This window comes from Arcobacter siniprincipis (SeqCode) (genome assembly GCF_048571125.1).
Classification (GTDB): Bacteria; Campylobacterota; Campylobacteria; order Campylobacterales; family Arcobacteraceae; genus Arcobacter; species Arcobacter siniprincipis.
In genome coordinates, this window is sequence record NZ_CP182343.1 from 3,282,420 (window position 1) to 3,340,090 (window position 57,671).

48 protein-coding genes (2 of these 48 cut by a window edge) are annotated in these 57,671 nt (G+C 28.6%); 39 read left to right on the forward strand and 9 right to left on the reverse strand.

The window, feature by feature from the left end; translation table 11 throughout:
• The 3 genes in view from ACNI3D_RS16670 to ACNI3D_RS16680 are tightly spaced (each overlapping or abutting the next) and all read left to right on the forward strand, a layout consistent with a single transcriptional unit that may run on beyond the window.
• Positions 1 to 804: the 3' portion of an efflux RND transporter periplasmic adaptor subunit gene (locus ACNI3D_RS16670; protein ID WP_419767778.1), read on the forward strand. 363 nt of this gene lie to the left of the window's left edge; only the last 804 of its 1,167 coding nucleotides appear in the window; the start codon falls outside the window, past its left edge; its stop codon occupies positions 802 to 804.
• Entirely contained in the window at positions 804 to 3,932 is a 3,129-nt protein-coding gene (locus tag ACNI3D_RS16675) for an efflux RND transporter permease subunit (protein WP_419767779.1), read from the forward strand. The genes ACNI3D_RS16670 and ACNI3D_RS16675 overlap by 1 nt, the downstream gene beginning before the upstream one ends.
• Positions 3,929 to 5,353 carry an efflux transporter outer membrane subunit gene (locus ACNI3D_RS16680; RefSeq protein ID WP_419767780.1) on the forward strand — a complete coding sequence of 475 codons (1,425 nt, stop codon included), beginning with the start codon at positions 3,929 to 3,931 and terminating at the stop codon, positions 5,351 to 5,353. The genes ACNI3D_RS16675 and ACNI3D_RS16680 overlap by 4 nt, the downstream gene beginning before the upstream one ends.
• Here ACNI3D_RS16680 and ACNI3D_RS16685 read toward each other — a convergent pair whose 3' ends face one another.
• Positions 5,354 to 5,677: a cupin domain-containing protein gene (locus ACNI3D_RS16685; RefSeq protein ID WP_419767781.1), complete on the reverse strand. Its 324-nt coding sequence runs from the start codon at positions 5,675 to 5,677 to the stop codon at positions 5,354 to 5,356.
• A gap of 210 nt (positions 5,678 to 5,887) precedes the next feature.
• On the opposite strand from ACNI3D_RS16685, the gene ACNI3D_RS16690 reads away from it, so the two are divergent.
• The 17 genes from ACNI3D_RS16690 to ACNI3D_RS16770 all read left to right on the forward strand — a co-directional run bounded on the left by ACNI3D_RS16690 (position 5,888) and on the right by ACNI3D_RS16770 (position 23,870).
• Positions 5,888 to 7,156, forward strand: a complete 1,269-nt coding sequence (locus ACNI3D_RS16690) for an O-acetylhomoserine aminocarboxypropyltransferase/cysteine synthase family protein (protein ID WP_419767782.1) — start codon at positions 5,888 to 5,890, stop codon at positions 7,154 to 7,156.
• A gap of 10 nt (positions 7,157 to 7,166) precedes the next feature.
• Positions 7,167 to 7,580 (forward strand): RrF2 family transcriptional regulator, encoded by a 414-nt coding sequence (locus tag ACNI3D_RS16695; RefSeq protein WP_129101509.1) that lies wholly within the window; start codon positions 7,167 to 7,169, stop codon positions 7,578 to 7,580.
• Between the two features lie 9 nt (positions 7,581 to 7,589).
• A complete protein-coding gene (gene cysK, locus ACNI3D_RS16700) occupies positions 7,590 to 8,519 on the forward strand; it encodes a cysteine synthase A (protein ID WP_129101508.1) in 930 nt (309 codons plus the stop codon).
• 14 nt (positions 8,520 to 8,533) lie between these two features.
• Complete coding sequence (locus ACNI3D_RS16705) at positions 8,534 to 8,758, forward strand: DUF2061 domain-containing protein (protein WP_129101507.1); 225 nt, start codon at positions 8,534 to 8,536, stop codon at positions 8,756 to 8,758.
• An 8-nt stretch (positions 8,759 to 8,766) separates the two neighbouring features.
• Positions 8,767 to 9,468, forward strand: coding sequence for a phosphoadenylyl-sulfate reductase (locus tag ACNI3D_RS16710; protein WP_419767783.1), 702 nt, complete (start codon positions 8,767 to 8,769; stop codon positions 9,466 to 9,468).
• 21 nt (positions 9,469 to 9,489) lie between these two features.
• A complete protein-coding gene (gene cysD, locus ACNI3D_RS16715) occupies positions 9,490 to 10,401 on the forward strand; it encodes a sulfate adenylyltransferase subunit CysD (RefSeq protein ID WP_419767784.1) in 912 nt (303 codons plus the stop codon).
• Position 10,402: 1 nt separating this feature from the next.
• Positions 10,403 to 11,863 (forward strand): sulfate adenylyltransferase subunit CysN, encoded by a 1,461-nt coding sequence (cysN, locus tag ACNI3D_RS16720; RefSeq protein ID WP_375725048.1) that lies wholly within the window; start codon positions 10,403 to 10,405, stop codon positions 11,861 to 11,863.
• A gap of 25 nt (positions 11,864 to 11,888) precedes the next feature.
• Positions 11,889 to 13,478 carry a nitrite/sulfite reductase gene (locus ACNI3D_RS16725; protein ID WP_419767785.1) on the forward strand — a complete coding sequence of 530 codons (1,590 nt, stop codon included), beginning with the start codon at positions 11,889 to 11,891 and terminating at the stop codon, positions 13,476 to 13,478.
• Positions 13,447 to 14,748 carry an aminotransferase class V-fold PLP-dependent enzyme gene (locus ACNI3D_RS16730; RefSeq protein ID WP_419767786.1) on the forward strand — a complete coding sequence of 434 codons (1,302 nt, stop codon included), beginning with the start codon at positions 13,447 to 13,449 and terminating at the stop codon, positions 14,746 to 14,748. The genes ACNI3D_RS16725 and ACNI3D_RS16730 overlap by 32 nt, the downstream gene beginning before the upstream one ends.
• Before the next feature lie 93 nt (positions 14,749 to 14,841).
• Complete coding sequence (locus ACNI3D_RS16735) at positions 14,842 to 16,656, forward strand: PhoX family protein (protein ID WP_129101501.1); 1,815 nt, start codon at positions 14,842 to 14,844, stop codon at positions 16,654 to 16,656.
• Between the two features lie 8 nt (positions 16,657 to 16,664).
• Positions 16,665 to 18,419, forward strand: coding sequence for an Aq_1262 family (lipo)protein (locus ACNI3D_RS16740; RefSeq protein WP_419767787.1), 1,755 nt, complete (start codon positions 16,665 to 16,667; stop codon positions 18,417 to 18,419).
• Complete coding sequence (locus tag ACNI3D_RS16745) at positions 18,416 to 19,138, forward strand: nickel/cobalt transporter (protein ID WP_419767788.1); 723 nt, start codon at positions 18,416 to 18,418, stop codon at positions 19,136 to 19,138. Before ACNI3D_RS16740 ends, ACNI3D_RS16745 begins: the two co-directional genes overlap by 4 nt.
• Positions 19,135 to 19,617 (forward strand): DUF1007 family protein, encoded by a 483-nt coding sequence (locus ACNI3D_RS16750; protein WP_419767789.1) that lies wholly within the window; start codon positions 19,135 to 19,137, stop codon positions 19,615 to 19,617. Before ACNI3D_RS16745 ends, ACNI3D_RS16750 begins: the two co-directional genes overlap by 4 nt.
• Positions 19,617 to 19,931, forward strand: coding sequence for a hypothetical protein (locus tag ACNI3D_RS16755; protein WP_419767790.1), 315 nt, complete (start codon positions 19,617 to 19,619; stop codon positions 19,929 to 19,931). The genes ACNI3D_RS16750 and ACNI3D_RS16755 overlap by 1 nt, the downstream gene beginning before the upstream one ends.
• A 37-nt stretch (positions 19,932 to 19,968) precedes the next feature.
• Complete coding sequence (locus tag ACNI3D_RS16760) at positions 19,969 to 21,084, forward strand: metallophosphoesterase (protein ID WP_419767791.1); 1,116 nt, start codon at positions 19,969 to 19,971, stop codon at positions 21,082 to 21,084.
• Between the two features lie 167 nt (positions 21,085 to 21,251).
• Entirely contained in the window at positions 21,252 to 21,638 is a 387-nt protein-coding gene (locus ACNI3D_RS16765; protein ID WP_419767792.1) for a PAS domain-containing protein, read from the forward strand.
• A 9-nt stretch (positions 21,639 to 21,647) separates the two neighbouring features.
• Positions 21,648 to 23,870: a methyl-accepting chemotaxis protein gene (locus ACNI3D_RS16770; RefSeq protein ID WP_419767793.1), complete on the forward strand. Its 2,223-nt coding sequence runs from the start codon at positions 21,648 to 21,650 to the stop codon at positions 23,868 to 23,870.
• Between the two features lie 264 nt (positions 23,871 to 24,134).
• On the opposite strand, the gene ACNI3D_RS16775 is transcribed toward ACNI3D_RS16770, so the two are convergent.
• The 4 genes from ACNI3D_RS16775 to typA all read right to left on the reverse strand — a co-directional run bounded on the left by ACNI3D_RS16775 (position 24,135) and on the right by typA (position 29,896).
• A complete protein-coding gene (locus ACNI3D_RS16775) occupies positions 24,135 to 24,548 on the reverse strand; it encodes an Hsp20/alpha crystallin family protein (protein ID WP_375725056.1) in 414 nt (137 codons plus the stop codon).
• Between the two features lie 191 nt (positions 24,549 to 24,739).
• Positions 24,740 to 26,785, reverse strand: a complete 2,046-nt coding sequence (locus ACNI3D_RS16780) for an ATP-binding protein (protein WP_419767794.1) — start codon at positions 26,783 to 26,785, stop codon at positions 24,740 to 24,742.
• On the reverse strand, positions 26,782 to 27,750 hold the full coding sequence (locus ACNI3D_RS16785) for an ABC transporter substrate-binding protein (protein ID WP_419767795.1): 969 nt from the start codon (positions 27,748 to 27,750) through the stop codon (positions 26,782 to 26,784). Before ACNI3D_RS16785 ends, ACNI3D_RS16780 begins: the two co-directional genes overlap by 4 nt.
• A 331-nt stretch (positions 27,751 to 28,081) precedes the next feature.
• On the reverse strand, positions 28,082 to 29,896 hold the full coding sequence (gene typA, locus ACNI3D_RS16790; RefSeq protein WP_375725059.1) for a translational GTPase TypA: 1,815 nt from the start codon (positions 29,894 to 29,896) through the stop codon (positions 28,082 to 28,084).
• 283 nt (positions 29,897 to 30,179) lie between these two features.
• Here typA and yedE point away from each other — a divergent pair, with 283 nt between their 5' ends.
• The 3 genes from yedE to ACNI3D_RS16805 all read left to right on the forward strand — a co-directional run bounded on the left by yedE (position 30,180) and on the right by ACNI3D_RS16805 (position 32,668).
• Entirely contained in the window at positions 30,180 to 31,385 is a 1,206-nt protein-coding gene (gene yedE, locus ACNI3D_RS16795; protein WP_419767796.1) for a selenium metabolism membrane protein YedE/FdhT, read from the forward strand.
• Positions 31,382 to 31,621, forward strand: a complete 240-nt coding sequence (gene yedF / locus ACNI3D_RS16800; protein WP_129102062.1) for a sulfurtransferase-like selenium metabolism protein YedF — start codon at positions 31,382 to 31,384, stop codon at positions 31,619 to 31,621. Before yedE ends, yedF begins: the two co-directional genes overlap by 4 nt.
• Positions 31,622 to 31,750: 129 nt before the next feature.
• The gene (locus ACNI3D_RS16805; protein WP_129102061.1) at positions 31,751 to 32,668 is read left to right on the forward strand and encodes a glutaminase; all 918 of its coding nucleotides are present in this window, start codon (positions 31,751 to 31,753) and stop codon (positions 32,666 to 32,668) included.
• A gap of 29 nt (positions 32,669 to 32,697) precedes the next feature.
• Here the strand turns inward: ACNI3D_RS16805 and ACNI3D_RS16810 are convergent, their stop codons facing one another.
• Positions 32,698 to 34,533: a 7TM diverse intracellular signaling domain-containing protein gene (locus ACNI3D_RS16810; protein WP_419767797.1), complete on the reverse strand. Its 1,836-nt coding sequence runs from the start codon at positions 34,531 to 34,533 to the stop codon at positions 32,698 to 32,700.
• A 1-nt stretch (position 34,534) separates the two neighbouring features.
• Positions 34,535 to 35,209 (reverse strand): response regulator transcription factor, encoded by a 675-nt coding sequence (locus ACNI3D_RS16815; RefSeq protein ID WP_419767798.1) that lies wholly within the window; start codon positions 35,207 to 35,209, stop codon positions 34,535 to 34,537.
• Positions 35,210 to 35,331: 122 nt separating this feature from the next.
• Here ACNI3D_RS16815 and ACNI3D_RS16820 point away from each other — a divergent pair, with 122 nt between their 5' ends.
• Both ACNI3D_RS16820 and ACNI3D_RS16825 read left to right on the forward strand, forming a co-directional pair.
• Positions 35,332 to 38,643 (forward strand): two-partner secretion domain-containing protein, encoded by a 3,312-nt coding sequence (locus ACNI3D_RS16820; RefSeq protein ID WP_419767799.1) that lies wholly within the window; start codon positions 35,332 to 35,334, stop codon positions 38,641 to 38,643.
• Positions 38,644 to 38,652: 9 nt separating this feature from the next.
• On the forward strand, positions 38,653 to 40,338 hold the full coding sequence (locus ACNI3D_RS16825; protein WP_419767800.1) for a ShlB/FhaC/HecB family hemolysin secretion/activation protein: 1,686 nt from the start codon (positions 38,653 to 38,655) through the stop codon (positions 40,336 to 40,338).
• A 27-nt stretch (positions 40,339 to 40,365) separates the two neighbouring features.
• Here ACNI3D_RS16825 and ACNI3D_RS16830 read toward each other — a convergent pair whose 3' ends face one another.
• Both ACNI3D_RS16830 and ACNI3D_RS16835 read right to left on the reverse strand, forming a co-directional pair.
• Positions 40,366 to 42,195 (reverse strand): sensor histidine kinase, encoded by a 1,830-nt coding sequence (locus ACNI3D_RS16830; protein WP_419767801.1) that lies wholly within the window; start codon positions 42,193 to 42,195, stop codon positions 40,366 to 40,368.
• A gap of 1 nt (position 42,196) precedes the next feature.
• The gene (locus ACNI3D_RS16835; RefSeq protein WP_419767802.1) at positions 42,197 to 42,871 is read right to left on the reverse strand and encodes a response regulator transcription factor; all 675 of its coding nucleotides are present in this window, start codon (positions 42,869 to 42,871) and stop codon (positions 42,197 to 42,199) included.
• A gap of 145 nt (positions 42,872 to 43,016) precedes the next feature.
• Here ACNI3D_RS16835 and ACNI3D_RS16840 point away from each other — a divergent pair, with 145 nt between their 5' ends.
• The 14 genes from ACNI3D_RS16840 to ACNI3D_RS16905 form a co-directional block, all read left to right on the forward strand.
• Positions 43,017 to 44,333, forward strand: coding sequence for a tetratricopeptide repeat protein (locus ACNI3D_RS16840; RefSeq protein WP_419767803.1), 1,317 nt, complete (start codon positions 43,017 to 43,019; stop codon positions 44,331 to 44,333).
• Positions 44,334 to 44,342: 9 nt separating this feature from the next.
• Positions 44,343 to 45,866: a FecR family protein gene (locus ACNI3D_RS16845; RefSeq protein WP_419767804.1), complete on the forward strand. Its 1,524-nt coding sequence runs from the start codon at positions 44,343 to 44,345 to the stop codon at positions 45,864 to 45,866.
• Positions 45,867 to 46,121: 255 nt separating this feature from the next.
• Entirely contained in the window at positions 46,122 to 47,654 is a 1,533-nt protein-coding gene (locus tag ACNI3D_RS16850; RefSeq protein ID WP_419767805.1) for a FecR family protein, read from the forward strand.
• A 224-nt stretch (positions 47,655 to 47,878) separates the two neighbouring features.
• Positions 47,879 to 48,952 (forward strand): ABC transporter permease, encoded by a 1,074-nt coding sequence (locus ACNI3D_RS16855; protein ID WP_419769005.1) that lies wholly within the window; start codon positions 47,879 to 47,881, stop codon positions 48,950 to 48,952.
• Complete coding sequence (locus ACNI3D_RS16860; protein ID WP_419767806.1) at positions 48,949 to 49,575, forward strand: ABC transporter ATP-binding protein; 627 nt, start codon at positions 48,949 to 48,951, stop codon at positions 49,573 to 49,575. Before ACNI3D_RS16855 ends, ACNI3D_RS16860 begins: the two co-directional genes overlap by 4 nt.
• On the forward strand, positions 49,559 to 51,127 hold the full coding sequence (locus tag ACNI3D_RS16865) for a hypothetical protein (RefSeq protein ID WP_419767807.1): 1,569 nt from the start codon (positions 49,559 to 49,561) through the stop codon (positions 51,125 to 51,127). The genes ACNI3D_RS16860 and ACNI3D_RS16865 overlap by 17 nt, the downstream gene beginning before the upstream one ends.
• Complete coding sequence (locus ACNI3D_RS16870) at positions 51,115 to 52,092, forward strand: hypothetical protein (protein ID WP_419767808.1); 978 nt, start codon at positions 51,115 to 51,117, stop codon at positions 52,090 to 52,092. The genes ACNI3D_RS16865 and ACNI3D_RS16870 overlap by 13 nt, the downstream gene beginning before the upstream one ends.
• Positions 52,080 to 52,604 carry a YceI family protein gene (locus ACNI3D_RS16875; RefSeq protein WP_419767809.1) on the forward strand — a complete coding sequence of 175 codons (525 nt, stop codon included), beginning with the start codon at positions 52,080 to 52,082 and terminating at the stop codon, positions 52,602 to 52,604. Before ACNI3D_RS16870 ends, ACNI3D_RS16875 begins: the two co-directional genes overlap by 13 nt.
• Positions 52,605 to 53,057: a hypothetical protein gene (locus ACNI3D_RS16880; RefSeq protein WP_419767810.1), complete on the forward strand. Its 453-nt coding sequence runs from the start codon at positions 52,605 to 52,607 to the stop codon at positions 53,055 to 53,057.
• Positions 53,054 to 53,785 carry a metallophosphoesterase gene (locus ACNI3D_RS16885; RefSeq protein WP_419767811.1) on the forward strand — a complete coding sequence of 244 codons (732 nt, stop codon included), beginning with the start codon at positions 53,054 to 53,056 and terminating at the stop codon, positions 53,783 to 53,785. Before ACNI3D_RS16880 ends, ACNI3D_RS16885 begins: the two co-directional genes overlap by 4 nt.
• A gap of 4 nt (positions 53,786 to 53,789) precedes the next feature.
• Complete coding sequence (locus ACNI3D_RS16890; RefSeq protein WP_129100420.1) at positions 53,790 to 54,458, forward strand: response regulator; 669 nt, start codon at positions 53,790 to 53,792, stop codon at positions 54,456 to 54,458.
• Complete coding sequence (locus ACNI3D_RS16895; protein ID WP_129100419.1) at positions 54,448 to 55,818, forward strand: sensor histidine kinase; 1,371 nt, start codon at positions 54,448 to 54,450, stop codon at positions 55,816 to 55,818. Before ACNI3D_RS16890 ends, ACNI3D_RS16895 begins: the two co-directional genes overlap by 11 nt.
• A 135-nt stretch (positions 55,819 to 55,953) precedes the next feature.
• A complete protein-coding gene (locus ACNI3D_RS16900; protein ID WP_419767812.1) occupies positions 55,954 to 57,450 on the forward strand; it encodes a SulP family inorganic anion transporter in 1,497 nt (498 codons plus the stop codon).
• A gap of 1 nt (position 57,451) precedes the next feature.
• Positions 57,452 to 57,671, forward strand: partial view of a universal stress protein gene (locus ACNI3D_RS16905; protein ID WP_129100417.1) — the 5' end (the start) only. It continues 614 nt past the right edge of the window; 220 of the gene's 834 nt are visible here — the first part of the coding sequence; its start codon is at positions 57,452 to 57,454; its stop codon lies off the right edge, out of view.

Consider the following 57,671-nt stretch of genomic DNA (forward strand, 5'->3'; position numbering starts at 1 on the left):
GCAAAACTAAAAGATGAAAGATACGAAGACTTATTGAAAATTGATGGTGTTTCAAAACAAGATTATGAAGATGCACATGTTGCATATTTACAAGCATTAGCAAGCGTTGAAGAGAAAAAAGCTGCAATGCAAAGTGCTAAAATTGATTTAGAATATACACAAATAAAATCTCCTATTTCTGGACATATTGGTATATCAACGGTAACAGAGGGTGCTCTTGTTACAGCACAACAAACAACTGCCTTAGCTACTGTTAGATCACTTGATCCTATTTATGTTGATTTTACTCAATCAAGTGTCCAAATGCTAAATTTACGAAAACTTTTAAAACAAAAAGATATAAAAGCAGCAAGTGAAACAGTAAGTTTAAAACTTGAAGATGGCTCAATATATGAGAATCAAGGAAAATTTAAACTGCAAGAATTGACAGTAGATGAAGCAACTGGTTCTGTTACTCTAAGAGCACAATTTCCAAATCCTAAAAATATATTATTACCAGGAATGTATGTAAATATTATAGTTAACGAAGCTATTAATACAAAAGCTATTTTAGTACCGCAACAAGGTGTAACTTTTGATCCAAAAGGAAATGCTACAGCAATGGTAGTAAATAAAAATAATAAAGTTGAACAAAAGAAAATAGTAATTGATAGAGCGATTAAAGATTATTGGTTAATAAAAGATGGATTTAATGTAGGTGATCATTTGATTGTTGAAGGTTTAAATAAAATCAAAGTCGGTGATGAAGTTAAAGATATAGATTTATCATCAAAATTTATATTTAATAGTTCTAAAATAATCTAATGGGAGCTTTTTTTATAAATAGACCCATCTTTGCTTGGGTTATTTCAATCGTAATAATGTTAGGAGGATTAGGTTCTATTTTCAATTTACCTGTTGCCCAATATCCCGATATTGCTCCACCTACAATTAGAATCGCTACTACATATACAGGTGCTTCTGCCCAAACTGTTGAAAATAGTGTTACTCAATTATTAGAACAACAATTAACAGGATTAGATGGTTTATTATATTTTTCCTCTTCAAGTGATTCGTCAGGAAAAGTATCTATAAATGTATCTTTTGAACAAGGAACAGACCCAGATACTGCGCAAGTTCAAGTTCAAAATAAAATTTCTCAAGTAACAACTAGATTACCCAATGCTGTTCAAGAACAAGGGGTTAATGTTACAAAATCGCAAACAGATTACTTAATGATTGCTGCACTATATGATGAAACAGACAAAGCAACAGCTTCTGATATTTCTGATTATTTAGTAAGTAACATACAAGATACTGTTGCAAGAGTAGAAGGAGTTGGGAGTATTAGAGTTTTTGGTTCTCAATATGCTATGCGTATTTGGTTGGACCCTTCAAAACTTTTATCATACAAACTTATGCCCTCAGACATAGCAACAGCTATTAAAACTCAAAATGTTCAGGTTTCAGCAGGAGATATTGGAGCAATGCCTACCTTGCCTAACCAACAATTAAATGCAACTGTAACTGCTGAATCAAAATTACAAACTCCCAAACAATTTAAAAATATCATTATAAAGCATGATACAAATGGTGCTTTAGTTCGTCTTTCTGATGTAGCAAGGGTAGAAATAGGAAATGAAATATACAAAAACATTACAAGATTAAATGGACATCCTGCATCAGGACTTGCTGTTATGCTATCATCAGGAGCAAATGCACTTAATACTGCAAAAAGAGTTCGAGAGGTACTTACTTCATTACAACATAATATGCCAGATGGTTATAAAATTGCTTATCCAGTTGATAGCACTAAATTTATTAGTATCTCTATAAATGAAGTTGTAAAGACTTTAATAGAAGCAATAATACTTGTAGTTCTTGTAGTTTTTCTCTTTTTACAAAGTTGGAGAGCTACTATTATACCAGCAATCGCTGTTCCTGTTGTACTTTTAGGTACATTTGGGGTTCTTCAAATTTTTGGGTATTCAATAAATACTTTGACAATGTTTGGAATGGTTTTATCCATTGGGTTACTTGTTGATGATGCTATTGTTGTAATTGAAAATGTTGAGAGAATCATGAGAGAAAAAGGTGCTTCTGCCCATGATGCTACAGTTGAATCAATGAAAGAAGTAAGTACTGTATTAATAGGTATTGCTGTTGTTCTTTCTGCTGTATTCTTACCTATGGCATTTTTTAGTGGTTCAACGGGTGTTATTTATCGACAATTTTCTATTACAATAGTCTCTTCTATGATTTTATCAGTTATTGTTGCTTTAACTTTGACACCAGCTTTATGTGCTTCATTGTTAAATTCAAATCATTTAGATAAAGATACAGGTTTTTTCCATTGGTTTAATAATACTTTTGAATCCATTACTAAAAAATATGAAAAAAGAGTTTTTAATGTATTAATAAAACCAAAAAGATGGATGTTTTTATATCTAATAATTATAGTAGCAATGTCGTATTTAACATATAAACTTCCTACTAGCTTTTTACCCTTAGAGGATCAAGGTAAAGTAATGGCTCAAATTTCATTACCAGAAGGTGCTTCAATAAAAAGAACTGATGAAATAGCAAAAAAAGTAGAAGATTATTTTTTGAATAAAGAAAAAGATAATGTAGAATCTATTTTTACTATCTCAGGATTTAACTTTAGTGGAAGTGGTCAAAATGCAGGGATGGCTTTTCTTTCTTTAAAAGATTGGGATGAAAGAAAAGATAGTGCAGGTACAATAGTAAATCGTACCAATCGAGAACTATCGACAACTAGAGATGCTAGCATCTTTGCTTTAAATCCTCCTTCAATAAGAGGATTAGGGAATACCAATGGTTTTACTTTTCAACTTCAAGCAAGTGCGGGGACAAATAGAGAGACATTAAAACAAATGAGAGATACTTTATTAGATAATGCTGCAAAAGATACTCTTCTAACTAGAGTTAGATTAGGAAGTATGTCTGAAACTCCACAACTACACATTAACATCGATCATGAAAAAGCAGTTTCTTTGGGGCTTAATTTATCAGATATTAATTCCACTTTAAATGCAGCATGGGCAGGAAGTTATGTAAATGACTTTATTGATAGAGGTCGAGTGAAAAAAGTATACATCCAAGGTGATGCAGCCTTTCGTTCTGCCCCAGATGATCTTTACAAATGGTATATAAGAAGTAATGATAATGAAAGTATGACTCCTTTTTCAACTTTTGCAACAACAAAATGGACTTATGGACCTGAGAGTTTATCAAGATATAATGGTTTAGCTTCTTATGAGATACAAGGGTCAGGTTCGCAAGGAGTAAGTTCAGGAATTGCTATGGAAGAGATGTCAAAATTAGCTAAAGAACTTCCTAAAGGTTCTAGTTTTTCTTGGAGTGGGTTATCTTATCAAGAGTACCTTTCAAGTGGGCAAAGTGCACTTTTATATTCAATATCTATTTTAGTTGTTTTCTTATGCCTTGCCGCACTTTATGAGAGTTGGTCTATTCCTTTTTCTGTTTTATTAGTTATTCCATTAGGAATAATTGGGGCTGTTACAATTACCTCTATTAGAGGATTAGATAATGATGTTTATTTTCAAGTTGCCCTACTAACTGTAATTGGATTATCCTCTAAAAATGCAATTTTGATTGTAGAGTTTGTGGAAGTTGCATATAAAGAGGGGCGTTCATTAATAGATGCAGCAGTAGAAGGGGCAAGATTAAGATTTAGACCTATTTTAATGACATCATTAGCCTTTGTTGTTGGAGTTTTACCACTTGCTGTTTCAACTGGTGCTGGTGCAAATAGTAGAATAGCAATAGGAACAGGAATTGTAGGAGGAACTCTTAGCGCTACAATTCTTGGAGTATTTATGATTCCATTATTTTATGTTTTAATAAGTTCAATATTTAGAAGAAATAAAAAAGCAAATGCAAAAACAATTGAAAAAGGAGAAAATCAATGAAAATAAATAAACTAATCCATATATTTATCTCTTTTTCTTTATCATTTTTTCTTAGTGCTTGTAGTTTAATAGACTCAAATTATAAACAACCAATAGCTCCTGTACCAGTAAATTGGCCTAAAGGTGAAGCATATAAAGAGCAAATAAATCCAAATATAAATAAAGCCCTTGTATGGGAAAATATGATTTTAGATGAAAAGCTTAAAAAAGTTATTAAAATAGCACTTAGCCAAAATCGTTCAATAAAAGAATCAATAGCAAATATAGAATCTGCAAGAGCCACATATAAAGTACAACATGCAGGAGAATTTCCATCAATTGATGCAGGAGTTTCTGGTACTAAAGCTCGTTCATTAAATAGTTCAAACTCTAACAAAGATACATCAAGTATCTCTGAAAATTATAAAGCAACTGTTGGTTTAAGCTCATATGAACTAGACTTTTTTGGAAAAGCAAGAAATTTATCTAAGGCAGATTTTCAAAAGTATTTATCTGTACAAGAAGCTCAAAAAGTTACTAGAATAACTACTATTGCAGAAGTAACAAATGCTTGGTTAACCTTAGCTGCTGACAAAAGCTTACTAGATTTTGCAAAAGAGACTTTAAATAGTAGTAAAAAAAGTTTGGACATTGTACAACAAAGAGTTAAATTAGGTGTAGATTCAAAAGTTACTCTTTATAATGTTCAAACAGTTTATTACCAAGCACTAGCAGACATTGAAAAATATAAAACTCAAGTTGCACAAGACTTAAATGCACTTAATTTATTAGTAGGTGAAAATGTAAAAGAAGAGTTATTGCCCTCTTCTTTAGATGAGAAAAAAGAGTATTTAGCAACTATTCCAGTTGGTTTATCTTCTGATGTTTTATTAAATCGTCCAGATATATTACAAGCTGAACATGATTTAAAAGCTGCAAATGCAAATATTAGTGTTGCAAGAGCTGCTTACTTTCCTTCTATTTCTATTACTACAAGTGCTGGAATTGCTAGTAGTGCTTTAAATAATCTTTTCACAGGAGGAGCTGCTTCTATTTGGTCTTTTGTTCCAAGTATCTCTTTACCAATTTTTGATTGGGGTTCAAAAGGGGCTTCTTTGGATTATGCTAAGTCCCAAAGAAATATGTACATAGCCAAATATGAATTTGCTATTCAAACTGCTTTTAAAGAAGTTGCAGATGCCCTTGCTAGATTTGGAACAATAGAAAATCAATTAAATGCACAAAAAAACCTAGTAGATGCATCTAAAAATAGCTTTTTTCTTTCACAGAAACGATATAAATCAGGAATTGATACTTATTTAAATGCCTTAAGCTCACAAAGAAATTTATATAATGTAGAACAAAACTTAATATCTTTGCGTTTAACTAAAATCAATAATCGTGTAACTTTATATAGAGTTTTAGCAAATGATGATAAATAATTAATTATTATAAAAAATAGCTAGCCAAATTGTGGGCTGGCTTGTCGAAGTATATTTTATTCTATGTTTTTCCCTTGCTTTTATATCTAAGAAATTACCTTTTTTTAATTCAACTTCTCTTTTATCTTCAAACTCAAGAATAGCATCACCTTCTAAAACTAATATAAACTCATTTTCATCTTGCTCATACCAAAAGTTATCTTCACTTTTTTGTCCATTTGAAACAATTCTTTCAACTCTAACACTTTTTTCTCTTAATAAAGTGATATATTCTTCATTATTTTTATCAACAATAACTTTATCAAATATATTTTTTTTCTTCATTTTCTCTCTTTTAATAATTCTTATAAAAATAGTCAAGATTATTTTTATATAAAAATCAAATATTTTAGATTATAAAAAGCCTATATAATAGATTTTTATAAGATTTTACATACCTAAGTGTATTAATCACTATTAAATTACTTGACATTAAATGAAAAATATATTACAATTTCACTATAGATTTAATATGATATACAAAAAGGAATAAATATGCAACAAGATACTATTGCAGTCCATGCAGGTTATAATAAAAAAGAGGGATGGGGAACAATGAATGTTCCTATTGCTCAAACTACTGCTTTTGCATTTAGAGATGCAGAGCATGCAGCTAATTTATTTGCCCTTAAAGAGTTAGGGTCTATTTATACAAGACTTACAAATCCTACTACTGATGTATTAGAACAAAGATTTGCACAACTTGAAGGAGGAGCTGCTGCTTTATGTGTAGCTTCAGGGCAAAGTTCAATCTTTTATGCTATTGCAAATGTGGCAAGTGCAGGAGATAATATCATCATCTCTGACAAATTATATGGTGGGGCAGTTACTCTTTTAACTCATACTCTTAAAAGATTTGGTATAGAAGCTAGAGTATTTAGAGTAGCTGATGCTTCTAATTTAGAAGAACAAATTGATGATAAAACAAAAGCAATCTTTTTTGAATCATTATCTAATCCACAAATAGCTGTTGCAGATGTTGAAGGAATAGTTTCTATTGCTAAAAGAAAAGGTGTTTTAACTGTTTGTGATAATACAGTTGCAAGTGCTGCTTTATTTAATCCAATCAAATGGGGAGTTGATATAGTAGTTCATTCAACATCAAAATATACAAATGGACAAGGTAGTGCTATTGGTGGGATTATTGTTGAAAGAGATGGTTTATCAGAATTTTTCAAAGAAAATTCTTCAAGATATCCAGAATTTAATGAGCCAGACCCATCATACCATGGTTTAGTTTATGTGGATGTTCCTCTTCCAAACTTTTGTTTAAGAGCAAGATTATCATTACTTAGAGATTTTGGAGCAGCACAATCTCCACATAACTCTTGGATATTACTACAAACTTTAGAGACTCTAAGTTTAAGAATGGATAAACACTCAAGTAGTACTTTAGAAGTTGCAAAATTCTTAGAATCACATCCAAAAGTTAAATCAGTAAACTATCCAGGGTTAGAATCAAATGCTGATTATAAAAAAGCACAAAAATATTTCAAAGATGGAAAATCATCTGGACTATTATCTTTTGAAGCACAATCTTATGAAGATGCTAAAAAAATAATTGATAGTGCAAAACTATTTTCAGTTGTGGTAAATATTGGTGATTCTAAATCATTAATTGTACATCCAGCTTCTACAACTCATTCACAAATGAATGAAGAAGAGTTGATAAAAGCAGGTGTTAATCCTTCAACTGTTAGGCTTTCGATTGGATTAGAAGATCCAATTGATTTAATTGAAGATTTAACTCAAGCGTTAAATTAAAGATGAGATTATGGCTTTAATCTCCTCAAAAGGTGTGTATGGACTTGCTGCCATGCATGAATTGTTACAAAATGAAGAGAACAAACCAATGCAAAGTAGAGAGATATCAGCAAGAGCTGATATTCCTCAAAGTTATTTAGAACAACTTCTAGGAAAACTTAAACATGCTGGTTTGGTTTTAAGTACAAGAGGTTCAAAAGGTGGCTACATGTTAGCTAAAGATCCAAAAGATATACTTATCAAGGATATTATTATTGCTTTAGAAGATGATATAAAAATCATTGATTCAAAAAGTAATAACCCTATTTTGAATATATTTTTTGACGAAACAAAAGAAAAAACAAAAAAACTATTTAACTTGTCGCTGAAAGATTTAACACAGTATCAAGATAAATATAATCAATACTTACACTACAATATTTAGGAGAAAATTATGAAATATGCAAATGATGTAACAGAATTAATTGGAAATACGCCTTTAGTAAAATTAAAAAAAGCAAGCGTAAATGGAACAACAGTTTTAGGTAAATGTGAATTTATGAATCCAACTCACTCAGTAAAAGATAGAATTGGATTTAATATGGTTAATGAAGCGATTAAAGCTGGGAAAATAACAGAAGGAACAACTGTAATTGAACCAACAAGTGGAAATACTGGTATTGCTTTAGCATCTGTTTGTGCAGCAAAAGGTATCAAACTAATTCTTACTATGCCTTCAAGCATGAGTATTGAAAGAAGAAAACTTTTAAAAGCCCTTGGAGCTCAAATTGTATTAACTGAGCCTGAAAAAGGTATGAAAGGTGCAGTTGAGAAAGCTAATGAATTAAGTGAATCACTTGATAATTCAATTGTATTACAACAATTTGCAAATGAAGCAAATCCAGATATTCATAGAAAAACTACAGCATTAGAAATTTTAAAAGATACAGAAGATAAAGTTGATGTTTTAGTTATTGCAATTGGTACAGGAGGAAGTATTACAGGTATTTCAGAAGTTGTAAAAGCAAAAAATCCAAATGTAAAAGTAATAGCTGTTGAACCTACTGATTCTCCAGTACTTTCAGGTGGAAATCCTGGTCCTCATAAAATTCAAGGTATTGGTGCTGGATTTGTTCCTGCTGTATTAAATACAAAAATTTATGATGAAATTATCACTGTATCAAATGATGATGCGATGGAAACTGCTAGAAACTTAGCAAAAGATGAGGGATTATTAGTAGGTATTAGTGCAGGAGCTAATGTATTTGCTTCAACTGCTCTTGCTCAAAGAGAAGAGAATAAAGGTAAAACAATAGTTACTATTCTTTGTGATACAGGGGAAAGATATTTAAGTACTCCATTATATCAATTAGATGATGAATAGGATTAAATAAAAAGATGGCAGAAAAGGCTTATAGATCTATTGTTAAAACTATTTCGTGGAGAACAGTAGGAACTCTAGATACCATGATTATCTCATATTTTATTACAGGCGACCTTGTTATGGCCGCCTCTATAGGTTCTATTGAAGTTTTTACAAAAATGATTCTATATTATTTTCACGAAAGAGCTTGGAATAAAATCTCTTTTGGGAAAGTAAAAGAGCCAGATTATCAGATTTAGGAAAGAAAATGATAGATGTAGTAGAAGAATTAAACAAAAAATTAGAAGATAGTAGCGCAGAAGAGATTTTAAAATTTTTTATGAATGAATACAAAAATGAAGTAGCATTATCTTCTAGTTTTGGCGCAGAAGACCAAGTTTTAACTCATATGATGTTAGAACATGATAAAAGTGCAAATATATTTACACTGGATACAGGAAGACTTCCATATGAAACATATAATGTTATGGATAGTACAAATTTAAAATATAATATAAAAGTAAATGTTTTTTTTCCTAACAATGAAAATGTAGAAGAGCTTTATAAAAGTCATGGAATAAATGGTTTTTATGAATCTATAGATAATAGAAAATCATGCTGTAATATAAGAAAAATTGAACCACTTAAAAGAGCATTGAAGCCATTAAAAGTTTGGATTACAGGTTTAAGAGCATCACAAAGTGTTACAAGAGTTGAGATGCCATTAGTTGAATGGGATGATAATTTTCAAGTAATAAAAGTAAACCCTCTAATATCTTGGAGCGAAGAAGATGTATGGAAATTTATAAAAGAAAACAAAGTTCCATACAATAAACTTCATGACCAAGGCTATCCAAGTATTGGATGTGCACCATGTACAAGGGCTGTAAAAGAAGGTGAAGATATTAGAAGTGGAAGATGGTGGTGGGAAAACCCAGAACATAAAGAGTGTGGATTACACGCAAAATAAAAAAATAAAAAAGAGAAAAAGATGATTAGTGAAGAAAGACTTACACATTTAAAGCAACTAGAAGCTGAATCAATTCATATCATGAGAGAAGTTATAGCAGAGTTTCAAAATCCTGCAATGCTTTACTCTGTAGGAAAAGATTCTTCTGTAATGTTACACATTTTACAAAAAGCTTTTTATCCTGCACCTCCACCACTTCCCTTGGTACATGTTGATACAACATGGAAGTTTAAAGAGATGATAGAATTCAGAGATAGACGGGCAAAAGAGGTTGGAATGGAACTTATTGTTTACTCTAATCCAAAAGGTTTAGAGATGGATATTTCACCTTTTAAACACGGTTCGGCAGTGCACACTGATATTATGAAAACAGAAGGTCTAAAAAATATGCTTAATATCCAAAAATTTGATGCAGTTTTTGGAGGAGCTAGAAGAGATGAAGAAAAATCTCGGGCAAAAGAGAGAATCTACTCATTTAGAGATGAGAATCATAGATGGGATCCAAAAAATCAAAGACCAGAACTTTGGAATGTGTATAATGGAAGACATACAAAAGGTGAATCTATTAGAGTTTTTCCTATATCAAACTGGACAGAACTTGATGTTTGGCAATATATCTATTTAGAAGGAATTCCTATTCCTGATTTATACTTCTCAAAAGAAAGGGAAGTAGTAGAATATATGGGTACAAAAATCATGGTTGATGATGATAGAATGCCTGAAGAATTACGAAAAACTGCTAAAAAAGAGATGGTTAGATTTAGAACACTTGGTTGTTATCCTTTAACAGGTGCAGTTAATAGTGAAGCAACAACATTGCCTGAGATTATTCAAGAGATGTTAGTTTGTACAACAAGTGAGCGACAAGGAAGACTTATAGATAGTGATGGTGAAGCATCAATGGAGAAGAAAAAACAAGAGGGGTATTTTTAAGATGGCACACCAATCAGATTTAATAGCTGAAAATATTGAACAATATTTAAAAGAGCATGAAAACAAAGAGATACTAAGATTTATAACATGCGGTTCAGTTGATGATGGGAAGAGTACTCTAATTGGAAGATTACTTTATGATTCAAAAATGATTTTTGAAGATCAGTTAGCTGCGATTGAAAAAGATAGTAAAAAGAGCGGAACTACAGGTGATAAGATTGACTTAGCACTTTTAGTTGATGGTCTTGCAAGTGAACGAGAACAAGGTATTACTATTGATGTTGCTTATAGATTTTTCTCAACTGAAAAAAGAAAGTTTATCATAGCAGATACTCCAGGACATGAACAATACACAAGAAATATGGCAACAGGAGCTAGTACTGCAGATGTAGCTATTATCCTAATTGATGCAAGATCTGGTGTGTTAACACAAACAAAAAGACACTCTTATATAGCTTCTCTTCTTGGGATTAAAAACCTCATTGTTGCAATCAATAAAATGGACTTAGTTGATTTTAGCTCGGATAGATTTGAAGAGATTAAAAAAGATTATTCACAAATTATTCATAATCTTCCTCATTATGAAGATATTAATTTTGAATATATTCCAATCTCTGCACTTGATGGAGATAATATTCTTACAAATTCACCAAAATGTTCTTGGTATGAGGGTCTGCCTCTTATGCAATTACTAGATACTATTGATATTCATAAAACTGAGAATCATGACTTTAGATTACCTGTTCAGTATGTTTCAAGACCACATTTAAACTTTAGAGGATTTTCTGGGACTATTGCAAGTGGGAAAATTAGTGTAGGTGATGAGATTACTGTATTACCATCAAGAAAAACTTCTGTTGTAAAATCAATTGTTTCAAATGAGATTAAAGATTTAAGACCTATTGGAAAAGATGAAACAGTTGAGACTATACAAACAGCATTTGCTCCAATGGCTACAACGATTACATTAAAAGATGAAATAGATATCAGTCGTGGAGATATGATTGTAAAATCAAGCTCTATTCCTCAAGTATCAAATAAACTTGAAGTGATGGTTGTTTGGATGGATGAGAAAAAGCTTGAACTCAATAGTAATTATATTATTAAAAGAGCAACTTCTGTTATAAATGGTGCCTTTAAATCAATAGAGTATAAAAAGGATATTAATACTTTTGATGAAGTTAAAGCAAATCAATTAGAGTTAAATGATATCGCAAAATGTACACTATCAATAGACAGACAAATTGCAGTTGATCCATATAATGAAAACAGATATACAGGAAGTTTTATTATCATCGATAGATATTCAAATACAACAGTTGGAGCTGGGATGATTGTATCTTCAGTTATGAATGAAGCTACAAATAAAGAAGAGAAGATAAGAGACTATACAAAAGCAGAAGTTGAGCTTAATGCATATATTAGAAATAATTACCCAGAATGGGGATGTAAAGAAATTTAATGGGACATTTTTCAAGGATTAAATAATGGCAAAAGAGAGTGCAGCTCAAAGAGTAGAGCGAATAAAAAAAGAGAAGAATGGATTAGATGTATTAAAAGATATATATGTCTACGCTGTTTTAGGAGAAGAAGTACATCCAGAAGATATTGATAGATTTAAATGGTATGGACTTTACACTCAAAATAGAAATCTTCAAGCAGAAGATGACCCAACTTTATATTTTATGTTAAGAATAAAATTAGAGAGTGGATCTATGAATTTAGAACAACTAAGAGAAGTGTCTGCAATATCTAAAGACTATGCAAGAGGAACAGCAGATTTTACAACTAGACAAGATATTCAACTGCACTATATTCAAGTAAAAGATTTGCCTGAAATATTTAGAAGGTTAAATGAAGTTGGATTATCAACAATTTTTGCAGCTGGAGATGTTCCAAGGAATGTAACTACATGTGCAGTTTCAGGGATTGACCATGATGAACTTTATGATGTACGACCAATTGTTGAAAAAGTAAATGATTATCTAAGAGGAAATAAAAACTTATCAAATTTACCAAGAAAATATAAAATTGGTATTAGTGCTTGTCATAAACACTGTATGGGACATGAGATACAAGATTTATCTTTTACTGCTGTTCCATGTGATTGTAGTGACAAAGTGCTTTTTGATGTAAGTGTTGGAGGAGGATTAGCTTCAAATAAACAAATTGCATCTCATATAGGATTTGTAACACCTTCTCAAATCTTACCAATAGTAAAAGCTGTTAGTACAATATATAGAGACCATGGATTAAGAGAAAATAGAAGAAAAGCAAGACTTGGGCATCTAATTGATGAGTGGGGAATTGAAAAATTCAAAGAAGAAGTAATTGCTAGATCAAAAGTTGCCATAAAAGAAGAAAAAATAATGGAGTATACTCCTTATGCAAAAAGAGAACATTTTGGTATTCATGATTCTAAAGAAAAAGCAAAATCATATATAGGTTGTGCTATAAATGGTGGACATATTGGTTCGCAAGGATTAGAAGACTTAGCAAATATTTTAGAAAAGCATGGTGCAACAACTATTAAAACTACAACTACACAAAATTTTGTAGTAAAAGATGTACCTACTAAAAGTGCTGAAGAACTTGCCCAAGAGTTAAAAACAATTGGAGTTGATGCCTTTCCAAGTCCTTTTAAAGCAAGAACTCTTTCATGTACAGGATTAAACTTTTGTAAGTTTGCTATTTCAGAGACTAAAGACAAAGCAATTTCACTTGCAGAACATTTAGAGAAAAAGTTTCCTGATTTTAATGAGACAGTTTCTATATCTGTAAATGGTTGTCCAAACTCTTGTGCTCATCCACATGTGGTTGATATAGGTTTACTTGGACTAAAAGTAAAAAATAAAGAAGGAATTACAGTTCCTGGATTTGAACTTATTTTAGGTGGAAATCTAGAAGGAAGTAAATCTAACTTTGGAGAAAAAGTAAAAATCAAATTTTTACCAGAAGAAGCTGAAGGTATTTTAGAAAATATTATTCAAAAATATATAGCTAGTGGTGAAAATGATCTAAATAAATTTTTAAAAGAGAGAATAAATGACGAAGAATTTGTTTCGTCCCTTCATTAATCAACATACGGATAAACTTCAATACTTAAAGTATGGAACAATAGGTAAGCACAAAAGTGCTTACTTTGACTATACAGCTTCAGGATTAGCATTTAGGCCTATTGAAAATCGTATTTACGATATGTTAACAACATATGCAAATACACACTCAAAAGAGTCAGGTATGGCTAATCAAACAAATACTTATTATGAAGAAGCCTTAACTAATCTAAAAAAATCTTTAGAATTAAATGATGAATTTGAAATAATCCCCAGCGGCTGTGGCTCAACTGCTGCAATAAAAAGGTTTCAAGAATTATTAGGGCTTTATATTCCACCAGCTACAAAAAGAAGATTAAAAATAAATATTGATAAATCAACTCTTCCTCTTGTAATTGTTGGACCTTATGAGCATCACTCAAATGAAATAAGTTACAGAGAAGCTATGTGTGAAACAGCTAGAATTGGACTTACAAATGAGGGATTAGTAGATTTAGAAGAGCTTGAAAGAATTTTAAAAGAAAATCAACACAGAGAACTTATAGGTTCATTTTGTGTAGCTTCAAATGTTACTGGAATAGTAACTTGTTACAAAGAAATTTCTAAAATGCTTAGAAAATATAATGCTATAGTATCCCTTGATGCAGCAGCTTCATCTTCATATATGAATATAGACTGTAATTATTTTGATGTAATGTATGTATCTCCTCACAAACTTTTAGGAGGACCTGGTTCTTGTGGCTTACTTATTATAAAAAAAGATTTAATAGACCCTAGTTTATCTCCTACTTTTGCAGGAGGAGGCACAGTTACTTATGTAAATAAATCTACAGTTGAATATGAAAAAGATATAAGAGCAAGGGAAACAGCAGGAACTCCAGGAATCATTCAAGTGATAAAAGCAAGTTTAGCTTATCAACTAAGAAATGAAATAGGTTTTGATTTTATATTAAAAAGAAAAGATGAATTATTAGAATATTTTTTAAAAGAAGCACAAAATATACCAAATATAATCATTTATGGAAATAAAACATCATATAACATTGGAATTGTTTCATTTAATATTAAAGATTTAGACCCTTACAAAATATGTGAAAAGATTTCTACTAATAATGGAATCCAAACTAGAGCTGGATGTTCATGTGCAGGTCCATATGGCCATGATTTATTGCACTTTAATAATAAAGATGAATTAAATAAAAAGCCCGGATGGATAAGAGTTTCTATTCATTACACTCAAACAAAAGAAGAAATAGATGAGCTAATAAAAGCTCTTAAGAATGCTATTTAATAAAAATCATTTCAAAATATAATTTAATTGTAATTGCTTTGTAACTTATAAAATATAAAATCCTGAATAATGATTCAAATTTAGGAGTAAGATATGAAAAACAAAGTAATTACAGCTTCAGTTATTGCAGCATCTGTTCTATTTTCAGCATGTGCTACAAAATCAAATATGGTTAACTCAACAACTCAACATAGCATCAAGTTCAATGAAGTTCCAGTTCCCTTAACAGATAGTGAAAAAAGAAAGATTGTTGCTTCAAGCCAAATTGAAGTTGATGGACAACAAACTAATATTGGCTATAACACTATTATTCGAAGTGGTGATAAAGTGGGGAATGGTATTTTTGGTCTTTTATATGACAAAGAAGGAAATCCAGTAAGACAAAAAGATGGTTCTTTAAAAATCTCAAACTCAAATGACTTTGCTTCTCTTTTACCAGTAGGTGAAAAACTTTTTATGGTATCACACTTTGAAAGTAGACCAGCTGCTATGTATATCACAGAGTTAAACCAAGCAAAAGATGGAAAATTAACAGCTGTAAATACTAGAAATATTGATTTTGCCAAAGTAAATGGACTTTGGGTTCCTTGTGCAGGAAGTGTAACTCCTTGGCATACACATTTAGGTAGCGAAGAGTATGAACCCGATGCAAGAAAAGTTGCAGCTGATGGTTCAATTGATGATTATTATGCACCAATGGCAGAGTATTTTGGTGGAGATTTAAAATCATTAAATGTTTATGATTATGGTTGGTCTCCTGAAATAACTGTTTTAAATGAAAAAGGTGATGTAAAAGTTGAAAAACATTATTCAATGGGTAGATTTGCTCATGAATTAGCTTATGTTATGCCAGATGAAAAGACAGTATATTTATCAGATGATGGAACAAATGTTGCCTTATATATGTTTATAGCTGATAAAGCAAAAGATTTAAGTTCAGGTACACTATATGCTGCAAAATGGGATCAAACAAGTAATATAGGTGCTGGAAGTGCAAATATAAGATGGGTAAATTTAGGTCATGTAAGTGATGACTATGTAAAAGCTGGATTGGATCAAAAATTAACTTTTAATGATTTATTCGAAACATCTGATTCTCCTAAAGAAGGATTTACTTCAATAAATACAACAATGGGGCAAGAGTACTTAAAAATCAAACCAGGCATGGAAAAATTAGCTTCAAGAATGGAATCTAGAAGATATGCAGCAATGAAAGGTGCAACTACTGAATTTAGAAAAATGGAAGGTATCACATACAATCCAAATGAAAATAAAGTATATCTATCAATCTCTGAGATAGCAAAAGGGATGGAAGATAACATGAAAAGTGGTAAGTCAAATGACAAGTATGACAAAGGTGGAAATAATGATATTAGAATTAACTACAACAAATGTGGTGCAGTATATGAATTAAACCTTGCACATGAAGATGATATTCAATCTGCAAAAGATGGTTCGTATATTAATTCTAATTATGTTGTAAAGAGTATGACTGGATTAGTTGCAGGTGAAAAAAATAAAGGAACGGGTGAGTTAGCAAAAGCAAATAAATGTTCTCTTGATGGATTAGCAAATCCTGATAATATTACTTTTATTCCTAATACAAATACTTTAATAATCGGTGAAGATACAGGTTCAGGTCATCAAAATGACTTTATTTGGTCTTATAACTTAGGTGAGAAAAAACTAACTAGGATCTTAACTTCTCCATATGGTTCTGAAACAACTTCTCCGTATTATTACAACAATATTGGTGGGCACGGTTATTTAATGGCAGTTATCCAACATCCATATGGTGAAGGTGATGCGATTACAAAAGAAGAAAATATGCCATCAACTGCTAAATCAGTTGGCGATATGAAAGCTTATACAGGTTATGTAGGACCACTTCCTGTGATTTCTAAATAAATTCAAGCATGAAAAGACTTATACTTTTAATTACAGCGTTTTTAAGCGCTGTAATACTTCAAGCAAAGAAAGTTGACTTAAAAGACTCTTTTATTCATAATTCAACAGCCTATATTTCAAGCCAATGTTATACTAAAACAAATCACGAAAAAGATGAAAATATCCTAAGCAATCCTTGTTATTCTTGTCATAGTAAAAATAAAGAACCAAATTTTGCTTCTTATGACTCTGATTTACAAGAAGCATATGATTTTCCTGAAGTGGCATTAAATAATCCTTGGATAAACCTATTTAAAGATAGAACTAAAGAAGTTAGTAATATTTCAGATAACGAAATTATAAAATACATTAGAGAAGATAATTATAAAAATAAGAATAATCAACTAATTCTTTCTCAAAAATTAAAAAATATTTCAAAAGAATGGGATGCAAATAATAATGGTAAATGGGATGGATATATTCCTGATTGTTTTTATAATTTTGATAAAGAAGGCTTTGATAGAAAGCCAAATGGAGAAATTACAGGGTGGAGAGCATTTGCTTATTATCCATTCTTAGGAACCTTTTGGCCAACAAATGGAAGTACGGATGATGTACTCATTCGTTTGCCAGAAATCTTTTGGAAAGATAAAAATGGTAATTTCGATTTAGAAGTTTATAAGATAAATCTCTCTATTGTAGAAAGTCTTTTAAAACAAAAAACTATCTCAACTGAAAAAATTGATGAAAGAAAATATGCTATTGATTTAAATAAAGATGGAAAAATAGACATTACAAATACAATTGTATATAAATGGACTATTCCAGATTATGATATCTCATCAAATACCCTAAGAAACTTTTCTATGAGTTATGTGGGACTTGCTAAAAATGCATTATTAAAAAATAAACTCCACATGGCACCCGGTCTTTATCCTACAGGAACAGAATTTTTACACTCTGTTAGATATTTAGATATAAACAAAGATTCTTCTATAATAATGTCTTCTAGAATGAAAGAACTTCGATATACAAAAAAGAAATATTGGGCAAGTTATTCAGAGCTTCAACAAATAGGAAATGAAGAGATAAAAGACAAAAGTGACTTTCCAGATAGAGTTGAACAATATACGGGAAATATAGAAATAGGATTAAATAATAAAAGAGGTTGGTATTATCAAGGTTTCATTGAAGATGAAAAAGGTAATTTAAGACCCCAAAGCCAAGAAGAAACACTTTTTTGCATCGGTTGTCATAGTAATACAGGAACCATAGCTGATTCTACATTTGTTTTTCAAAGAAAATTTGAAAATGACCCTTATGCAAATGGCTGGTATCATTGGAGTCAAAAAGGATTAAAAAATGTTCCTGATAAAAAGCTTGCTAATGGGGAGACAGAATATGCAAGATACCTAAGACTAAACAATTCAGGTGATGAATTTAGAGCAAATAAAGAAGTTATGAATAAATTCTTTCACAAAGATTGGGAAAATAAAAAAGATAAAATAGAAAAAGATTTAATTTCCCAACTTGAAAATCCAAATATAGTACCAAATCAAGATTGGAAACTTAAAAAAGAAGCAATTAATAAACTTAAAAAAGATATTACATATTTAATTATACCAAGTAAAAAAAGAGCCTTAGAACTAAACAAAGCATATAAGGTGATTGTAGATGAACAAAGTTTCATTTATGGAAGAGATGCCCATATAAAACCTGTGACAAATGTGCATAAAGAAATAACACAAGGTCAATCTACAAATCTTCAAAAAGTAATAAATTGATTGATTCTGTTTTTAATTATATAGTCAAATGGCAACAAACATTAAATATAACTATTTCTGATTATTTTGACCTATTGGATAATGGAGATAATACTATTATTATCTCCATTTTATTCATATCTTTTCTTTATGGTCTTATACATGCCTTAGGACCAGGTCATGGAAAGATGGTAATTGCAAGTTATTTTATTGCTAAGGGTTCCAAGATAAGTGAAGCTTTAAAAGTAGGTTTTTTAACTTCAATCATACATACTTTATCTGCTTTAGTTATTACAGCATTTTTATATTTATTTTTTCAAAATGCTTTAAGTAGTTATTTTCAAACAATAAACACTCATATGTACAAAATATCAGCTGTTTTTATAATACTCATTGCCTGTTACTTGCTCTATGAGAGCCTGAAAGATAGACATATAAAAGAAAAGATGAAGCCTTTAGCGAATAAAAATATACTTTCTGTTGCTTTTTCAATTGGTCTTGTTCCTTGTCCTGGAGTTATGACAATAGTATTATATTCTATGATTTTGGGATATATCAGTTTAGGTATTTTTAGTGCTATTACTATGAGTATAGGTATGGGATTAACTATCTCTTTGTTTGGGGTTCTTGCCTCATCAATAAAAAAATCCAAATATTCAAATTATCAAGCTGTTATTAATATTACAACTTATGTAGGTATTTCGCTACTATTTATTTTAGGCTTTTTTTTATTATTATGAAAAAATTACTTTCTCTTATATTTTTATATAATATTGCCTTTGCCCATCCACACTATTTTATTGATGTAGATTTAAAAATAAATGAAAATAAAATATACCATCAATGGCAGTTTGACAGAATCAATTCTAAAATACTTCTATTTAATTTTGATAAAAATAGAAATAATATTTTTGAAAAGAATGAAAGTATAGACTTTTATAAGACAATACTAACTCCCATAAAAAAAGATAATTTTCATCTTTTTATAGACTCAAATACAATAGAGTATAAATTTAAAAAACTCAATGACTTTAAAATATCTTATACAAACAAAAGATTAACAATAAACTTCACCACTGAACTACAAAGTTTAAAAGAAACAACCATCTGTACTATTGATCCAAGTGTATACATGGCATTTAAATTAAATAGTGTTGATACAACATTAAAAATACAAACCCAAAAAAGTGAATATGACTTTTGCATAGGAACAATATAATGAAAAAAATAGTATTAATAACCCTACTTCTTTTAGTAGATATGTTTGCACACCCAGTAAGTTATACAATGGATATACAAGGAACATATGACAAAGAAAAAAAAGAGCTCTTCATCACATGTAAAAGTAGTAGTAGAAATAAATGTGGACTATATAATATTCATGTATTTAATAAGAATAAAAAAATACTTTTAGAAAAAAAATTTCCTTTTTTAAAAAAAAGCATTAAAGTGCAACTACAAAATACTCCAGAATTCATGGAATTTTATTTAAGAGACATTCCTGAACATAAATATATTATTTATGTAAAATAATTTAAGACTTATTAATCTTTACAAGTTATAATCCCATATGAGATTTATATTATTTGCTACCGTTTTTATACTTGTAATGGGATTGCTAAGTCTCTTTATCTCAAAAAGATTTATCAAGAAATTAGATATTTCTAAAAAATCAAAACTATTTTTAAATATATTTTTATTGGTTAATTTTTTAGGTGTCATTGCTTATATGTGTACTAGATACTTAATTTCAGTACCAAATGACTTGTACTTTTTGCTTTCACTTCCTATTGGTGTTATTTTTTTACTTTTTTGTACTACTTTGATGTATGAAGTTCTTTCTCATCTTCCAAAAATTAGAAAAGATGAAAAAAGAAGAGCCTTTATGAAAAAATCAATTGACTTTGGCTCACTTGCTTTTGCCACATCAATTACTGCAAGAGCCATATATAATGCAAAACAATCTTATATTGAAAAGGTAAATGTCAAAATTCCTAATTTAAAAAAACCATATAATGTAGTTCAATTAAGTGATGTACATATTGGAGGATTGATAGATCAAGATTTTATTAAAAATATTGTTTATAAAGTAAATAAACTAAATCCTGATGCAGTTTTTATAACAGGGGATTTAGTAGATACAAATATCAAATTTGCAAAAAATGCAGTTGATGAACTCAAAAACTTAAAATCTAAATATGGTACATATTTTATAGTTGGAAATCATGAATATTTTCATGGAGTAGAAAAGATAATGGCATACTTAAAGTCTATAAATATTAAAGTGTTAGAAAATGAGAATGTATATATTGGAAAAGAAAATCAAGGCTTTAATTTAGCAGGTGTTTATGATATATTTGGATATAGAGCAAATAAGTTTGCCCCAGATATTAAAAAAGCTTTAGTAAATGTAAAAGATTCTCCCACAATTTTATTAGCCCACCAACCTAAATATATCAATGAACTTGATAAACAAAATATTGACTTGGTCTTAAGTGGGCACACTCATGGAGGGCAAATAGTTCCTTTTAATTTATTAGTTAGACTTGAACAACCCTACATAAAAGGTCTTCATCAACATAATTCTAAAACTCAAATATATGTTAGCAAAGGGACAGGCTTTTGGGGTCCACCTATGAGACTAGGTGCTAGTTCTGAAATTACTTACCTTAAAATTACTTCTTAATCACTTTTAATTATATATTTATTTTAAATATAATATTAATAATATAGATATCATTATAATAACAAATTAAATTATTGTTATCTTAAAGTAAATTATTACTTTTTGATATTTACTAACAACTAAAATATGTTATACTAATCTTAAATATTACTTTTAAAGGATTTCAAATGAGTAATAAAGAGATATTATTGAACTCTACTTCTTTTATTGTTTCAGAAACTGATGAGATGGGTATTATAAGGTATGCAAATGATGAGTTTTGCGAAGTTAGTGAATATACATTAGAAGAACTTATTGGTAAACCCCACAATTTACTTAGACATAAAGATATGCCAAAAGCAGCATTTGAGGATTTATGGAAAACAATTCAAAATGGAAAGATATGGAAAGGTTTTGTAAAAAACAGAACTAAAAACGATAATTTTTATTGGGTATATTCTACCGTATACCCGCTCACTTTAAGTGATGGCAGTAAAGGTTATATGTCATGCAGAAAAGTTGCATCAAGAAATGAAATAGAAAAAGCTACAAAGCTTTATAGCACAATGAAATAAGGAAATCCTATGAATATTATAGAAAATAGCTCAATTAAAAAAAGACTCTTTTTAATCTTTATTGTTCCTCTTGTTGCAATTATTTTTTTATCTTCTTTAGTTATTTTTGAACATTATCAAGATTATAAAAACTATCAAAAACTAGAGATAATGATGAATCTTAATTCAAATATATCACAAGTTCTTCATGAACTACAAAAGGAAAGAGGAGCAAGTGCTGGATATATTGGAAGTAAAGGTGAAAAGTTTTCTGACATACTAAAGAATCAAAGATTATCTACTAATAAGAAGATTAAAAATTTAGAAAATTTTATAAAAGATAATAATATTATACAACTTTCAGAAGCAGAAGCTAAAAATGAAATTAACAAGATTTTTCAAGAATTAGATAAAATTAGTTCTATAAGACCAAATGTCGATGAATTTAAAATTGCTCTAAAAGATGCTGTTGCTTATTACTCAAATATAAATTCATCTTTACTTCATTTGACAACATACTCATTTAAAAATTCAAAAGATGCAGACCTTTCTAGCCAAGCAATGGCATATTATGAGTTTTTAGAAGCAAAAGAACTAGCAGGATTAGAAAGGGCAATTGGTTCTGCAATATTTGGTTCGCAGGAAATAGATATTAATTTAAAGAGTAAATTTATTTCATTAATTGCTATGCAAAAAACATATCTTAGTGAGTTTCGTAATTTTGCTAATAAAAAAATATTAATGATTGAAAAAGAGACTTTAGATAAAAATGTTGTAGATGAAGTAAATAAAATGCGTGAAATAATTACTTCAAACATAGCAGGTAGTCATACTGAAATTGAACCAACTTTTTGGTTTAAGACTATTACGAAAAAAATAAATCTTCTTAAACAAATTGATGATTTAATATCAAAAGAGATACTAAAAGAAACTATAGAAAAAAAATCTACAGTATTCAATGCCTTTATTTTATATGTTGCCCTCGTTTTAATTATAGTACTAATTACAACTTTTCTTGGCGTATATATTAGCAAAACAATTAAAGATGCAGTTTTAAAAATAAGAGAAGGAATTAAAGAGTTTTTTGATTTTATGAATAGAAAAGCCAACATAGTAAATGAAATTGACATAAAATCAAAAAGTGAATTTGGAGAAATTGCTTCATTTATAAATGAAAGTATTAAATCTTTACAAAAAGAGTTAGATGCTGATACAAAGTGTGCAGGTGAAGCAATATTAGTTTTACATAAATTACAAGAAGGATATTTAAATTATCAAATTCTTTCAACTCCAACAAATCCACAAATAAGAACTTTTGCATCCACTGTAAATACAATGCTTATTAATCAACAAAAAGTAATGAGCAATATTTTAGAGGAATTAGAAAAATACACAAACTATAATTATTTGTCAAAATTATCAGATCAAAATATGAGTGGAGAGATGAAACAACTAATTGACGGCATAAACTCTTTAGGTGACTCTATTACTAAAATGTTACAAGAAAACAAACAAAATGGGGATATTCTTACGAAGAGTTCTGAAATATTATCTTCAAATGTATCTCATCTTAATACATCTGCACTTTCTCAAACTGCTTCTATAGAAGAAACAGCTGCGGCAATTGAAGAAACCACATCATCTATAAATGAAATTTCTCAACAAGCCACTCAAATGCAACAATTATCAAAAGAGACATTATCTTTTGCAACAGAAGGTTTAGATTTAGCCAATAAAACACAAAAATCTATGGATGAAATAAATAGTGCTACACAAGAGATACTTGAAGCAACCTCTATTATTGATCAAATTGCATTTCAAACAAATATTTTATCACTAAATGCAGCTGTAGAAGCAGCAACTGCAGGGGAAGCTGGGAAAGGCTTTGCTGTAGTTGCAGGGGAAGTTAGAAACCTTGCTACAAGAAGTGCAGAAGCTGCTAAAGAAATAAAAGAGTTAGTAGAAAAAGCCAATACAAAAGCTAGTGAAGGGAAATTTAGTTCAGAAAAAATGATAGAAGGATATTCTAAATTAAATGAAAAAATAAATGACTCAAGTAAAATTATTTCTAATGTTGCAGATGCCACAATAGAACAAAGTAAAGGTATTTCACAAATTAATGAAGCAGTTAGTTCTATAGATAAAATAACTCAAGAAAATGCAAAAATTACAGGTGAAACACAAGAAATAGCTAAAAAAACAAATGATATAGCTAAGAATATTATAAAAAATACTGACAATAAGAAATTTTAATAGCTATAAAAAGATATTAAAAAAGGGAGAAAGTACTACCTTCTCCCTTTTTACTCAAAAAATTTGTGCTTTTAAATTAAATATTAATTATCAAAAATTCTAGCACCTCCTAAAACTTTTTATATTCCATTATATTTCATATCAAATTTTACTGAGCAATATATACCATTGTTGATAATACTGAGATAATATAAATTCCCAAGGTTATCAAATAATCTTTTTTATTCGTTTTTAATACTGCTTTAAATTTGTTCATAATCTCTCTTATTTAATCTTTATTACTTTTTTATGTTTTTCTTCACTTAATTTAGGAATAACTACTTCTAGCACTCCATCTTTTCCTGATGCTTCGACATTCTCAATATCTGCATTATCAGGGAGTGTAAAACTTCTTGAAAACTTACCAAAAGATGTTTCGACTTTATAATAATCTTCTTCTTTAACTTCTTCTTTTGTTTTTCTCTCACCAGAGATTGTTAATACACCTTTATGAATGTCAACTTTTATTTCATCTTTATTAACACCTGGTAAATCAACATCAATATGATATGCAAATTCACCTTCTCTTGTATTAACTACAGGTACAAAGCCACTAACTCCTTCATTTGAAGGGTATTTATAAAAATCCTTTTCTAAATCTCTAAATTGTTTAAAAGGGTCAAATCTAGTTACTAACATGCTAAACTCCTTAAAAAGTATTTCTTGATAGTTTCTCTATCAAGTTAATGAAATAATAACATATTTATTAGCACTTGTCAATATATAGTGCTAATATTTTTAGCAAATTATTTATTAGAGTGCTAAATAATTCTCTTAGTACTTTGCCATATTTAATAAGTATTTAAATGTTAGATTTGAAGAAATGAAGTTTAAAGTGGGGTTTTTATAGTAAAGGTAGTTCCTTTATTCTCTTCACTTACACAATTAATCTCTCCACTTAGATTTATTGTTACTAGATTATAAACAATATTTAGACCTAAACCTATTGAACCGTTTTTTCTATTTGTTGTAAAAAAAGGCTCATATATTTTTGATAAATTTTCTTCTAATATTCCTTTTCCATAATCCCTATATTCAAAAATTAGGAATTTCCCTTCAATTTTTGCCCTTAAAGAGATAACTCCTTTTTCATTATCACTATATGCATGTTCTAAAGAGTTTGAAATCAAATGGTTAAGAATTTGTGCAAAAAATCCAGGAAATGAGTTAATTTCTAACATATCATCACACTCTATTTTAAACTCAATATTTCGATTATTTAATAAGCTATCAATACTAATTAAAATACCTCGGATATACTCTTTAACTCTAAAAATCCTTTTTAATTCACCAGTTTGGTCAACAGCAACTTGTTTAAAGTTTTTTATGATTTTTTCTGTTTTGTTTAAATTTGTTACGATAACTTTAACCAACTCATTTGAATTTTGTAAATAAACTTTCCATTCCTCTGGGGAAATTGAATTACTTTCATATTTTGAACTTATCTCTTCACAAATATACTCTAAATGTGATGCCCCAGTAATTCCAAGTCCAATTGGTGCACTAATTTCATTTGCAACACCTGAAACTAAACTACCAAGTCCTGCTAGTTTTTCTGATTCTACAAGTTTGTTTTGAGTTATTATTAGATTTTCCATAGAAGCTTCAAGTTCATCATTTGATTCTTGCAAATCAAGATTTTTATTTTCTAATTCTAGTTCTAGTAATTTTTTATCTTGAATATCTCTCCAAACTCCATGAATTACAAGTTCTTCATTTATAATAATTTTTGTTAGTACAATTTCACACCAAAATTCTTGTCCCGATCTCTTTTTATGAAGCCATTCAAATCGTATACTACCTTTTTCTAAACATTTTTTAATATTCTCTTTTGCTAAAGTACTAGAAGCTATACCATTTGGTTGAATTTGGGGAGATATCTTATCTGGATCCAAATTTAAAAATTCTTCTTTCTCACTAATTTCTAGCAATTTTAAAAGTGCAAAATTACAATCAATAAACTTCCCATCTTTTAATAAACTTATTCCATCAGAAGAATCAGTAAAAAGTGTTTCAAAAACTTTTTTCTCTTGCTCTAACTCTTTTGTTCTTAGTCTCACATCCTCTTGAAGTTTAGAATTAAATGCTTTTATTTTTTCTTCTTGCTCTTTTAATTGATGAATATCTTCGACAATTTTATCTCTCATCTTTTCAAAATTTGCTGATAATATTTTTAACTCTTTTACCCCTGATACATCTATCTTTGCATCCAAATCACCTGCTGCAATCTTTTTTGAAACATCTGATAACATATCAACTGGTTTTAATACTTCTCTTACTATTAATATAATAATTAATGAAATTACAAGAACAATTATTACTGATATTATTAAAAACATATCCCTAAATCTATATAACTCTTCATATTTAACTTCTTTATCAATCCTATAGCCAATAATCCAATCCCAAGGTTCGAAATGTTTAAAAATAATCCATCTTTCATTATTTTTTGAAAGAATTTCAAAATTTCCATTTTTCTCTTCTAATACCTTTTTATATGCTGGGTTATCTTTATATAAATGACTATTTTGTACATTATAAGTTCTATGCAATACAACAAGACCTTTTTCATTTATTATAAAAGGATAAATCTCTTTATTATTTTTATCAAAAACATTTTTTATAATATTTAAAGTTCCTTTTTTAAATAACTCTTCGTAAGACTTTTCCATTTGTGTTTTTAAAAGTGTTTGATATTTTTGATTGACAAGATACACAATATTGTCAATTTTTTCATTGTATATTCTCTCTTGTGATATATCTATTTCTTTTTTTAAATAATTGTAAGAGAAATAAAAAATAGTACCTATCCCAAGTATTATTACTAAAAGGATTGAAATTAGAAGTTCCGTTTTTAAAGAGCTATTTTTTATCATTTTACTAACACCGCATTATCAATTAATTCAAAAGGGAAAACTATATTAAGCTTTTTTGCTAAAGTTGTATTTATATAAATATTTGCTTTTTTATTTGTAACTATAGGGATATTTCTTATATCTTCACCTTGCAAAACTCTAATAGCTGTCTTAGCTGCCCATTCTCCTTGCTCTTCTGGTTTTGTTGTATACCCTAAAACAGACAATTTCATAACATCATAATCCCAAGTTACAATAGGTATTTTAATATGTTCTTTCACAAAATTTTCAAGCTCTTTTTCATGTTTCGTCCACCCTTTAATAGCTCCGCCATTTCCAATAAGAAGTATTCCAGCATTATTTTGTAGATCTTTGAAATTTTCTTTCCATTCCTTTACAGTTTTTACAAATCTTGCATCTATTTTTTTATTTATTCTCTTTTCAAAAAACTTAACTTCATTTATAGAACTAAAAGAATCTCCCTTTAAATATGCAACTTCTTCTTTTTTTAAATATGATTTTAGCGTCTCAATCATTTCTGCAATAAGCTGAACTTCTTCCATTCCAGTTATATTATTAGGTAGTTGTTCATACTTCATTATGGTGCCATTTATACCACAAAAAATAATTGGAATAGTTGAGTTTTTAAAATAGGGTAAAATAACATATTTAAAGGCATTATCATCAGAAGTAATAATCACATCAGGTTTAAAGTTTTCAATTTGATTTTTGATTTTTTGAGCTGTTTTTATTTTATAGGCTTCATTATTATTTCTTTTAGAGTCCATTTCGACTCTTTTAAACTCAATGGGAACTTTAGATTTTAGAAGTGTTTCTTTTATACTTTTTTCAATCCCATCACTCCAATAAAGACCAGAATGATAGGAGTTGACATAAAAAACTCTTTTTTTTGCAATATGATTTTCTGCTTTTATAAAGCTAAAAAATAAGAATAATGAAAAGAAAAGTATAAAAATCTTTTTCATAATACGCACTTTTTATTTATTATAACACAAATCATACATAATTAATATGACATATATTAATTAGTAATGATTAAGTAACTTGTAGTAATAGTTATAAAATATATTGCAAGTACAATTAAATAGTCATTTATATTTGTATTTATATTATTCATTTTTTCTCCTTTTTATAGGAGAAAAAATTCTCCTATTTTAATTTTTTGTTTTATTAATTGTCTTGGGCCTCATATGGGACTTCAAGTTCTTCCTTTTTATTAATTTGCATTTTTTAAACATAAAAAAAAGGGAAGAGCTAAAAAGCTCTTCCCTTCGTAAAACTTAGTATTTCTAAATTTTATTCGAATTTTGTCTTTTTAGCTGTTCTTTTTCTAACAGTTGGATCAAGTTCTCTTTTTCTAACTCTTACAGACTTAGGAGTAACTTCAACTAATTCATCTTCTTCAATCCACTCTAGTGCATTTTCCAAAGACATTGATCTTGGTGGGACTAACTTAATAGCTTCATCAGCACCAGAAGATCTTACATTTGATTGTTGTTTCCCTTTTGTAGGGTTAACATCTAAATCATTTCCTTTAGCATGCTCACCAATAACCATACCGTTGTACACTTTATCTTGAGGTTTAATAAACATAACCCCTCTATCTTGTAAGTTGAAAATTGAATAACCTAATGCTTCACCATTTTCCATAGAAACTAAAGCACCATATTTTCTTGATTCAACAATTCCAGAATAAGCTCTAAACTCTAAGAATGAGTGGTTCATAACACCCTCACCTTTTGTTTCAGTTAAGAACTCTGTTCTAATACCAATCAATCCTCGTGCAGGAATTTCAAATTCAAGTCTTGTATAACCAGAACCCATTGGTACCATATTTGTCATATTTGCTTTTCTTTTTCCAAGTTTTTCAATAATTGCACCACTATGCTCATCTGGTAAGTCAATAACTAAATGCTCAAATGGCTCCATTTTTACACCATCTTCAACTTTAGTAATAACTTCAGGTCTTCCAATACAGAACTCAAAACCTTCTCTTCTCATATTTTCTGCTAAGATACAAATTTGAAGCTCACCTCTTCCGTTAACTTTAAATTTACCTTCACCATATTGCTCATAATTCATTGCAATATTAGTATTCATTTCAGCTCTTAGTCTCTCATCAATTTTATTTGAAGTTACAAATTTACCTTCAGTTCCTGCTAATGGAGAATCATTAACTGCAAAAGTTACAGATAATGTTGGCTCTTCAATATGCATAGGATCAAGAGGCATAGGATCTGTTGGATCACAAAGTGAATCACCCACATCAATTGTTTCAAAACCTGCAACAGCAACAATGTCACCAGTACCAGCAGTTTTGATATCAAATCTATCCATACCTTTAAATCCAATAAGTTTAGAAACTCTACCTTTAACTTTTTCACCATCTGCTTTACATAATAAAACTGTCTCACCCATAGAGATTGTTCCATTAAATATTCTTGCAATACCAATTTTCCCAATGAAGTTATCATAATCAAGTGTAAATACTTGAAGTTGAAGACCATTTGAATCATCACCAACTGGTTTAGGAACTTCTTTTAAAATTGTTTCAAATAGTGGAGTTAGATTTTCATTTGCATCTTCTAAAGCAAGTTTTGCATAACCATCTCTTGCTGCTGCATATACAACTGGAAATTCTAATTGTGATTCACTTGCACCCATTTGGTCAAAAAGGTCAAATACTTCATCAACAACTCTATCAGGATCTCCACCTGGCTTATCAATTTTGTTAATAACAACAATTGGTCTATGACCTAATTGAAGTGCTTTTTTCACAACAAACTTAGTTTGTGGCATAACACCCTCTTGTGCATCAACAAGTAATAAAACAGAATCAACCATTTTTAAAACCCTCTCAACTTCACCACCAAAATCGGCGTGTCCTGGAGTGTCAATAATGTTAATTCTTACATCCTTATAGTCAATAGCTGTATTTTTAGAAAGGATTGTAATACCTCTTTCTTTTTCAATAGCATTACTATCCATAACTCTTTCATCCACATGCGTATGGGCTGCGAAAGTTCCTGATTGTTTCAATAACTCATCAACTAATGTTGTTTTACCGTGGTCAACGTGTGCGATTACGGCAATATTTCTTATGTCTCTCATTTATTCTCTTTAGATATTAATTTTCGCGATTATACTAAAAAAATGCTTAAGTTTTATCATTTTGAGTAATATTAAGACAAATTATTTTTATGATTTTCTCAGAAGGTAAAAGATATTTTACCTTTTTACATAAAAATAAGATTTCTTTTGCTAATATTCCCCTCAGATTTGTGGTACAAATAGATATGATTTTCCTGATTCATATCACTCTTCAATAACTTAATTCTTTTAGTCTTTAAAAGAAATTTTCAAAATAAAATATATTGTTAAGGAGAATACTTGCATGGATTATTTCAAGCAATTTAAACAAAAGTACATGGTAGCTTTTTGGCGTCCATTACCAGCTGTCATAGCTTTAGGAGTTTTAGCAGCATATTATTTCGGTATTACAGGTACTTATTGGGCTGTTACTGGTGAATTTACAAGATGGGGTGGTCACATCTTACAACTTTTTGGTGTAGACCTTAGTTCTTGGGGTTATTATAAAATTATGGGTATGCAAGGAAATAGTTTCACTCGTGTTGATGGTGTTATGATAATAGGAATGTTTGCAGGTTGTATTGCAGCAGCATTTTGGGGTAATAATGTAAAACTTAGAATGCCTGCAAGTAAAATTAGAATCTTTCAAGCTCTTTTAGGTGGTATTATCGCAGGATTTGGAGCAAGACTTGGTATGGGTTGTAATTTAGCAAGCCTTTTTACTGGTATTCCTCAATTTTCAGTGCATGCTTGGTTATTTACTCTTGCTATGATTGTAGGTGTTTATATAGGTGCTAGAGTAACTTTATTGCCTTTTTTTCAATCTAAAATGAAAATGCAAAAAGTTTCTTGTTCTACTACTTTAAATACTGATACTAAAAATGTCAAATCTCTTTTTACAATTGGTACTCTTGTTTTTATTGCTATGATTATCTGGGCATTATATTTAATTTTTATTCAACAAAGTACTAAATTAGGTATTGCGATGTTATTTGGTGCTGGATTTGGTCTTTTAATTGCAAAAGCTCAAATTTGTTTTACATCTGCTTTTAGAGATATTTTCACAACAGGAAGAAGCCAAATGGCAGTTGCTATTGTTATAGGAATGGCAGTATCTACTATTGGGGTATTTAGTTATATTATGATTGGTGTTCCACCAAAAATTATGTGGGCAGGACCCAATGCACTTATTGGTGGATTGTTATTTGGATTTGGAATTGTACTAGCAGGTGGTTGTGAGTGTGGATGGATGTATAGAGCTGTTGAAGGTCAAGTACATTTTTGGATAGTTGGAATTGGTAATGTTATTGGCTCAACTCTACTTGCATACATGTGGGACAGTTTCTCTTTATCTTTAGCAACAAGCTGGCCAAAAATAAATTTACTTCAATCTTTTGGAAATTATGGTGGATTATTTATGAATTATATTTTCCTATTTTTACTATTTCTATTGGTATTAAAACTAGAAAGAAATTATAGAACAACATTAAAAGAAAAGGTGACAAAATGATAAAAAAAGATATTATTCCAGACTATCGAATTGATATGCAAGGTGAACCTTGCCCTTATCCTGCTGTTAAAACTCTTGAAGCAATGAAAGAATTGAAAGAAGGGGAGATTTTGGAGATAATAAGTGATTGTCCACAAAGTATTAATAATATTCCCCAAGATGCAAAAAATCACGGGTATAAAGTTTTAAGTGTAGATAGTAGTGGACCTACTATTCAATATATTATTCAAAAATAAAATATATTTATAATATTGCGTATTTTAACTTCGCAATATTATAAATCAAAGAATTCTTACTAATTAAATATTCTACCTACTTTTTATACTCTTTTCTTAGATATAATTAAAAAAAATCAAAGAGATGATATGAATTTAAATACTACTTTACAAGAGATTCAAGAAGAGATTCAAAAGTACTCTACAAAGGGAAAACTAGCAAATTATATACCTATGTTAGCCCAAGCAGATGAGAATGATTTTGCTATGAGTATAATAACACTTGAAGGTGAAGAGTTTCATATTGGATGTAGTGATAAAAAGTTCTCTATTCAAAGTATTTCTAAAGTATTTACTTTTACCCTAGCTTTAGAACACTATAGTAAACAACTTTACAAAAGAGTAGGACATGAACCCTCTGGTGATCCTTTTAATTCCCTTGTTCAATTAGAGTATGAAAGTGGTATTCCTAGAAATCCATTCATAAATGCAGGAGCAATTGTTACAACTGATTGTTTAACTTCAATTTTCAATAATAATGCCTTTGATGAAATTTTAACTTTTATGAAAAAAGTTTCACATGAAGAAAATATAACATATGATAAGGATATCTTTATCTCTGAATTAGGGCATGGTTTTCAAAACTTTGCACTAATAAATCTAATGAAAAGTTATCAAAACATAAAAAATCCCATAGATGATGTGATTCAAACATATTTTAAACAATGTTCAATCATGATGAATACAAAACAACTTGCACACTCTATGTTATTTTTAGCAAACCATGGAGAAGATCCTTTTACAAAAGAACAAATTATAAATGAATCAAAAGCAAAAAGAATAAACTCACTAATGCTTACTTGTGGACACTATGATGCAAGTGGTGATTTTGCATATAAAGTTGGACTTCCAGGTAAAAGTGGTGTAGGAGGAGGAATTGTTGCTGTTGTTCCAAAGAAGATGGCAATATGTGTTTACTCTCCAAAATTAAATGTACACGGAAACTCACTAATTGGTACAAAAGCTTTAGAATTATTTACTACAAAAACAGGTCTTTCAATTTTTTAATAAAAAGGAGAATAAGATATTTATTCTCCTTACATACTAAACTGCATTTTAAAACACAATCCTTCATTTTTATTTTCTGCAGTTATACTACCCTTTAGTTTTTGAGTGATTATTTCTCTTGCAATGTATAGTCCTATTCCAGTAGATAAACTATCAGAAAAATCTTTTTCAAAAATTCTTTTTATGATAAAATCACTTACTCCACCAGCATTATCTTCAAAAAGAACTATCACATTATTTTTTATACTTTCTACAGAGATTTTTACAAGAGGTTCCCTTATTTTTCTTTGTTCAAAAGCTTTAAGAGAATTTTCAAATAAAATCATAAGTATATTTAAAAAATAATTTTTCTCTATTTTTATCTTTATTTTCTCATCACATTCTAAATTTATATTTATAGATTTTTTATTAAACTCACTATCAATAAGTCCTATAATCCCATTTATTTCGTCTTTTATTTTTATTTCTTCAATATTTTTTTCTTCTTTATAAAAGTTTAGTTGGCTAAGTCCTGTCTCTTTAAGATAATTTATGTTTTGTTTTATATTTTTAAGATTATCCTTTATAATCATATTTAAATTAGCATCTTTGAATTCATATGCTATTTCTATGTGATTTATACTATTAAAAAGACTATTTATAGGAGTTTTCCATTGGTGTGAAATATTTACCATTGTTTGACCTATAACTGAAAGTTTAGAATATTCATTTAAAAGTTCTACATTTTTTTCATGCTCTTTTGTTAATATATAAGCTGAGTGTATTAAGGCAAAAGCCAAAAATAAATCTTGTCCTATCGTTCCTATTGCGAAGGAATAATAAAAAAAACTCTCAAGTCTCAGAAATCCAAAAAATACTAAAATATATATAACAACAAAAGTAAAAAAAATACCATTTGAGAAAAAATAAAATAAAGAACCTTCTTTTTTTATTACCAATAGCCTAATAGAAAATATTAAAAGAATTAACATTAATAAAAAACTAAATAGACCATTAAATCTACTTAGTAATAAAATATCATTATATAATGGATAAAAAAGTTGTAAAAATCCTATAAATAGGAGTAAAAAGACTAATACCTTTATAATAAATTTTGTAACTTTATATTCATCTTTTTTAATCTTAAAAAAATACAAAGGAAATAAACCCAATAGAGCCATTGACACTTCTGAAAAGCAAAAGCCAAATATAGTATTTAGATAAACAGGAATGCCAAACTGATAAAAAAAGCCTGATATGGTAAATTGATAGATAATACTACATACAGTAAAAAAAGAATAAATTAAATAACATTTGTTTTTTAAAAAAGAAAAAAGAATTAATGAAATAATAGCTGTGACACTAAAAAATCCAAAACAATAAAAATATACCATTGATTGTTCATAATAATAAGAATTAAAATTTTCAATACTTTTTATATCCCATTTAATATCCATAGGACTATAAGTTTTTTGTTTTATAAATACTTGCACTTTTTCATTTGGAAGAAGAGATAAGTCAAAATAGGAAACTCTAAAGTTATTATCTCTTATATTATGATCTCTAAAATCTCCTAATTTATTAGTTTTTACTATTTTATTGTTTTTAAAAACATACACATCTATTAAATCAATTCCTGATCTTTTATTATATATTCTTCTTTTTATCATTTTTTCTGAATCATTAAAAAAAGTTAGTTTTACCCATACTACATTTTTTGTAACGCCCAAATTATCTTTAGATATGGGAGAAAAAGTCTCTTTATTTTTCAAAATCTCTTTTATGTCTAAAGAATTATTTTTATCGATGAAATATTTTTCATCAATAAGTATTCCTTTAGCAAAAAGTGAAGAGATAAATATAAGAATTAATATAAAAAATCTCACTTTATTTTTTTACCTTATAACCAATATCTTTTATATTTTCTATAATCTTTATTGGTAATTTTTTATTTATCTTGTAAATTAAAGATATTAATGATTTTTGATTTTGAGAATCTAAAATATCCAATAATTCATCATATGTAACAACTTGATTTACTCTTTTAAAAAGATACTCTATTATTTTTATTTCATAAGAGGTAAGTTTGTATTCTCTTCCTTCATCAAAAACTATTCTTTTTTTTCTATCATAATAACAAGTTTGCGAGATCTGATATTTTAATAAACTTTTTTTTTCAATGTTATTTACAAATCTATTTAAAACATTTTTTAAAATATCTAACTCATAGGGTTTTACAATATAATCTAATAAATTTAAAGAAATAGCACTTTTCAGTTTAACTTTATCATCATATGAACTCATTATAAATGCAGATATTTCATCATCATTCTCTCTTATTTTCGATAAAAATTCATATCCATTCATAATTGGCATATCATAATCTACTATTAATAAATGACATTCATTTTTAAAATAAGTTTCTAAGGCTTCTTTTCCATTATTTGATATAAATACATTTTTAAAATAGTATTGCAATATTTTTTTTAGACTTTCACAAGCTTTTATATCGTCATCAACATATAAAACATTTAGTTCTTTTAAAATACTTAAGTTATTCATCTGAAAATTTTACCATCTTAAAACTAATTTTCACTCAACAAAAAGATTTAATAATCTATTTATTGATTTTGTGTTGATTTTGTCATGATAAAATGTTAAAAATATTTTGTTAAGGAAAATATATGAAAAGATTAATAGACTTTAGTTCAAGGTTTAGAATCCTAAAAGGTGGAAAGATAAGTATGGTAGTATCAGCTCTTTTAGCTGGAGTTACTATCTCATATGCTGCTCCTAGCGGAGGAGTAGTTACAAGTGGAACTGCAAATATTTCCCAAAATGGAAATACCACAAACATAACACAATCCACCCAAAAAGCAACTATTAATTGGAACAAATTTAACATTGCACAAAATGAAACAGTAAACTTCAAACAACCAAATAGCTCTTCTATTACACTAAATAGAGTAATAGGAAATGAAAGAAGTGTTATCAATGGAGCACTTAATGCCAATGGTCAAGTTTGGATATTAAACTCAAATGGAGTTTTATTTGGTAAAAATGCTAGTATTAATACAGCTGGTTTATTAGCAACTACAGCCAAACTCTCTGACAATGATTTTAATATAGGAAACTATAACTTTAAAAACTCTTCTTCAAACTCTGTTATAAACTTAGGAACAATAAATATCTCAAATGAAGCCTATGCAGTTTTAGCTGGAAAAGAAGTAACAAATGAAGGAAGTATAAAAGCAGTAAAAGGAAAGATACATTTAGTAGGAGCAGATGAATATAGTATTAATCTAAATGGTAATTCTTTATTAAACCTAACAGTAAAAAAAGGAATCTTAGATTCTATTGTAAAAAATAGTGGTTCAATAAAAGCAGATGGAGGAGAAATATATCTTACTACTAATGCCGTTAATGAATTACTAAAAGGTGTTGTTAATAATACAGGAGTTATTGAAGCTAATTCAATGGGTGAATTAACTGGTAAAGTTGAACTATTTGCCCATGGTGGTGAAGCACAAGTTGGTGGAACTATAAGTGCTACTGATGGGTTTGTGGAAACTTCTGGGAAAGATTTTACTTTCAATGGTGCAAATATAGTTACAAGTAATTGGCTTATTGATCCTGTTAACATTACTATTGATTCTTCACTTGCAAGTGCAATACAAAGTGCTTTAGATACAGCAGATGTAACGATAACTACTGATGGTAGCAATACTCCTGATACAAGTGCTACAGGAACAAATAGTGAAAGTGCAGGAGATGGAGATATTAATATAAATTCTAATATCACAACAAATGCACTAAATTCTGATAAAACATTAACTCTATTAGCAGATAATAATATTGTTTTTGCAGATGGAATTTCTATTGATGCTGGTCAAAATTCAAATACAAATAAACTAAATGTTGTTTTAACAGCAGACAAAGATAATAATGGTAATGGGCAAGTTATATTATCTGGGGCAACAGGTAATACTATTATTACAAATAATGGGGACCTAACAATCAATAATCAAGTGGATAGTAACGTTAATGGGGAAACACCACTTACCATAAATGCGGGAACAGGGAAAGTAACATTAAATGATGATTTAGGTGAAAATAAAAAACTAAAATCACTCAATATTACTGCGAGCAGTGTAGATTTAGGAACAAAATTACACTTTATAAATACCCTAAATGAGCAAGTTTATAATGCAACTATAAACTCACTTTCCACAGATCAATTTACAAATTCAGGTTTTGAAAACGGTGATACAACAGGTTGGACAGTTGATACAACAAATACAATATATTTAAATGGTGGAAGTGTAATAGCAGGAACAGCAACTCCAACAGATGATGTTTTACCAAATACTGTTCCATCACAAGCAAGTACAAATAATAGCGGAGCATATGATGATTACACTTCTAGTGGAACATATACTGATAAAATTTCAACAGATACAGATTCTGAAGGAGGACAATATTCTTTACAATTGACATACTCAGGAGGTAATGTTAGTGCAGGTTATGGAGTAGTTCATGGACCATCAGTAGTAAGTGATAGTTCTGTATCGTTAGGTAAAGGAGATGAAGTATCATTTAAATGGAAAGCATCAGGTGGAAGTGATGCCTATGATGTATTTGGTTATATTTTAAATGTTGATACAGGAGAAACTCAAACCATTCTAAACCAAACTGGTGCAACAGGAAATGCAGCTACAAATTGGGCAACAGCATCTGTTACCGCCAATAAAGCAGGTAATTATAAATTTATTTTTATCGCTGGTTCGTGGGATGCAAGTGGAGGACAAGCTTTAGGAGCAAATCTTTATATTGATGGTATATCAACGAACAGTAAGAAAACTTTTTCAGGCTCTGCTGTTACATTTAATAATCCTTTAAATGCACATACAAATTCACTAGAAATTATTGCAGATAAAGTTGCTCTTAATGCTAATATATCTGGAAGTGATACACTAACTATAAAACAAAAAACAAATGGAAATAATATTGAAATTGGAGGTACTACAACTGCTGACAATAGTATATTAGATATAACAAGTTCTAATTTAGCCAATATTCAAAGTGGTTTTTCAAAAGTTACTTTTGGAGATGATACAACTGCGAAAGTTACTACAAAAGGGCCTATAGTAGCTGATTATAATTTAACTTTGATTGGGAAAACTGCTGGTGTAGAAATATCAAATGAACTAAATATTGGAACAAAAACATTAACAATTGAAAGTAACAGTGATGTTAATGATTCAGGACAAGGACATATTATTGCAAAAAACCTAAATATAAAAGGAACTGGAGACTTTACTTTAGATAGTAATAATAACGATGTAGATGTACTTGCAGCAGGTACATCAAGTTCACCAATTGGAAAACTAGTCTATAGAGATGCCGATGATATTACAATAGGAAAAGTTAATGACTCAAAAGGACTAAACTCAACAGATAATATTAAAGTAAGTACAGTAAAAGATACTATTAAAGTCCTTGAAAATGTAACTACTTCTAAACAAGGTAGTGATGTTATTAATTTTAATGGAGAAGAAAATGTATCAAAAGGACGTTCATATGATGCTCCTGAAAAAGACACAACACCAGAAACAGTAAAAGATAATAGACCAGATGAGATTAAAAAAGTGATTACAACAATCGCAAATAACACAACAACAAATGTTGTATTACCCAAAATGATTAATACTCCAAAAGTAAAAGTATCACAAAATCAAATGCCTCAAACAAATGGAAATGTATCTATTGTCTCAAAAACAATTAATGGAGAAAATGCAAATAAAGTAATAACTTTAAGTGAAATAAAAACAGCAATGAAAGATGATAATACAAAAAATACTACTCCGTCAAATAAACAAAAAGATGTAAGAGTACCTTTATCATCAGATTCTGTAATAGATTTAGTAAATGGCGGAGTGAAACTTCCAGAGGGTGTTGATCAATTATTCTATGTAGTAGAAAATGAAGGGAAATAAGGAATAAAGATGAAAAAAATAACTAAACTAATAAGCCTATCACTAATAACATCAAGTTCACTATTAGCAGCAACTCCAAATATAGGAGATGCTGTAAAACAAATACAAGTTCCAAAAGAAGTACAAAAGAAGAAAACACCTTTAATAGAAATTGGAGGAGTAAAAAAATATGCTCCTGTTATGAAAGATGATAAAAGTGGTAAAACTATTTTTGTAAAGAGTTTTGAAATAGAAGGTGCTGTTCATATAGATGAATCAACTCTACAAAATCTAATCTCTTCATATACAAAAAAAGATTTAAACTTTAACCAACTACAAGAAGTAACAAGCATAATCACAAAATATTATAGAAGTAGAAACTACTTTGTAGCAAGGGCATATTTACCTGTACAAGATATAAATAAAAACAATGGAATTATTAAAATTTCTATTATTGAGGGTAATTATGGAAAGTTTAATTTAAAAAACAACTCTTTAGTTAAAAATAGTATTGTTCAAGGTATGTTAGATGATGCTAAAAGAGATAATATAGTTTCTACTAATACTTTAGAGAGAGCAATGTTAATCATCAATGATACCCCGGGTGTAAAAGTAACAAGTGCTGATGTTATGCCAGGAGCTGATGTAGGAACTTCTGATTTCTCTATTACAACAGAAAAAACAAAAAGATTTGATGGATATATTTTAGCTGATAATTATGGAAGTAGATATACAGGTAAAAATAGAGTTATGGCTGGGGTTAATATTAACTCTCCTTTTAAAATAGGAGATAAAATCTCATTAAGTGGTCTTTTAAGTAATAAGAGTGATTTAAAAAATGGTAGATTAGCTTATTCAGCTCCTTTGATGTCAAATGGATTAAGAGGAGAACTAAGTTATTCTAAAACAACTTATGCCTTAGGAGATAAATATTCAAATCTTGATGCAAAGGGTAACTCTACATCTTTAGATGCTACATTAACTTATCCAATTATAAGAACAAGATTGGAGAATTTAAATGCTTCATTAAATATTGCTAAAAAAGATTTAAAAGATGAGATTAATGTTCAAGATGATACTACTAAAAAAGATGTTAAATCTTTAAGATTAGGATTAGACTATGACAAGAGTTATTTAGCCTTTAATCTTCCATCATCTTCTAAAGTTAGTTTTAATTATACCTATGGGAAGTTAAGCTTTGATGATGCTAGTAAAGAAGCTGATGATGAAGCAGGAGCTAATACAAATGGTAATTATTCTAAGATTAATATAGATTTATCACATAGTATTAATTTTACTGAAAAACTTTCATTAGATACTTCATTAAACTTACAATATGCCCTTTCACATAAAAACCTAGATGGAAGTGAAGATTTATCTATTGGGGGAGCTTATGGGGTTAAATTATATCCAGATAGTGAAGTTAGTGCTGAGAATGGATATATATTTAATATAGAAGGAAAATATAGATTGCCTGATATAAACTCACTAACAAACACTGTTGGAATCTTTTATGATAGGGGAAGAGCATTTATGGCAAATAATAATGTAGGCTTTGAAGCTAAATCTTTACAAGATGTTGGTGTTGGATATTATGCTTCATATAAAGACTTCTTTGGTCAAGTTCAAGTTGCTTGGAATGTAAATAGTGCTCCTGTTACTAGTGAACCTGATAGAAATAGTAGAGTTCTTTTTCAAGGTGGGTGGGTCTTTTAAACCCCCTGCCTTTGATTAAAAGAGTTTTTAAATAACTATTTTAAAAGATAAGCCCTCATTTTTATTTTCTGCTGTTATTTGACCTTTTAGCTTTTGAGAAACTATCTCTTTTGCTAAATACAAACCTATTCCAGTAGAAGAACTTTCTGAGAAATCTTTTTCAAATATCTTTTCTATAAAATCTTTACTTACTCCACCTGCATTATCTTCAAAAATAATTTCGAGTTTATTTTCTATTTCTTTTACAAAAATTCCTATTTTAGGATTTCTTATCTTTCGTCGTTCAAAAGCTTTTAGGGAGTTTTCAAATAAAATCATTAACACATTTAAAAAATAGTTTTTCTCTATTTTTATTTTTAGCTTATCATTACAATCAAAACTTATCTTAATATCTTTTTTTATAAACTCCTTTTCCATAAGTCTTATTACATAGTTTATCTCTTCACAAAACTCAACTTCTTCAATATTCTTTTCTTCTTTATAAAAATGCAACTGCCCAAGGGCTGTCTCTTTTAGGTAAGAAGTTGTCTCTTTTATAATTTTAAGATTATTATCAATAATTGTATCTATATTTTTATCTTTGAATTCACGAGCAGCTTCTATATAAGTGATACTGCTATAAATATTATTTATAGGTTCTTTCCACTGATGGGAGATATTTACCATGGTCTGCCCTATAAAACTAAGTTTTGAATATTCACCTAAAAGTTCAATATTTTTCTCATTTCTTTCTCTCATTACATATACAGAATAAAGTAACCCAATGGCTAAAACCATATCTTGCCCAATGGCTCCTATTGAAATGAAGTAATATAAAAAACCTTCATATTTTAAAATACCAAAAGCGACGAGTATATACAAGACTCCAAAAAAGAAGTAAACAATATTTGCCAATAAATAAAAAATAGAACCATCTTTTTTTAAAAGAAACATTCGAATTGAAAATATCAAAATAGTAAGCATAAGTATAAAGATAATATAAACATAAAATTTACTAAAATAAAGCACATCAGGATAAATACGATAAAAGAACTGTGTAAAAGCAAAAAGAGTAAGTAAAACAATAGATATTTTTATAATTGTTTGTGTAATTTTAAATTCATTTTTTTGGATATTGAAAAAATATAAGGGAAACAAACCAAATAAAATCATTGCAAAAGCAGGAATAAAAAAGATGAAAAATTTATTTAAATCAAGTGGAATACCCAATTGATATAAAAATCCAGCTACAGAAAGTTGAAAAATCCCAACAGATAAGGTAAATAAAGAATAAATTAAAAAATGCTTCTTTTTAAAAATAAAATAAAGAGTAAAACCAAGAACAATCATCACAAGTAAAATACCGGTAAAAAATGCGTATATCAATCCTTGAAGAAAATAATACGCTTCAAAATCTTTGATATTAATTATATTCCACCTTATTTCCATAGTGCCATAAGTTTTTTGTTTTATAAATATCTCTACTTTTTGTAAAGGTTGAAGTTCAATATCAAAGTAAGAAGTCCTAAAATCATTCTCTCTTTTATTATGTTCTCTTAGGTTTCCTAGTTTGTAAGTTTTTGTTATTTGATTATCTTTTACTAAAAAAACATCAATTAAATTTATTCCTGCCATTTTATTATTTATTCTTTTTTTTAAATTCTGTTTTGTGTTATTTTTTAAATCAATCTTTATCCAAACAGAACTTTTTATTATCCCTAAATTGTATTTTTTTATAGGAATAAAATCATCTTTGTGCTTCATTATCTCTTGTATATTTAAAGAATGATTCGTATCTACAAAATACTTTTCTACAACATCTAAATCATGGGCAAAAATTGAGGTAATAAAAATAAAAAATAAAATAAATAACTTCATACTATCTTTTCAACCAATATCCCATATCTTTTACATTTTCTATAAGTTTGATATTTAGTTTTTTGTTTATATTATAAACTAAATTTATCAAAGATTTTTGATTAGTTGAGTCTAAAATATATAGAAGGTCATCATATTTAATAACTTGGTTTTTATATCTAAAAAGATACTCGATAAGTTTTATTTCATAAGAGGTAAATTTATACTCTTTTGAGTCATCAATAAAAGTCTTTTTTAATCTATTGTAAAAAAGAGTCTCAGTAACATAGTATCTTAGTAACTCTTTTTTTTCTAAACTTTTCACAAATTTATTTAGAACATCTTTTAACTCATCCAAGCCATAAGGTTTGACAATATATTCCAAAAGATTTAAGCCAATTGCATTTTTGAGTTTAACTTTATCATCATAAGAACTTATAATCATAGCAGATATCTCATCATCTTTTTCTCTTATTATTTGCAAAAATTCATAACCATTCATAATAGGCATATCATAATCTACTATTAAAAGATGACACTCTTTTTTATTATATATCTCTAATGCTTCTTCTCCATTATGAGCTATAAATACATTCTTAAAATAATATTCCAAAGTCTTTTTGATATTTTCACAAGCTTGAATATTATCATCTACATGTAATACATTTAATTCTTTTAATATATCTAAGTTATTCATAGAATAGATTATATCATTAAAAAAAATAAAAATAAAAATAGATTCTAAAATTTACAAATCTTTTACTTTCTAATGATTTTGCAATGATTTTGAGTTGCTAATATTTAGCTATTAAAAATTATTTCACAAAAAAGAAGTTTACTAAATGACAAAAAGAATATTATTTTTAACACTTTTATTAACATCCTTTTTATTAGCTAATAAGGCAGTTACTTCTTATGACCAAGCAGTAAAACTGTTTAATGAAAAAAACTATGAAAAAGCTTACAAAATATTTCTTTCTTTATCAAAAAATGATTTGGAAAACCAAAATCTAAACTTCTATCTTGGAAGATGTGAATATGAACAAGGGAAATATGATATAGCAATAAGTTATTATGAGAGAATACTTTTTGCTCAACCAAATAATTTAAGAGCAAAAATAGAAATAGCCCAAAGTAATTTGATGCTTAAAAACTATACTCAAGCAATAAAAGACTTTAATGCTGTTTTAGTAAATGCAGATACTCCACCAGATGTAAAAAAAAGTATTGAAGAAAGACTTGCTTACATAAAACAAACTATGCAAAAACACTTTATAAGTGGAGCTTTAGTATTTGATTTAAGTTATGATTCAAATGTAAATAACTCAGCAACAGCAGGTGAATACTCAGTTTTTGTACCCCAATTAGGAACTGATTTAAAATTATCAAATGATACAAAAGAAGAATCAGATTACTATTATGATGCAATTGCTGTTATAAACCATGTATACAGATATAATGAAAAGTTTTCTTTAAATAACAATCTTGTAGTTTATACCCAAGATTATGATACTAAAAAAAATAGTAATATTGATGTTATATCATTTACTTCTACTCCTACTTTTTATAAAGAGGAAAATAAATATAGTACTGGAATAGGAATAGATTATGTTAGATACAATGACAAAGACTATTTAAAAAACTATAACCTAATACTTTCAAACTCTCATATCTTTACTCAAACAACTTTAAATGATATTACTTTTAAACTAAGTAAAAAACTCTATGACCAAGAAGAAGATAAACAAAAAAGTGCTTATGTATTTGATTTAACAAATAGCTTAAAATATAAAACAGAAAACTTTGGACTTTTTACTTTAGATACTTCATATAGTAAAGAAATAGAAATATATGAACAAAGAACAGATGTAAGTAAAGAATCATTTGAAATAGGTTTAGAAAATAGTTTAGCTTTACCATATAAATTTAATCTAAACACAAATATAAATAGTAAAAAAGTAATCTATAGAGATACTGATGTTAACTTTCTATCTAGAAGAGTTGATAAGATAAATAGTGTCTCACTTGGAATAAGTAGACCCTTAAGAAAAAACTTACTCTTTGCCTTAAAAGCAACAGCTACAAACAATATATCAAACCAAGCACCCTTTGATTATAAAAAACAAGTTATTAAATCTTCATTGATTTATACATTTTAAGGATTTAACATGAAAAAGATACTTTTATTACTTTTTATACTTATTAGTTTTTCCTTTGCTAGTATAGGACAAATAACAGCCTTAGTTGGTGATGTTAAGATATCTAGGGATTCAAATACTATCTTAGCTAAACTTGGAGAGAAATTAGAAAAGAATGATGTTATAAATTCTTCTAAAGGTTCTAAAGCTCAAATTACCATGAATGATAATACTATTATTACTATTGGACAAAATTCTACGTTAAATATCTTTGATTATGTTTATGATGAGAGTAAACCAAAAGACTCTAAGGCTAGTTTTGGGTTTATTAAGGGGTCTTTTAAGTCTATTACTGGAGCAATAGGTAAAATCAATAAAGAGAGATTTAAACTTAGAACTAAAAGTGCGACTATTGGGATTAGGGGAACTACTATTATTGGGAATCAACAAATTATTATTTGTACTGATGGTGCTATTAGTGTTACTGCAAATAATTTTACGGTTAATGTTGATAAGCAAGAGTTTACAAGACTTCCACAAGGTAAAGCTCCAACTCCTCCTGAGCCTTTAAAACAAGATACTTTAGATAATGTTCAAAAAGGTTTAAATGCTGAGTCTAGTGATAGTAATACTACAGAGTCTAAAGAAACTAAAGAGAGCACTACTTCTACTGAAGAAGAAAAAGCAGGAGCTAAGGATGATGAAGGTGGAACCCTTACAACTAGTGGTAATGATGACGGAACTACTCCTAAAAAAAAGGTTACTACTCCTAAAGAAAATATTGCACCTCCTAAAATTTTAGAAGATACACCTCCTCTTAATCCTGATAAACCTGAGATTCAGCCTGATATCCCTACAGAACATATTAGTTTTTCTGGCTTTTCAACACTTGGGTATGTAATTACAGCAAAGTCTGATGGAAATTCTTATTCTTTGCAAAGTGGAGAAATGGGGAAAAATGAAAATGGCTCTCTGATAATTATAAATAACCAAAATATTACTGATGCTGCTTTTACGGAACTAAGTACTTACTCTTATATAACAACAGATGAGAAATTCCTAGCAGATGGAACGTGGAGTTCAGGAGAAAATTCTTATTACAAAACAAGTTGGATTGCAGGTGTTAAAACTGATACAAGTTATATAAGTAGTTTAATAAATAATACTTCAAAAACTACAAAATCATTTGATCTCACAGGAGGTGGATATATAGGTGGATATATAGTTGATAATAATACTTTATACGACATTGATAGTGGTGGTTCATCTTTGAACTTTAAATTTGATTTTGGCGCAGGGATAAACTCTTTTACAGGGAGTATGAAATTAAAATATTTAAATGATCCTAAGGACTATACCATAAAGTTTGCTAATGGCAAAATAAATAGTTCAGGTTATTCATCAAAATTAACTCATGATGATAAGCCTATAAATGGAAGCTTACATGGTTCTTTTTTTGGAAGTGGAATGGAAACAAGTGTAGGAAACTTTAACTTTGATGATGAAACAAATAATATACAAGGGGCTGGGATATTTTTAGCTACACCTAAATAAAAGGGATTAAAAAAATAAAAAATACCATCGCTACTTCATCACAAACTGGGGAATGTTTACATCATATATAAGCAACCCAGATTTTGTGTTCAAGTATTTGGTTTTTTAATAGAAATATAGTTTTATCTGATAAGAAAAAACTTAATCTTTGCCCTAAAAGGAACAGCTACAAACAATATATCAAATCAAGCACCCTTTGATTATAAAAAACAAGTTATTAAATCTTCATTGATTTATACATTCTAAGGATTTAACATGAAAAAGATACTTTTATTACTTTTTATACTTATTAGTTTTTCCTTTGCTAGTATAGGACAAATAACAGCCTTAGTTGGTGATGTTAAGATATCTAGGGATTCAAATACTATCTTAGCTAAACTTGGAGAGAAATTAGAAAAGAATGATGTTATAAATTCTTCTAAAGGTTCTAAAGCTCAAATTACCATGAATGATAATACTATTATTACTATTGGACAAAATTCTACGTTAAATATCTTTGATTATGTTTATGATGAGAGTAAACCAAAAGACTCTAAGGCTAGTTTTGGGTTTATTAAGGGGTCTTTTAAGTCTATTACTGGAGCAATAGGTAAAATCAATAAAGAGAGATTTAAACTTAGAACTAAAAGTGCGACTATTGGGATTAGGGGAACTACTATTATTGGGAATCAACAAATTATTATTTGTACTGATGGTGCTATTAGTGTTACTGCAAATAATTTTACGGTTAATGTTGATAAGCAAGAGTTTACAAGACTTCCACAAGGTAAAGCTCCAACTCCTCCTGAGCCTTTAAAACAAGATACTTTAGATAATGTTCAAAAAGGTTTAAATGCTGAGTCTAGTGATAGTAATACTACAGAGTCTAAAGAAACTAAAGAGAGCACTACTTCTACTGAAGAAGAAAAAGCAGGAGCTAAGGATGATGAAGGTGGAACCCTTACAACTAGTGGTAATGATGACGGAACTACTCCTAAAAAAAAGGTTACTACTCCTAAAGAAAATATTGCACCTCCTAAAATTTTAGAAGATACACCTCCTCTTAATCCTGATAAACCTGAGATTCAGCCTGATATCCCTACAGAACATATTAGTTTTTCTGGCTTTTCAACACTTGGGTATGTTTCATTTGTAACAATCTCTAATAATCAAACTGTTACTTCTCTTCAAACTGGAGAAATAGGGTTTACGGAAAATAATGACTACCGGATGATTGCAAATAAAAAAAATATTACTGATGTTATCTTTACTGTACCAGAAGAGTATTACTCTGACCAAGAAGAAGGGAATTATTTAGGATTGGGATATTGGTGGGGAGTTCTTGCAAATACTACTAACTATGATGGTGGTTATTATCTTCGCGGTCTTAAAACTGATGCAAGTTATATAAGCAGTTTAATGAATAATGCTTCAAAGACTACCAAATCATTTACTGGAAGTGGTGGCGAGATTAAAGGAAAAATACTGGATGATAACACTTCATACGACATTGATAGTGATTCAGTTATGAACTTTAAATTTGATTTTGGTGCAGGAATAAACTCTTTTAGCGGGAGTATGAACTTAAAATATGGTGAGATTGGTGATAAAAAAAACTATGCCATAGGGTTTGCTGATGGCAAAATAAATAGTTCAGGTTATTCATCAAAATTAACTCATGAAGGGGAAGAGATAAATGGAAGCTTACATGGTTCTTTTTATGGAAGTGGAATAAAAGGATTTGGAGGAAGTGTTAACTTTGATGATGGGAAAATAAAAGGAACTGGAGTATTTAGAGGTAAATTTTAATAAAAGAAGCTAAAAATCAAAAACCATCGCCACTTCATCACAAACTGGGGAAGCTATACATCGTATACAAGCAACCCAGATTTTGTGTTCAGTTATTTTCTCTTTTAATAGAAATATAGTTTTATCTAAAAATCAATATGAATTTTTTTTCATATTCTATTCATAAAGGCGTCATGTAAAAACTATACTATTTCCTAAAATAAAAAAGGAAATATGTGTTAAGTATGTCTCTAAAAGCTTTAAAAGCCAATCCTCTAAAAACAACTTTAATATATATAAGTCTAATATTCTCAATAACATCTATTTTTCTTATTAGCTCTATTTCAAATGGAGTTATCTCTATGTACTCAAATATGCTAAAAAGTGATGGAGATATTATTATCACTCAAGCAAAAATCTCTGATACATTTTTTTCAAATGTAAATATAAAACTAATAAAAGAAATCGAAAAATTAAAAGGTGTACAAAAAACTTCAGCGATAATTGTAGGAGCTAGTCCAGTTGAAGAGTTACCAATCGTTGCTGTTTATGGTGTCACTCAAAATAGATTTGATAATTACAAATTAACACAAGGTTCTTATCCAAAAGCAAATGAAGTACTTGTCGGAAAATCTATTTATAACTCACTTTCAAATAAAAAAACTGTACAAATAGCCGATAAAAAGTTCAGAGTATCAGGGATCTATAAAAGTAAGATTGGCTTTGAAAATGGAGGAGTTGTTTTAAATATATCTGATGCAAGTGCCATTTTTAATAAAAGTGCTTCAATGCTAATGGTAAATAGTAAAATTGATACAAATATCAAAGACCTTATCTCAAAAATACAAGCACTAAGTTCTGATATAGAAGCAAAATCAACTCAAAACTTTGTAGATAATTATAATCAATTTAAAATCATAAAAACCTCATCAAATCTTATAGGTCTTATCTCATTTTGTATGGGATTACTTGGAATTATTAGTATCATGAGTATAACTATAAATCAAAGAAAAACAGAGTTTGGTATCAAAAGAGCCATAGGAATTTCAACTAAAAAAATAATCTTGCAAATCATGAGTGAAAGTACTATTTTAGGAGTTTTTAGTTTTATAAGTGCCTTTTTTATCTCTTGGATTGCCTTATATTTTATAAGAACCTCATCACTATTTCATGGGTATGTAAATGGTGAGATTTCATCTACATTAGCTATTTATTTATTTGGCTGTTCACTTTCAATGGCAATTTTGGGTTCAATCATTCCAGCATTAAATGCTTCAAAAATCGACCCAATCATTTTAATGCAAGGAGATAAAATATGATTATCCAAGCTTCAAATATAAACCATGATTATAATGGAGATATTGCATTAAAGAATATTAATTTACAAATAAAAAAAGGTGAATTTATCTCTTTGATTGGAGAAAGTGGAAGTGGAAAGACAACACTTCTTTCTATACTATCAACTCTTCTTAAGCCTAAAAGTGGAGAGTTAAACTTTGAATATAACAATTACTTAGATATTACAAATATAGATAAATTTAGACAAAAAAATATCGGTTTTATTTTTCAATTTCATTATTTGATAAATTATCTAAACAACTTTGAAAATATAAAACTAGCAAAGGAAGATGCCTCAAATCATGAGATAGAGTATCTTTTAGATTTACTTGATATAAAAAATCTAGCTAAAAAATTCCCAAATGAGATATCAGGAGGTCAGCGACAAAGAGTAGCTATCGCAAGAGCACTTATAAATACTCCAAAAGTTCTTTTTGCAGATGAACCAACAGGAAACTTAGATTCTAAAAATGCAAAAAAAGTTTTTGAACTATTTAGAAAACTATCAAATGAGGGCATGACGATAGTTGTAGCAACACACAATAAAGAGTTAGCAGAAACTGCTGACAAGATTTACGAAGTAAAGGATGGACAACTTGCTTAATTTTAACACTTTTGTAAATAAACACTTTAAAATATCACTTATATTTTTATTTTTGGCACTATTTTTTGGGATATTATATTCTATAAATTTACTTGGATACTCTATAAATTCAACTACTTTATTACCATCAAATATACGTTCATTACATATTAGTCTTATTCTTTATGGCTTTGTTCCTTTGATGCTTTCATATTTACCCTTTTTGATTATAAATAAAGATGGGGTACAAAGTGAAAAAGGCTTACATTACTTAAATCTATATACTATTTTTTGGTATATCTTTTTAGTCTTTATGATTAGCTCACTTCTTTTTGGAAATACAAGGGGTTTGGCTTTTTATGATTTTCCCTATGAATTAAACTTTATACTTGCTATTGCTGGAGTTTTTTATATTATTGCTTTATACAAATATATAAAAGCCTATGAGATTATTCCTTTATGGATAAAGGTGTGTTTATGGGTAGTAGTTATTGCTCCCTTTGCCCTTTTGATTTTGATGAATCCTGTTATTGGGCAAGTTGAAAGTACAATTTCTGGACCACATGGGGATAATACTTTGGGTATGAGTTTAGCCTTGATACCTATATATTATCTTATCATCAAACTTCTAAATGTAGGTACGTTTAAAGCTAGATGGAATATTTTGTGGATTATTCCTACAATCTTTTATTTTGGTTCTGTTTTATATAGAACTTTTGTAGGACACTTAACATATGACCAAGAGTGGTTTTTCCAATGGCTAACTTTTCTTTATATCCCTATTTTATATAGATGGTACAAAGATGCCCAAATTGAGACTTTTGCTAAAAAGGCTCTTCTTATTTCTATACTTGCATTTTTATTTGTAGATGTTGAAGGGAATATTTTATTTATTCCTGAGTTTAGATGGCTTTTTCATAGAAATGATCTAATCGTAGCACACGCTCATGTTGCTATGGGAATTGGGGTATTTTTCATGGTAATAGCTATGTTTGTAGCATATGTAAAAGAGCTTAAAAAACTCTCTTTTTATATTTTATACTTAGCTGGTCTTTTAGGTATTTTTACAGTTTTAAGTATCTCTGGATTTATTGAGGCAAATGTTATTCATGGAAATATTGATTTTCTATGGGCTCTTAGAAGTATCTTTGGAGTACTTACTTTTTCATCTTTGTTTACTTTTATTTCTTGTAAATTTGAACTTACAAATTTACAAAAATACAATCTTTTTGGAGTATTAGCAGATGGTCTTGGTGGTGTTTTTTTAATACTGCTTGCTAGTTTTATCTATCCACTTTTAGGATTTTCATTTACAGGAACTTATGAATATGTTGTTTTTGCTTTTGTGAGTACCACAGGAATTATTCACTATTTTGCGATTAGATACAAAGAGCATGAGCAAATACTTACAAAAATAACAGTTATAACAAGAGTAATAATAAGTTCAGTCTTTTTTGCTCTTTTTTATAACAAAACACTAGGGATAGAAGCACTAATGATTTCTCTTTTTGATATCACTTTTGCTTCTATTTTCTTACTATTTTTTTACAAGGAGAACCTATGCCAAAAATAGCACTTACACTTTTCATAGCATTTGAACTTTGTTATTACTTGCTTATTGCACAAACAGGTATTGTTGAGTATTTTTCATCAAATATCTTTTTAATAGCTTTTTTACCTATGGGGGGAGTTATTGGTTCACTATTAAGTTATTATATAAAAATATCAAATCAACAAAAGATAACTATCTTTTTATGTATGCAGTTGGTTTTGTCATTTTTCTATCCAAACTTTTCAAGTTTTGAACTGTTTTTATTAGGAATTAGTGTTGGAGCCTTGGCACCATTACTTATAAATGAACTAAAAAAAGCAAGTATTATTGAATTGGGATTTGCTTTATCTATCTCATATGGAATTGGAACTTTATTATTTAACTATGATGTTTCAAAAAGAGAGTTTATTGGAGTGGCTTTTACTTTAATAGCCCTACTTTGTTCAACACAACTTCCAAAATTAAAAGAGATAAAAACAAATAACTCTATTGAATCATACTCTTTGTTTATCATGGTTTTATGGATATTTTTAGATTCTGCACTTTTTGAAACCCTATCAAGGGATGTAAGTATTCCTATTTGGAGAGGTGGATATACTTTTGAAATAGTTATATTCCATATTTTAGGTGTAATTGCAGCTTTAAAATTCAATATACAAAAACTTGAAAAAGAGTTATTCATAATAATACTTTTTGCTCTTTCTTATCTATTTTATTTCTTGCAATCACCGCTTTTATTATCTATTGTTTACCCTTTTGTAATCTCATATTACAATGTGACTATTTTACAATCACTTCTAAAAAAAGATTTAAAAGCATTAGCTTTTTATATGGTTTTTATAGGATGGATGGCATCAGGGGCTGGTTTATTTGTAGCCTTAGAAAATATTATTCTTTTTGTTCCAATTATATTTTTAATTTCACTAATAAAAGTTTTAAATTCTCAAGAAACAATTCAATCAAAGGAGAAAGAATGTTTAAATTAATTTTAATTTTATTGTTTGCTTTAATTGCAAATGCCAATGAGTTAAAGTTGCTTGATGGACAGATTCAAGCCCACACAGAAGTTTTTGGAGATAGTACTATAAATCCAAGTACAAAAAATATAATAACAAAGGTACAAAAAGGCGATTCAATAGAATCAATAAGTGGAGAGTTTTTTATCAACTCTTCAACTCTTACAAGTGATAATAAAGATAGAGATAAACACATGTATGAAGTATTGAGATCTTCGGTTTGTCCAAAAATTTTGTTTACTATTATTGCCATTGAAAAAGCTGGAGATAAATATAAGATAATAGGTAATTTGAAAATGAATAAAATGACACATCAAATTACCTCATTAGCAGATATAACACAAAAGGATACAATAACTATAAATGGAACTTTTTCAATAAATCTTACAGATTTTGACATAGAGCCACCAACAATGTTTTTTCTAACAGTTAGAAATAAAATAGATATAAAATACAATTTTAACTTTAATAAAGGAATATAGATGTTAAAAAAACTTTTACTTTTGCCCCTATTTGCTATTGTTTTATATGCAAGTAGTTTTGAGGTAAATCAAAACATAGGAACTTTCTCATTACCAAATCAATTTGATGAAAAGCAGACAATAGATAGCTCTATTACTACTATTTTAGTATCATTTGAAAAGGAAACAGGAAAAGATGTAAATCAATTCTTAGCTAGTAAAGATAAAGATTTTTTGAAAAATCACCACACAGTTTTTATTGCAAATATTTCAGGAATGCCTTCAATCATTACAAAAATGTTTGCTTTACCTAAAATGAGAGATTATAAACATAGTGTTTTATTAATTTACGATGATGAAGATAATAGATTTGTAAGTAAAGATGAAAAAACCACTGTTTACAAACTTGAAAATGGTGTGATAAAATCTATTTCTTTTATCACAAAAGATGATTTGGAAAAAGTATTTCAATGAAACTACCCTCACTAAATGAAGTTAAAGTATTTGTAAAAGCCCATGATTTAGAGGGCTTAAAAATACTTCACCTTAGTGATATTCATATTAATAAAAAAACTTCCCTAAAAGATATTCAAGATTTGGTAACTCTTTGCAATCTTTGTGAAGCTGATTTTATAGTTATTACTGGGGATATTATTGATTGTAAGATTAAATATATACTTGATAAACTAAAAGTATTAAATAGCATAGAAAAAAAAGTTTTTTATATAAGTGGAAACCATGATTTATTTTATGGTTTTGATGAATTAAAACCTTTATTAAAAAACTTTATACTCTTGGATAATGAAACTTGCTTTTTAGAATATAAAGATACAAAAATAGCCCTAGCAGGAGTGAGTGATAGATTCTCAAAATTTTTCAAAATCAAAAGAGAAGAAAACAAAGTTATAAACTTTTTAAGTGCCTATGAAAACTCTATTTTTCTAGCTCACCAACCAAAAGATTATAAGTTTGCTTTAAAAGCAAATGCCAAACTCTTTTTATGCGGACATACTCATGGTGGTCAAATTTACCCCTTTCACTATGTTGTTAGACTCTTTCAACCTTTTTTAGCGGGTCTTTTTTATATAAAACAAACAACTATTTATGTAAATAAAGGTTTAGGATATTGGGGTATAAATTTTAGATATAAAGCAAATAATGAAATTACTTTATTAAAATTAACATCAAAAAGTGTAGAATAATCATATGAAAATTTTAATAATCGAAGATGATGTAAAAATCGTAAATTTCTTAAAAAAAGGCTTAGAAGAAGAGTCTTATAGTATTGATTATTCACATAATGGTGAAGAAGGCTTATATTTAGCAAGTGTAAATAGTTATGATTTAATTTTACTTGATATTATGCTTCCTTTACTTAATGGAATTGAAGTTTGTAAAAAACTAAGAACTGATGGGATAAATACACCCGTGATTATGTTAACAGCAAAAGACAGTATTGAAGATACTATAATAGGTTTAGATATAGGAGCAAATGATTATTTAGCTAAACCTTTCTCTTTTTCTGAATTATTAGCAAGAATGAGAGTTCAATTAAGAACAAAAGATTCAACACAAACCACAATTAAAATAGATGATTTGGAGCTTGATTTACTTGCAAAAACTGCAAAAAGAGCCGGAGATAATATAATTCTAACAGCAAAAGAATTCTCACTTTTAGAATACTTAATAAAAAATCAAAATAAAGTTTTATCAGAAACAGTACTAAGTTCTATGCTTAATAATATGGATGAATCAAATATAAGCAATGTTGTAAATGTATATATTTATAGACTTAGAAATAAAATAGATAAGCCTTATGAAAAAAAGCTTATAAAAACGGTAAGAGGCTTGGGATTTAAAATAGATGCAAAATAACCTATCAATTAAGAAGAAACTACTCATTTACAATGTATTAATACAAGGTTTTATTTTAATAGCCCTTGCTTTTTCTATATATAAAACCTTAGAAATTTCAACTTTAGATAAAGTAGAAACTTCACTCAAAGTGATTATCTTAGATATTGTAGATGACATAATTGATCATAAAAATGGACTTTCAACATTAGACTTTGATGAAGAGAATGAATATAAATTTAAACCTTTATATATAAGACTACTTTCTCAAAAAGAAGGCATAAAAGCTATAGGTTCTTCGCCTTTCCCAGATTCGATTTCAAAAACTTTTCATAATATTCCAAAAGATACTATCCATTTTGAAAAAGATGAGAATTTTATATTAGGTGAAATAAAATTCTTAATCAAAGAAAAAGAGTATATTTTACAAGTTGCCACTGATTATAAAATATTAAATCATACGATGGAAAACTTATTATATATCTTAATCTTTATTATTCCAATTATCTTAATATTTTCTATTATTGGTGGATACTTTTTGATTCATAAATCTTTTGCTCCAATTGAAAAGATACTCTTTGATTTAAAAAATATAAATGCAACAAATTTATCAAAAAGATTAAATTACAAAAACAATAAAGATGAGATATCTCAACTTTCAAACGAAATTAATAACTTACTTCAAAGATTAGAAATATCATTTGAAAAGATAAATCAATTTTCAAGTGATGCTTCCCATGAGCTAAAAACTCCCCTTACAATTATAAGAGGAGAAATAGAAATAGCATTAAGAAAAGATAGGGATAAGAAAGAATACAAAGATACTTTAGAAGTTTGTTTAGATGAAGTTTTAATGATACAAAATACTATTGATGATTTACTTTTTTTAGCAAAAAATGAAAATAACACAAATACCTATGAAGAAGATGCTTATATGGATGAAATAAGTCTTGAAGCTATAAAAGAATTAAAATTATATGCAAAGTTAAGAAATATAGATATTCAATCGCAAATCATAGATATCTTCCAAATCAAAGGGCATACAAAACTTCTAAAAATTGCAATTAAGAACATTCTTAAAAATGCTATATCTTTTAGTCATGAAAACTCTGATGTAATCATAAAAAATTATATAGAAGATGGCAACTTTATTGTTAGTATTGAAGATAAAGGAATAGGAATAGCAAAACAAGAACAAAATAAAATATTTGAGAAGTTTTATAGAACAGATAAAAGTAGAAATAAAGAATCGGGCGGAACAGGTCTTGGAATGGCAATCGTTGATAAAATAATAAGTAGTCACAATGGTAAAATTGAGTTAATAAGTAGTGAAGAAATAGGAACAACTGTAAAACTGATTTTTTCAAAAGAGAAGATGTAATCTTTATATTTTGTGATTTTTAACTTTTTGGCTACAATTCCACCAAAAGGTACTCTTATTAGGGATTTTTCCCTCAATACTTAAGAAAACAATCAAATTTATAAATTTTGAATTTTTAAAAATAGTGGAGAAAGAATGGTAAAAAAATATTTTAAAAAAGAGGAATGGTTTAGTAACATAAGAGGAGATACTCTCTCTGGACTTGTTGTTGCATTGGCATTAATTCCTGAAGCAATAGCCTTTTCAATTATTGCAGGAGTTGACCCTAAAATTGGTCTTTATGCTTCATTTTGTATAGCTGTTGTGATTTCATTTGTAGGTGGTCGGCCAGGAATGATTAGTGCTGCAACTGGAGCTATGGCACTTGTAATGGTAACTTTAGTAAAAGATTATGGTTTGCAATACTTATTAGCTGCAACTTTATTAACAGGTGTATTTCAAATTATTGCAGGATACTTAAAACTTGGGAGATTTATGAGTTTTGTTCCAAGAGCTGTTGTGATTGGTTTTGTAAATGCTTTAGCTATTTTGATTTTTATGGCTCAACTTCCAGAACTCACAAATGTAACTTGGCATGTTTATGCTCTTACTGTTTTGGGTCTTGCTATTATATATTTATTTCCTTATGTTCCAAAAATTGGGAAAATCATTCCTTCACCACTTGTTACAATTATCACTTTAACTCTTATTGTACTTTTTTTAGGAATTGACATAAGAACAGTTGGAGATATGGGAGAACTTCCTGATACTTTACCAATATTTTTATTTCCAGATATTCCATTAAATCTTGATACTTTACTTATCATTCTTCCTTATTCTGTTTCACTAGCAGTTGTTGGTCTTTTAGAATCACTTATGACTTCAACTATAGTTGATGAATTAACTGATACAAAAAGTGAAAAAAATAGAGAGTGTACAGGTCAAGGTATTGCAAATATTGCCTCTGGATTTTTGGGAGGAATGGCTGGATGTGCTATGATTGGACAATCAGTTATCAATGTAAAATCAGGTGGACGAACTAGATTATCAACTTTTTTAGCTGGTATATTTTTACTTATCATGGTTGTATTTTTAAGTGATATAATCTCAGTAATTCCAATGGCTGCATTAGTTGCTGTTATGATTATGGTTTCAATTGGAACCTTTGATTGGGGTTCATTTAAAAACTTAAAAACACTACCTCTATCAACAAACTTAGTAATGATTACAACTGTTTGTGTAACAGTTTATACCCACAACCTAGCGCATGGTGTTTTTTCAGGAGTACTATTAGCATCACTATTTTTTGCTAATAAAATCTCTCACTTTATGTATAATGAAACTTTTTACAATGAAGACAATACAATCAAAACTTACAAATTTGTAGGACAAGTATTTTTTAACAGTGCTGATAAATTTTATGAAGCTTTTGACTTTAAAGAGGTTTTAGATAAAGTTATTATTGACTTGACTCGTGCCCATTTTTGGGATATTTCAGCTGTAAATGCACTTGATAAAGCAGTTATAAAATTAAGACGAGAAGGTGCAGAAGTTGAAATAATCGGTCAAAATGAAGCTAGTAAAACTATTATTGATAGATTTGGTATTCATGATGATCCACAAGAAATTGAAAAAATAATGGGAGGACACTAAAATGAGTTCTAAAAAAGTTTTAGTATGTATTGATGATTCTTCATATTGTAAAGCTGCTTGTGAATATGGAGTTTACATCTCTAAACTTCACAACTTACCACTTGTATTATTAAATGTAGTAAATCATACTCACATTTCTAAAAAAGTTGACTTATCTGGAAATATCGGATTTGGTTCAAAAGAGACTTTGCTTGAAGAACTTAGCCTTGAAGAACAAGAAG

Coding starts and splice junctions, on each gene's coding strand:
- ACNI3D_RS16890 (WP_129100420.1), top strand. CDS start 53,790: ATGAAAATTTTAATAATCGAAGATGATGTAAAAATCGTAAATTTCTTA.
- ACNI3D_RS16775 (WP_375725056.1), bottom strand. CDS start 24,548: ATGTTAGTAACTAGATTTGACCCTTTTAAACAATTTAGAGATTTAGAA.
- cysD (WP_419767784.1), top strand. CDS start 9,490: ATGATTAGTGAAGAAAGACTTACACATTTAAAGCAACTAGAAGCTGAA.
- ACNI3D_RS16785 (WP_419767795.1), bottom strand. CDS start 27,750: ATGAAAAAGATTTTTATACTTTTCTTTTCATTATTCTTATTTTTTAGC.
- typA (WP_375725059.1), bottom strand. CDS start 29,896: ATGAGAGACATAAGAAATATTGCCGTAATCGCACACGTTGACCACGGT.
- yedE (WP_419767796.1), top strand. CDS start 30,180: ATGGATTATTTCAAGCAATTTAAACAAAAGTACATGGTAGCTTTTTGG.
- ACNI3D_RS16845 (WP_419767804.1), top strand. CDS start 44,343: ATGAAAAAGATACTTTTATTACTTTTTATACTTATTAGTTTTTCCTTT.
- ACNI3D_RS16695 (WP_129101509.1), top strand. CDS start 7,167: ATGGCTTTAATCTCCTCAAAAGGTGTGTATGGACTTGCTGCCATGCAT.
- ACNI3D_RS16770 (WP_419767793.1), top strand. CDS start 21,648: ATGAATATTATAGAAAATAGCTCAATTAAAAAAAGACTCTTTTTAATC.
- cysK (WP_129101508.1), top strand. CDS start 7,590: ATGAAATATGCAAATGATGTAACAGAATTAATTGGAAATACGCCTTTA.
- ACNI3D_RS16840 (WP_419767803.1), top strand. CDS start 43,017: ATGACAAAAAGAATATTATTTTTAACACTTTTATTAACATCCTTTTTA.
- ACNI3D_RS16730 (WP_419767786.1), top strand. CDS start 13,447: ATGACGAAGAATTTGTTTCGTCCCTTCATTAATCAACATACGGATAAA.
- ACNI3D_RS16855 (WP_419769005.1), top strand. CDS start 47,879: ATGTCTCTAAAAGCTTTAAAAGCCAATCCTCTAAAAACAACTTTAATA.
- ACNI3D_RS16880 (WP_419767810.1), top strand. CDS start 52,605: ATGTTAAAAAAACTTTTACTTTTGCCCCTATTTGCTATTGTTTTATAT.
- ACNI3D_RS16850 (WP_419767805.1), top strand. CDS start 46,122: ATGAAAAAGATACTTTTATTACTTTTTATACTTATTAGTTTTTCCTTT.
- yedF (WP_129102062.1), top strand. CDS start 31,382: ATGATAAAAAAAGATATTATTCCAGACTATCGAATTGATATGCAAGGT.
- ACNI3D_RS16895 (WP_129100419.1), top strand. CDS start 54,448: ATGCAAAATAACCTATCAATTAAGAAGAAACTACTCATTTACAATGTA.
- ACNI3D_RS16835 (WP_419767802.1), bottom strand. CDS start 42,871: ATGAATAACTTAGATATATTAAAAGAATTAAATGTATTACATGTAGAT.
- ACNI3D_RS16805 (WP_129102061.1), top strand. CDS start 31,751: ATGAATTTAAATACTACTTTACAAGAGATTCAAGAAGAGATTCAAAAG.
- ACNI3D_RS16740 (WP_419767787.1), top strand. CDS start 16,665: ATGAAAAGACTTATACTTTTAATTACAGCGTTTTTAAGCGCTGTAATA.
- ACNI3D_RS16765 (WP_419767792.1), top strand. CDS start 21,252: ATGAGTAATAAAGAGATATTATTGAACTCTACTTCTTTTATTGTTTCA.
- ACNI3D_RS16815 (WP_419767798.1), bottom strand. CDS start 35,209: ATGAATAACTTAAGTATTTTAAAAGAACTAAATGTTTTATATGTTGAT.
- ACNI3D_RS16825 (WP_419767800.1), top strand. CDS start 38,653: ATGAAAAAAATAACTAAACTAATAAGCCTATCACTAATAACATCAAGT.
- ACNI3D_RS16705 (WP_129101507.1), top strand. CDS start 8,534: ATGGCAGAAAAGGCTTATAGATCTATTGTTAAAACTATTTCGTGGAGA.
- ACNI3D_RS16875 (WP_419767809.1), top strand. CDS start 52,080: ATGTTTAAATTAATTTTAATTTTATTGTTTGCTTTAATTGCAAATGCC.
- ACNI3D_RS16680 (WP_419767780.1), top strand. CDS start 3,929: ATGAAAATAAATAAACTAATCCATATATTTATCTCTTTTTCTTTATCA.
- ACNI3D_RS16675 (WP_419767779.1), top strand. CDS start 804: ATGGGAGCTTTTTTTATAAATAGACCCATCTTTGCTTGGGTTATTTCA.
- ACNI3D_RS16885 (WP_419767811.1), top strand. CDS start 53,054: ATGAAACTACCCTCACTAAATGAAGTTAAAGTATTTGTAAAAGCCCAT.
- ACNI3D_RS16830 (WP_419767801.1), bottom strand. CDS start 42,195: ATGAAGTTATTTATTTTATTTTTTATTTTTATTACCTCAATTTTTGCC.
- ACNI3D_RS16780 (WP_419767794.1), bottom strand. CDS start 26,785: ATGATAAAAAATAGCTCTTTAAAAACGGAACTTCTAATTTCAATCCTT.
- ACNI3D_RS16710 (WP_419767783.1), top strand. CDS start 8,767: ATGATAGATGTAGTAGAAGAATTAAACAAAAAATTAGAAGATAGTAGC.
- ACNI3D_RS16870 (WP_419767808.1), top strand. CDS start 51,115: ATGCCAAAAATAGCACTTACACTTTTCATAGCATTTGAACTTTGTTAT.
- ACNI3D_RS16820 (WP_419767799.1), top strand. CDS start 35,332: ATGAAAAGATTAATAGACTTTAGTTCAAGGTTTAGAATCCTAAAAGGT.
- ACNI3D_RS16865 (WP_419767807.1), top strand. CDS start 49,559: ATGGACAACTTGCTTAATTTTAACACTTTTGTAAATAAACACTTTAAA.
- cysN (WP_375725048.1), top strand. CDS start 10,403: ATGGCACACCAATCAGATTTAATAGCTGAAAATATTGAACAATATTTA.
- ACNI3D_RS16735 (WP_129101501.1), top strand. CDS start 14,842: ATGAAAAACAAAGTAATTACAGCTTCAGTTATTGCAGCATCTGTTCTA.
- ACNI3D_RS16750 (WP_419767789.1), top strand. CDS start 19,135: ATGAAAAAATTACTTTCTCTTATATTTTTATATAATATTGCCTTTGCC.
- ACNI3D_RS16760 (WP_419767791.1), top strand. CDS start 19,969: ATGAGATTTATATTATTTGCTACCGTTTTTATACTTGTAATGGGATTG.
- ACNI3D_RS16685 (WP_419767781.1), bottom strand. CDS start 5,677: ATGAAGAAAAAAAATATATTTGATAAAGTTATTGTTGATAAAAATAAT.
- ACNI3D_RS16900 (WP_419767812.1), top strand. CDS start 55,954: ATGGTAAAAAAATATTTTAAAAAAGAGGAATGGTTTAGTAACATAAGA.
- ACNI3D_RS16755 (WP_419767790.1), top strand. CDS start 19,617: ATGAAAAAAATAGTATTAATAACCCTACTTCTTTTAGTAGATATGTTT.
- ACNI3D_RS16690 (WP_419767782.1), top strand. CDS start 5,888: ATGCAACAAGATACTATTGCAGTCCATGCAGGTTATAATAAAAAAGAG.
- ACNI3D_RS16725 (WP_419767785.1), top strand. CDS start 11,889: ATGGCAAAAGAGAGTGCAGCTCAAAGAGTAGAGCGAATAAAAAAAGAG.
- ACNI3D_RS16860 (WP_419767806.1), top strand. CDS start 48,949: ATGATTATCCAAGCTTCAAATATAAACCATGATTATAATGGAGATATT.